Source organism: Aquimarina latercula DSM 2041 (genome assembly GCF_000430645.1).
Lineage (GTDB): Bacteria > Bacteroidota > Bacteroidia > Flavobacteriales > Flavobacteriaceae > Aquimarina > Aquimarina latercula.
Map to the genome: position 1 here is coordinate 634,386 of NZ_AUMK01000003.1, position 57,671 is coordinate 692,056.

The window sequence follows — 57,671 nt, forward strand, 5'->3', positions numbered from 1 at the left end:
TGTGTGATGTCATCACAAAAACCGATGATTGCATCATCTCTTCCTTAATCTTATCTGTTGATCCCATTAATTTAATAGAATCCTGTATACCAGCAGCATAAATCTTATCCTGAAGTTTCTTTACATAATTAGCTTCTCCACTACCAAAAATATGAAGCTGACAATCTTTTCGGGTTTTCGAAAACTCTTGCCAGATATCTATCAAAATATCATACCCTTTTACAGCAGCTATTCTTCCCGCTGTAATAATTCTATTATTAGAAAGGTCTGATACATTATCTGGATAAAAAGTTAACGGATTAGAGATAACGATAGTATTGTCACCCTTATAGTAATTGGATTCGTCTTTATTTAGAATAACTAACTTATCATATTTTGATTCTACGTAATCCGCAAACTTGAAAAAGTACTTTTTAAAGAGACTCGGATTATTACGTTTTTCTTTTTCTATAAATCTCGAATAATGAAACTCTTTTACTTTTGGAATACCCTTAACTATAAATGGCACAAAATACGTATCTACACTATGACTACAAACAACTACGATGTCAGGGTTTATATCTTTTAATGCAGCTTTTGTTTTAGAAATATGTTTAGGTAGTTTCTTAAGATTTTTTGGATGAAAATAAGATTTCCTTCGATTATAATTAATCCCTAGATCTTTAAAAATCACCCTTTTATCAAAACTATAACAAGGTTTTTCTTCTTTTTGTTCTGTTGTAATAATATGAACCTCGTTACCTTCTTGTTCTGCTAAATAATTAGCTTTTATAGAAAGTACTCTTTCTATTCCTCCGTGTAGATATACTTGATCAATAATAAAGACTATTTTCATTTTGATCTTGGGTTCATTAAATTAGAGAATAACTGATTCCATTCTTCTGCAATAGTCTCAGGTAAATATTTCTTCACTGCTTCTTTTGCCTTAAGCCCCATAGATTTCCTTTCCTCTTCATTCTCTATTAAAGCAATTATCCCTTTTGCAAAAGCATCAACATCTCCGTTTTCTATTAAAAGTCCATTCTCCGTATCGGTAATAATATCAGAAGGCCCATATGGACAATCAAATGAAATACAAGGAACGCCATACGCCATAGCTTCTGTAAGTACCATTCCAAAACCTTCAAATCGAGAAGACATTGTATAGATGGAAGCTTGTTCATATTTTTCTGCTATGTTTTTTACAGGAGGATAAAAATTAATTGTCTTTGTTATATCTAAGTTCTCCGCTAATACTGCTAAACCTTCTGATTCACTAATAGTACCATATATATCTAGTGTCCAATCAGGGTATTTTGATACAACTTGTTTCCAACTCTTTAACAATCGATCATATCCCTTTTGAAAACTATGCTTACCCACCGCAAGTACTTTTTTATTTTCTAGCGTACTTTTTGATTCAGGATAAAATGATAAAGGGTTAGGTATTACTTTTAGATTTTTAAAAGACCATTCATTAAGGTTCCCTTTTGTCAATACTATAAAATGATTGTAGTAGGATCCTCCAAAATTCATCAAACCAAATTTAGTAGCAGTTGTGATTCTTTTGATTATTGATCTTTTTCCTTTTTTAATCTCTACACTTCTAGAAACATGCCTTTCATAAATCATAGGACAAGGTTTCCCAAGTATTAAAGGAACGAAAAAACCTTTTAGGCCATCATCACATACAGCAATTATATCCGGATTTAAACTTTTAATAACACTGCGTAAACCAGAAGCATATTTGTACATTCTGGATAACGGATTACCTTTAGCTCTCACATTATGATATGAGATTTTGGGACTGAAATCATAGAATAGTTCAGTAGTTTCTTGATTTAATGTAACTATATGTATATCGTAATTATAATCTTCGGCAAGTTTACTAGCTTTAATAGAAAGTACTCTTTCTAGTCCACCAGGACCATCTATACGATTAACAATATATACAAGTTTCATCAAGTTTTACTTTAGAAAATGTCTGACCTTTTTTTATTACTTTTTTATTACAATATCCAAATAAGGATAACAGAATCCACTGGTTAAATTTTTATTCAGTGATTTTAAAAACTTAATATATCGTAACCCCTTAAAACCTACTTTTAAAAAAGCAGACTTTTCAAATTTCATTAAACTACTAACCACGTTTATTTCTTTTAAAGGCGCAATCGCTACTTCGAACTCATGATAACTTGCTCCTCTTCCCCATCTTTTAAATTTCATCATACTTTCATCATCCAATTCTCTATAAGAATCTTTGAAATTTTTTCTACTAGAAAACTTAGAATAATAATATCCTAAATCATCTGGTAGCCAATCGTAAAAAGGCAATGCGGCAGTATGCGAATCATAATACCACAATCTATTAGGCGTTTCAATAACTGCTAGATATCCTCCTTTTGATAACATACCCCAAGCTTGTTTTAAAGATTCTAATCGTTCACTAACAGTCATATGCTCCAATACGGCATAATAGATAATAAAATCAAATTTTTGATCCTTAAAATTCTTTTCTATTTCCTCTCCATTCACATGATGCAATTCTGCTTCATATCCTGCAATCTTCATTCTATCTTTAGCAACTTCCAAAGCTCCAGCATCAACATCGACGCCAACTACTTTGGCTCCCTGCTCGCTTAAAGCTAAAGTGGAAATCCCAGTCCCACATCCAATTTCTAAAATACTTGTCCCATTTAAATCCTTAACACTATGTAACCAAGGAGCTATTCTATTTCTATTATAATATAATCGTTCAAAAAGCTGTCCACTTATTGCTTGGTTATATTCTTCAGTGGATAATCTACTTTTAGTGTTTCCTCTGTCTAAATAATTTTCCTTAAGCGATTTTGTTAGTTCTTCTAATTGCTCTTTGCTAAATGCAGTATGTTTTTGTTGCATTTTTTTCGGAGCTGTAAAGAATCTATCTTTTAACAGTTTTTTGAATACCCTTTTCATCGTTTGTGCGGTTGATTAGATTTTATTAGTAACTTTTTCTTTTAATGCATTGGCAAGTTCGTGGTGTTTTTCGAGGTTTTTTACGGTTGTATTGTTGGTTATTTTTCCTTCTAATCCAAAATTAGAAGTATATGCTCCGGTTTTACTGTCAATATCAATTCTATTAAATAATTCTAGAATACCATCAAATCGACAAGAGTCTACAAAACTATCAAAGCCATTAACAAAAATTACGGGTGTTCCCATTGCTAAACAAGGCAACGCACAATGAATTCTAGAGGTAATAACAAGTTTTGCTCTTGCATATTTATTCAGTAAATCTACGGCCATATCAAACTTCTCTTCATCTGTATAAGTATTAGAAGGTGGTTCTTGGTTAATAAATGTTGCTGTATCTAATACTTCTTTACTGATAAATTTCTTAATATGTTTATTCTTCTTTCCTAATTTAAAAGCTGATCCATTAAGAATGTTTTTTATCGTAATCTTCGTGTTATAAAATACTTTTTCGGCTCTTGGATAACTGTATAAAGGATCTACGATATAAATATCATCTCCTCTTTCTGAATCATCAACTTTATAAGAATCCAATGTTAAAGTAAGGCATCCTGTAAAATGTGCATCAACCCCTTTTGCTTTTAATGTATCTGCAGTAAATTGATCTCTACATCCTATCGGTTCGTGCTTCTTTAAATAAGCAATACCTTTTTCACTTAGCATTGCAGGAGCAGCGGTATTGTTCATATGAAAAGATACAAATACCGGATCTATATCTTCTGAAGGAACCCAATTATGAATATTGTGTGTAAACCATCCATTCATAATTAACTTGATAGGATCTCCTTTGTATTCTCCTAATCGTTCTCTATTTAATAGCGTATCAACTTTTGGTAAAAATTGTTTAGCTGCTAAACTTTGAATATTATCTCCAACATTAAAGAAATTCTTATTCTCATCGTATGTAAGTAGTCCGTATTTCATGAATTCTACAATTTACCTAGTTTTTATCTATTTGAATTTTCTATATATCTTTTGCAACCAAGGGAACTTATTCCTGATAATAAATTTCAATCTGTTTGTTCCTTTATTTGCATTATTTAATTTTTCTTCTAAAAGCCTGTCCACCTTACCGTTTCTAAAATCATTCATATGTTTAGTTTCGGTTTCAAGATCATCAAAAACAAAGAAAGTATCCACATTTTTAGCTTTTTCCATAAGTTCCCACCAGAAGTATTTTACTCCCTTGCTTCCGGAACCTATATGTAATATTTGATAAATTTTATCATAAACACTACTGTCAACATTAAATCCATATTCATTAGGATTTTGATTATTAAGTATCAATCCTAGTATTGTTCTAAAACATTTTTCGCAGTAGCTACAATTAAACTCCGTTCTTTTTTCAGAATAGCAAACACGCAATCGAAATCTTTTATCTTTCTCTGATGCAAATTTGGCAATCAAGTCTACCTTATCTTGCCTTTTTAGTTCATACCCATCATGAAATACCTTAAAACCAGATCCCCAAGTAATCTTCTCATCAATCTCAGGTGTTGATCCCCAGTCAATATCTATATGATCTGTATAAGAAGAAGCAATATGAACTGAACCATATTTATTTACAAATGATAAAGGTGCAATCGAACCTACAAGAGCTAATCCATGTTGTACTTTTCCCCACCATCCAATATCATTTAACAACAGTTCTACTTGATAGGTATAAAAATCTCTAAGATTCGTTTCTATAAACTCCTTATTATTATCATTTAAAAGCTCTTCGTTCTCAATAAAATCCGTAAAATCATTCCATTGCTCTTTATCCTTGATTGTAATATCAGCTCCGTGAAGTGTTATTAAATCCGGTTTTTGGTCATAGATTCTAATATATGTTGCAAACGCATCTACTCCTCCACTAAAAAGCATTGATGACTTAGATTTTTCTATTGAATTTTTTATTAACTTTTTCGCAACCAATGTTCCTTCAAAACTACTAGAAGTATCTCTTTTAGCAAATTCTTGTTTTATTTTTTCCTGCGCCCTATAAAAATCTTCGTCTACTTCATCTATCTCAATAGTAAAACCAGCAAACCAAGCCATTGGTAATACATTGGACAAAAATGGAATTACTGCAATACTTAATGGAGTTTTACTAACATCTATTTGATATTTAACGTAAAACAGCTCATTCTCAGTAAATAATTTTTGGATATTAGCGCCCACTGAATATTCATAGTTAATCTTATGACCATCTTCTGAATATGTAATTGCATGTAGCTTTAATGTATCCATTTTTTAATTTATTTTCGTCTCAATAATGAAACTATAGGTTTTCTAAATAATTCTCTTTCATATTCTAACATACCAACAAAATACATCATAATCGCAAAAACAATGGTATATGAAACTCCTTTAGCTATAAAATTAAACCATCCTTCACCAGGAATATAGTTAATAAAATACCCTACGGCTATTACCAGTAGAACTACCAATAAAACCTTATGAAATAACTCTTTAAAAAATCGTAGAATATTCAATCCAATTTTATTATGATAATAAAAGTTCATCACATTCTGAACAATCATCCATCCACCAACAAGCCCAACTATCATTCCTACTGCACTATACTTCATTGCTAAAAAACCACCAGCAACAACTCCAAAAATCATAAACACTAGATAAAGAATTGCCTTGAACGATAATTTATTTTTGGCTTCTAATATTGAATTCCCAAAAGCTTGTAATAAAGGTAGTGTATACCCTATCATGATAATTAGAGCAATCATATAAATTTCTCTACATTCTTCTATTCCATACCTACCATCTACAGAAGAATCTCCTCCACCAACCCATAGGTTAATAAATTGTTCCCCATATAACATAAAAGCTCCAAAAATATACATCAAAATAATAAAAGATAACCTTCCTAGTTTGATCATCATATTGGTTAACTCTTCTCCACTAGCATTGTTAACCGACATCTGTGTTGCTCTTGGTAAAAAGACACTAGAAATTGCTGTAGAAAAAGCACCATAGTACGTTCCTAAAGCGATTCCTATTCCGTAAATACCCAAAACTTTCGGTATGCTAATAGCACCTAAAACCCAACTACCTGATTTCCATTGCAACATATTTACAATCGCAAATAGAAAAATCCAACTAGAATATTTGAAAATTTCTCTAATAAAATCTTTAGAAAATTGATGCAGTTTAAATCTTACTTTTAGTTTCACTAATACATAATAGGCAGACACTGAAATCGTCAGAATATTAAACACAGTATCTACAATAACTAAGGCGATAGCTCTTCCTCCAAAAAACAAGACAGCTACAATAGTTAAAGATCTTAGAATGTATCTAATTATCCCAACGGATTCTGGAAAAACAAATTTTTCGTATCCTTTGCAAATCCCAGTAAATATCATCCCCGGAAGCTGAATTGCTAAGTTAAAAACTAGAATAACAAACATCATTTTTGCTATTCTTAGTTCTTCAGGATTAAACTTCGTAAAGTACGTATCTATAAAGAAGTAAAATATAGTTCCAGAAATAACAACCAATGTAGAAACCGCGAAATAAAGTATCCTAACCGTTCCTAAGAAATTCTCTTCCCCTTTTTTATCTTTCTCCGCTCTATATTTAGCTACAAAACGAACTACTGTATTGGTCAATCCAAAATCCAGTAATGCAATTGTACCAATTAAAGCACCGATAGCATTAAATATACCGTACTCATCCTTGCCCAAATAACTAACTATCAATGGAGTTATCATAATTCCAATAACGTTAATCAAAAAGATTTTTAAGTACGTAAGTAAAGCTCCTTTTTTTAATTGGCTCAATGCAGTTGGTTTAAAGTTATTTTTGTCGCTTTATTTAGAAAGATTATTTCCATTATAATCTTCCGTGCACTTCTTCTTCTTTTAATATTCCTTTTACATCATACAAGACACCATTTGGTTTTAACAATGATTTTAAATCAATGTCCAAGTATTCTTTATGTGCAACGGTTAATACAACAGCATCAAATTTCGAATCAGGTAATTCGGTGATCGTTTCAAGACCATATTCGTGAGCTACTTCTGATGGACTAGCCCAAGGGTCATAAATATCTATATTAGTACCAAAATCTTTAAGGTTTTGTATTACATCAACCGCTCTTGTATTCCTTACATCTGGACAATTTTCTTTAAAAGTAATTCCTAACACCAAAATATTAGCGCCTTTGATTTTGATATCGTGATTAACCATTAACTTAATCACTTCCGAAGCGACATACTGCCCCATGCTATCATTTAATCTTCTACCCGCTAATATGATTTCTGGATGATATCCAAATTCTTGTGCTCTTTGAGCTAAATAATATGGATCAACTCCAATACAATGTCCTCCTACCAAACCGGGTTTAAAAGGAAGGAAATTCCATTTTGTCCCAGCAGCTTTTAAAACCTCATTAGTATCAATATTCATGAGGTTAAAAATTTTTGCTAGTTCATTAACAAATGCAATGTTAATGTCTCTCTGCGAATTTTCTATAACCTTAGCAGCTTCTGCTACTTTTATTGTTGGCGCTAAATGAGTTCCTGCTGTAATCACAGATGCATAAAGTGCATCCACTTTTTTACCAATTTCTGGTGTAGAACCTGCTGTAACTTTTAGAATTTTTTCTACAGTATGTAATTTATCTCCCGGATTGATTCGTTCTGGAGAATATCCTGCATAAAAATCCTCATTAAACTTTAATCCACTTATTTTCTCTAAAACAGGAATACATTCTTCTTCTGTAACACCTGGATATACTGTAGATTCATATATAACAACATCTCCTTTTTTCAATACTTTTCCAACAGTTTCGCTGGACTTATACAAAGGCGTAAGATCAGGTCTATTATTTTTATCTACGGGTGTTGGAACAGTTACAATATAATAATTACAATCTTTAATATCTCCAAGATCCGCTGAACAATATAATCCCTTATCCATTTGAGAATTATCTTTCAATACAGACTGTAATACCGTATCTTCAACTTCTAAGGTAGTATCCTTTCCGGATCTTAGTTCGCTAATTCGATTTTGATTAATATCAAAACCAATAACAGGAAATTTTGTTGCAAATAATCTAGCCAAAGGAAGTCCTACATATCCTAAACCTATTATTCCTATTTTAATATCTTTCATTTTTGTGCTTATTTCGTTCGTTAATTGGTGACCTTTAATTATTTTAAATTATCCCAATACCATTTTACAGCTTCTTTTAATCCCGACTTTATATCAAATTTAGGATCATAATTAAGAAGTGTTTTAGCTTTATCGACAGAAGCTAAAGAATGTGGAACATCTCCTTTACGTTCTGGTCCTTTCTTAACTTCAACATTACTTATTTTGGAATCAAACTCTGACAAATATTCTTTTAGCAAAGTAACTAACTCATTTAAAGTAGTTCTTTCTCCAAAAGCTGTATTATATACGTTATTTAAGGCTTTCTCATTGTCGGAAACGATAGCTCTCAAATTCATTTGAATCACATTATCAATATATGTAAAATCTCTTGAAAAAGATCCATCACCATTAATTACCGGCGACTCATACTTCATAAACTGCATTACAAATTTCGGAATTACCGCAGCATACGCTCCATTAGGATCTTGTTTTCTCCCAAAAACATTAAAATATCGTAATCCAACAGTATCTAAGTCATATGTTCTTTTGAAATTATCTGCATACAACTCATTTACATACTTAGTAATTGCATATGGTGATAAGGGTTTTCCTATTTTATCCTCTATTTTTGGTAATGCTTCTGAATCACCATAAGTGGAAGAACTCGCTGCATAAATAAATCGTTTAACTCCAGCATCTCTTGCAGCTACAAGCATATTTAGAAAACCTCCTACGTTAACATCATTACTCGTTATTGGATCATTAATAGATCTAGGCACGGATCCCAATGCAGCTTGATGTAATATATAATCTACACCTTTACAAGCTTTATTACAATCTTCTAAATTACGAATATCGCCTTCGATAAATGTAAAATTTGGATTTTCCTTTAATGCTGTTAGGTTTTTCTTATGGCCAGTAGCAAAATTGTCTAGCCCCACAACTGTACTGTTAGCTTCTAATAATGCTTCGCATAGGTTTGACCCTATGAAACCTGCCGCTCCTGTAACTAAAACAGTAGAAGAACTAAGTAGTTCTAATTGGTTAGTGTTCATGTATTTTTATTTACCCCTTGATTTTTAATCCCCTACGCTATGTTTATTCCATAGACAGCGCGAAATTAATATTAAACAATAGAACACACAACTTAAATTCAAGGGGATTTTAACCCTTAATATTCGCTTAATGTTCCGTTATCCTATAAAAAAATCAATTCACCGAATCAAAAAAAATTAATCACCTGAAAATCAAACACATAAATTCCTACTTGATTTTATTAACAAAAACGTTTTCGAAACACAAAACAGGTATTAATACCTATAAAGTTCTATTAATTCTTTTTCGAATCTATTTTTTGCCAAATATTGAGATTCTAAGCCTGTTTCAAAAGGGATTGGAGTTTCTAAACTAGATACCCTTTTTACCGGAGCATCTAAAAATTCAAAACAATTTTCCATAATCATTGCAGAAATATCTGATGCGATACCTCCAAACATAGAATCTTCTTGTAATATAATTACTCTACCCGTTTTCTTTACAGACTCAAAGATAGTATCAATATCTAATGGTTGTAATGTCCTGAGATCAATCAAATCTGCGCTTATTTCAACATTACTTTCCAATGTATCTAGTACCCAATGTACACCTGCGCCATAACTAATAATTGTTATTTGATCACCTTCTTTCAACTTAGCAGCTTTTCCAAAAGGAATTGTATAATATCCTTCAGGCACTTGCTCCCTAACACTACGATATAGTGCTTTATGTTCAAAAAACAATACAGGATTTGGATCTTCTAGAGAAGTTAACAACAATCCTTTTGCATCTGCAGGAAATGCAGGATAAACCACCTTTAAACCCGGCGTTTTTGTAAACCAAGCCTCATTCGTTTGGCTATGAAATGGTCCAGCTCCTACTCCACCACCACAAGGCATTCGCACTACTACGTCTGCAGGTTGCCCCCATCTATAATTTGATTTAGCTAATAAATTTACAATTGGATTAAAACCAGAAGAAACAAAATCTGCAAATTGCATCTCAACAACTGCCTTTATGTTGTTAACTGACAGTCCATAAGCTGTAGAAATAATTGCTGATTCGCAAATAGGTGTATTACGCACTCTATTCTTACCGAATTCTTCTAAGAAACCTTCTGTAATTTTAAAAACACCTCCATAATCCGCAACATCTTGTCCCATAATCACAAGATCTTGATATTTACGCATTCCTTCTTTTAAAGCATCAGAAATTGCATCTATAAGTCGTAATTCCCTAGTTGTATGATTAGGATCTACTCTCTTAAAATCAAATAATTTATAAACATCTTCTAACTCTTTATTCAAATCAACTTGAACCTTTTCTTCTTCATTTGTTCTTTGCCAATGTTCTTCAATTTCTGCTTTAATAGCGGATTTCTTTTGAAGATCATCTGTTACTGAAAGAATATTATTTTCTATAAGATATTCTTTATAATTATCGATGGGATCTTTTAAAGCCCAATGTTGCATTAACTCTTCTGGTACATACTTGGTGCCACTAGCCTCTTCATGGCCGCGCATTCTAAAAGTCTTAAACTCCAATAATACAGGTCTTGGGTTTTGTCGTATACTCTCCGAAAGTTTACTCACTTTATCATATACTTCTAATACATTATTACCATCAATAATGTGCGACTCCATACCATATCCTACTCCTCGATCGGCAAGATGCTTACAATTATATTGCTCTCTAGTTGGTGTGGATAATCCGTACCCATTATTCTCAATACAAAAAATCACTGGTAAACTCCAAACAGAAGCCACATTTAATGCCTCATGAAAATCTCCTTCACTGGTTCCACCTTCTCCCGTAAATACCGCAGTTGCCTTGTTGTAATTTTTCAAAAGGTTGCCCAAAGCAATCCCACAAGCGACACCTAATTGAGGGCCAAGATGTGAAATCATTCCAACCACATTATATTCTTGTGACCCAAAATGAAATGATCGATCACGCCCATTTGTAAAACCATTAGATTTCCCCTGCCATTGACTAAATAATCTATAAAGAGGAATATCACGACTTGTAAACACACCCAAATTACGATGCATCGGCAATACATATTCATTTTTATCTAAAGCAGCAGTAACCCCTACAGAAATAGCTTCTTGACCAATACCACTAAACCATTTAGAAATTTTACCTTGTCGCAATAAAATGAGCATCTTTTCCTCGATCAACCTAGATTTTAGCATTTTAAAATACAAAGAAATTAATAGGTTGTCGCTGTACTCTTTCCTATCATAGTCAAATAACAATTTCTCTTCTGCCATATTGTTAAAAAATCAGTTAATTCTTATACATGATGGTTTTCTAAAGTAGAAAACTCTTAGTAAATGTAATTATTTTTATCTCAGAAAAACAACCAATATCACAATACTATTAAGCACTTGTTAATTTATCATAAACAATTCTAAGAATTAATTAAATTTACTATGTTTTAATAGTTATATGTTAAAATATAATTATTTTGACAGTTCTGGGTTATATTTTAAAAAAAGACATAATTCATAATGTATTTTTAATGAAATACATCTATTTTAGTTAAAGAAAATAATACCACCATGAATAATATACCAAGTGTAGATCTTGCAGATTTTTTATCTGAAGATCCTTCACGAAAACAAAAATTTGTTGATGAAATAGGAAAAGCCTATGAAGAGATAGGTTTTGTAGCTTTAAAAAATCATTTTTTAAGTGATAATTTAGTAGAAGAATTATATAAAGAAGTAAAAGATTTTTTTGCTTTATCAGTAGCTGATAAACAAAAATATGAAATTGAAGGATTAGGAGGACAAAGGGGATATATTTCTTTTGGAAAAGAACATGCAAAAGGAAAAAAAGAAGGTGACTTAAAGGAATTTTGGCATTTCGGACAAGAACCTTCTAAAGACGCTAACTTAATAGAAGAATACCCTCCAAATGTTATTGTTGAAGAATTAAAAGATTTCAACAATACCGGAATGGAAGCATACCGAATGTTAGAAAAAACGGGGATTCACGTCTTAAGAGCCTTAGCTATATATATCGGATTGGATGAACATTATTTTGATCACTGGGCTAGTAACGGAAATAGCATTTTAAGACCTATACACTACCCTCCAATAACAGAGGAGCCAAAAGGTGCCGTTCGTGCCGGTGCACACGGAGATATCAATTTGATTACACTACTAATGGGCGCTTCTACTGGAGGGCTACAAGTACAACGTAAAGACGGTGAATGGATAGATGCAATACCTCAAGAAGATGAGTTGGTAATCAATGTAGGTGATATGCTAGAACGTCATACTAACAATAAATTGCGATCTACGATCCATAGAGTAATTAACCCTCCTAAAGAACAATGGGGTAAACCTAGATATTCTATTCCTTTCTTTATGCATCCTAGAAGTGATATGAAATTAAATTGTTTAGAAGAATGTATTACAAAAGATAACCCTAAACAATACGATGATATTACTGCTGGAGATTTTCTTCATCAGCGCTTAGTAGAAATTGGATTGATTAAGAAATAGCAACTTCTCATGGATTTAAAAGATCAATTAAAAAATTTATTTCCTGATCATGAACCTGTTGAAGAGGAAAAAGTTATAGAAAAAGAAAATGATATTTGGATGCAAGATGATCCTATCATTTGTAAATATGAAAAAAGAAAAGGAAAACCAATTACTATTTTAGAAGGATATACTGGAGCTGACCACGATTTCAAAAAACTAGCCAAGGAAATAAAAACAAAATTAAATGTTGGAGGTAGTTTTAAAGACGAACGAATTATTATTCAGGGAGATTATCGGGATAAAATTATGGGTATCCTTAAGGAAAAAGGATTTAAAGTGAAAAGAGTTGGTGGATAAAATCATCATATAATATTATAGAAAACTGAAGATAATTGGGGGCTAAGACATTACATATAACTAATGGCGACACTTTAACTGATCGCCTAAAAGAGCTACATCTTGTAGATGGAGAATTAATAACATGGCGTGAAATGCTCTGTGAAGGTCCCACTAGTATAAAAATTGAAACAGAAAAAGCAATAGCAAAGCGAAAAGAATTTCTTCAGAAATATTATAGAATTTCACCCGCTGATTATCAAAAAAAATTTGTTTCTCAGCTAGAAAAACTGAATACTCCTGGAAAATATGATGAAATTATATTATGGTTCGAATATGACCTTTTCTGCCACATAAATATGATAGCGGTAATAAGTCTACTACTCCGAAAAAAAATTAAAGACACTCCAATATACCTAGTATGTAGTGGTCGTGTAGAAAACGTAAAAAAATGCCTAGGTCTTTGTGAATTATCTGATGTACAATTAAAAAAACATTTTAAAGACAAGGTCTTATTAAATATAAATGATTTAGAACTTGCATCTCATATATGGACTTTATATTGTGAATCAAATCCTAAAAAGATCGTTGGCCAAATTAAAAAACAATCTTCCTTCGAGTACTTATCAATATGCTTAAGAGCACATTTGCAGAGATTCCCCAATATGCTTACTGGACTTAATATATTAGAGCATAATATCTTAGAAATGGTAGACACTTATCAGATTAAAAACATCAAGCAATTGATGGGGTATGCCTTAGAATACCAAGGATTTTATGGATATGGTGATATGCAAATGAAGCGGGTACTTGCTAGACTTTTTCAGTTTTTTGATCAAACTAAAGAGCGTCTTTTATTATCCGATAGAGGAAAATTAGCGCTACAGCAAAAAAAGAATTTTTACAATACGCAAATGTTAGATTGGCACTATGGAGGTGTCAAGAAATATGACTATCTATATAACAACGAAACACATAATTTATTAAAATTATAATATGGCTATAGCCGAATCTGAACTCATTCTTAATAAAGATGGTAGTATATATCATTTAAATATTAAACCAGAACATCTAGCAGAAACAGTAATAACAGTAGGTGATCCGGATCGTGTAACTCTAGTTACTAAGTATTTTGATACTATAGAACACAAAATATCTAAAAGAGAGTTTCATACTCAAACTGGAGTATATAAAGGAAAAAGAATTACAGTACTATCCACAGGAATTGGAACAGATAATATAGACATTGTTTTTAATGAGCTAGATGCCCTTGTAAATATTGATCTAGAAACAAGAAAGGTAAAGTCCAACCATACTTCTCTCAATATTATTCGTATTGGTACTTCTGGAGCTATTCAATCAGAAATTCCAATTGATAGTTTCATAGTTTCTGAACTTGCAATTGGATTTGATAGTTTACTTCATTTTTATGATAGCAAAGACATTCAGTTTCCTCAGATCTCTGAGCCTCTAATGAAACATTTAGATTGGAATAGAGATAAATCAACACCTTATGTAGTTTCTTTTGACAAAAAATTAGGAAGACATATGCAGAGTGATTTAACTAGCAAAGGGTTTACAATAACAAACGTCGGTTTTTATGGACCTCAAGGAAGAGTATTAAGACTGCCACTCTCCGACGCAAATTTGAACAAAAAAATCGCATCTTTTAGTTATGCCGATAAGAAAATCACAAATTTAGAAATGGAAACCGCAGGTATTTATGGAATGGCAAAATTATTAGGCCATCGTGCTGTTTCTATGAATGCTATGATTGCTAATAGAGCAACCGGAAAGTTTAGTGACAATCCAGAAAAAACAGTTAATGAACTTATCAAATACACTTTAGATAAAATTGTTAGTTACCCAGATTAGATTTAACTTTTACTTAAAACTAAACAGTATCTTATAACTTAACTTTAAATATGGATCAGAATAAATACCCTTTTAAAGATAGAGATGTAAATTGGTTGAGTTTTAACGAACGTGTCTTACAAGAAGCAGAAGATCAATCTAACCCTCTTTACGAAAGATTAAAATTTTTAGCAATATTTTCGTCGAATCTTGATGAATTTTTTAGGGTAAGAGTTTCACGCTTACGTCAAATAAAAAAAATCGACAAGAAACTCCGGAAAAAACTAGCATTAAAACCCAACAAACAGGTAAAAGAAATTCTACAAAAGGTAAAAAATCAACAAGAACGATTTGGTCAAATTTTTCATCGACAACTAATCCCAGAACTTGCTAAACATAATATTTATTTAATACAAGAAATAAACTTTGATTTTAATCAACATGCATTTGTAACGGAATATTTCATTTCTAAAGTTCTACCTCTAATTAAATCTGAAATAGTTGACTTATCCAAACCCAAAAGCGTATTTCTCGAAAACAACAAATTATATTTTCTTGTAACATTCGAAGAACAAGATAGTTTTGGACTTGTTAATATTCCATCAGATGACTTAAGTCGATTTATATGTCTTCCAACTAAAAATAACAATACCTATATTGCTTTTTTAGATGATATCATACAACTCAACATGGATCAAATATTTGATAATCAAAAGATTAAAAATTGTTTTGAAATCAAATTATCTAGAGACGCCGAATTATATATTGATGATGAGTTTGAAGGTATATTAGCAGAGAAAATAAAAGAATCCTTATCACAGCGAAACGATGGTCAACCAACTCGTTTATTATTCGATTCTTCTATGCCAAAAGAGGTTAAAAAAAGAACTCGAAACTTTTTTGGTCTTGGTAAAATAGATATGATGCCTGGAGGCAAATATCATAACTTTAGTGACTTTTTTAGTTTTCCTGACCCGACTAACAATCCATTTTTGCATTATCCCCCTGCAACAGAAATAAAACATAAATCATTTGATAATAATACTGATTATTTCGATGTGATTTCTAAAGGAGATCAGTTAGTACATTTCCCTTATATGTCTTTTGATTACGTACAAAACCTTATAAATCAAGCAGCAACAGATAAATGGGTTACAGAAATCAAGATTTCATTATATAGAGTAGCAAAACAATCCGAATTGACAACCTCCTTACTAAAAGCCTTAGAAAATGGAAAAAAAGTTACGGTATTTGTAGAAGCCAAAGCACGTTTCGATGAGGAAAACAATTTAAAATGGGGTAAAATTTTTGAAGAAAAAGGAGCTATGGTTTTCTATAGTTATCCTAAAATAAAAGTTCACTCTAAAATATTATTGATCAACAGAAAAAAAGGAAACGACAATATTTCTTATGCTTATATAGGCACTGGAAATTTCAATGCTAAGACATCAAAAATTTATTGTGACCATGGATTATTTACTTCTAATCCAGAAATCACAAAGGATCTTATAGAAGTCTTTGAAGTACTATCTGCAAAAATGATATTACCCAGACCTAAAAAATTATTAATATCACCCTTTACCACTAGAGATACTTTCGAAAAATTAATCGATATAGAAATAAACAATGCGAAAAATGGAAAGAAAGCGGGTATCAAGGTAAAACTAAATAGTTTAGAAGATAAATCGATCATCAAAAAACTATATAAAGCTAATGTAGCTGGTGTAAAAATAGAACTATTAGTTAGAGGATTCTCTTGTTTAATACCTGGGTTAGAAGGAATAAGTGAAAATATCACAGTGACCAGTATTATTGATAGATATTTAGAACATGGTAGAATTTACTATTTCGAAAATAACGGTGACCCCAAATTATATATTGGTAGTGCAGATTGGATGACTCGTAATCTTGACAAACGAATTGAAGTATTAGTCCCTATAATAAATAATAATTGTAAGCAGGAATTAACTGAAATCCTAAATATCCAATTAAACGATAATACTAAGGCAAGAATACTAGATTTTGAAGAAAACAACTATTATAAAAAGAAAATGGACGAAAAACCGTCCATACAATCTCAATATCAAATAAGAGAATATCTCGAGAAAAGACATTCTCCAAAAAGTACCTTATCCAAACAATATCTTTAAACTAATTAAAAAATTAGTAGCTAACAATACAGCAATAAAAACAACAATTCCGTTTTCTAATGTATTACTTTTTAATTTAGCTACTTTAACTTGAGCATTTTTATTCTTTAAAAAATTCTTTTTCATAGCAAATATTGTTTTTATTTGGGGTTAATTATTTCAAATGTAGTCGTAATTATCAGATTTATATTTCAAAAGTAATGATATTATTTATTATTCAACGACAAAAAGCAAATAAAATCGATAAAATACACTTTTTTAACATTTCTTATACTATACAACATGCATACTATAAAAATTGGCGGTGTTCCTGAGCACTTTAACTTACCTTGGCATTTAACAATTGAAGAGGGAGCTTACTTAGAAAAAGATATCCAATTAGAATGGACAGATTTCCCTGGAGGAACTGGAGCAATGTGCGAGGCTTTAAGAAAAAAAGATATCGATATCGCTATTATATTAACTGAAGGAATCATAAAAGATATTATAGGTGGTAACCCTTCAAAAATTGTCCAAACATATATTCAGTCACCTTTAGTTTGGGGGATTCATGTTGGTCATAATTCTAAATACACAAGTCTAAATGAGTTACAAAACACTTCTGCAGCGATAAGCAGATATGGTTCAGGATCTCATTTAATGGCATACATTAACGCACAAAACGCTGGATGGGATACTACTAATCTGCAGTTCGAAGTTGTTAAAAATCTTGATGGAGCTGTAGAAGCTTTGACAGATGGTAGTGCCGATTATTTTATGTGGGAACATTTCACAACTAAACCATTAGTAGATAATAAGACATTTAGACGCATCGCAGACTGCCCTACCCCTTGGCCATGTTTTGTAATAGCTGTTAGAGAAGAAATATTAAATACAAAAAGAGATCAGCTAAAAGATATACTACAAATTATAAATAATACGAGCTTAGATTTTAAACAAATACCTAGTATTGATAAAACGCTAGCACACCGATATGATCAGAAATTAGAAGATATTAGAGAATGGTTGCAAATTACGGAATGGAGTCAGTCTATAATAGATCATAAAACATTAATAGAAATTCAGGATCAATTATTTAAGTTAGATATAATTGATAAAAAAATTGATCCTAAAGATTTAATTTTTGAATTCTAAGCAACCTTTTAATTATTTGCACATCTTGTTTACGTAGGAAAACAAATTAATTATCATGAAACAGATATCAATAATCGTTATTATTTTATTTTCATTTCAAGTTTCTTTAGCTCAAGATCAAGCCGATCTACCAAAAAGAGATCTTAAAAAAAATGAATTCAGTATCAATCCTCTTAATTTAATAGCATTCGGAGCATTAGACATAGGTTACGAAAGAGTTCTTAATAACAATAGCACTTTAGGCTTTGACTTATTTTATAGTCTAGTAGATCGTGATAATGATGAAGATTTTATTAGTACAGACGATATATTTGATAAAGAAATAGCATTTACAACAAGTTTTAAATATTTTTTTGGAAATCGAATTGCTAGAGGGTTTTATGTAGAAGGGTTTGGAATGTTATCTTCTGGTGAACACGAGGAATATATAGAAGTTTTTGATAATCAAGGAAACTTTATCAGCGCCAGTGATGTAGAACAAGACTATACTGATTTCGCTATAGGTTTTGCTGTTGGAGGAAAATTTGTTACCAGAAACGGTTTCTTCATTGATATAGGATTTGGTATTGGGCGAAATTTATTTAGTAATAAAAGTCCAGAAATTATTGTAAGACCAAACATATATCTAGGATACCGCTTTTAAGTAAGGTTATTTAATCCAATAACATACAATTTTCACCTTTTCTTAGTAGGGTATATTTTTATTAGTTTGTTTTAGGAAAGAAATCAAGATGATTTTAGAATAACATTAGTACTTAAACATCTCTTGATTATTTAAAAACAAAGACAATAAATTAATTTAAAAACAAACGAATGAGATTTTTTACAACAATAGTTGCTATCATTTTCACATTACACTTAACAGCACAAGAACAATCAAATTCTACACCAAGAGATATCAATAAAAACGAATTTAGTTTAAACCCATTAAGTATTATTGCTTTTGGAGCTTTAGATATTGGTTATGAAAGGGTACTTACTGATAATACTACTTTAGGGTTTGACTTTTTTTATAGGTTTAGCGATGAAATAGATCAAGATGATGATATCATCGATAGAGATGGAATTTATGATAAAGAAATTGCATTGACAGTAAATTATAAATATTTTTTTGGGAGTAGAATAGCCAGAGGATTTTATATTGAAGGGTTTGGTATGTTATCTAATGGAGAACATGAAGAATTTGTAGAGATGACTAATATATCTGGAGATTTTGTAGGAGGAATGGATGTTGATATGGAATTTACTGATTTTGCTATAGGATTTGGTGTAGGAGGTAAATTTGTTACAAAAAAGGGGTTCTTTTTAGATATTGGAATTGGAATCGGCAGGAATTTATTTAATAATAATAGCCCAGATATCATCGTTAGACCTGATTTATATTTAGGATATAGATTTTAAAAGTAGGGTATTCCATTATAGAAACGTTATATAATAGAGCGGTAAAGATGGTAAATGTTCAAATTTTTAGTATTTTTTCATCATACCTTAAATTAAATAGAATAAATATTTAAGATATGTTTAATACACACATCTTATGGGCTTTCCGTAAGAAAAGATTGAAATATTTTTGTACATTTGCCTTGCCTACCCCAATAAACCAATTATTAAAATGTACGCAACCTTTTTGGAAAATTGCATCTAATAATTAACTAACAAATCAAACCATGGCAACATTTTTATTAATTCTTGGAGGGCTTATAGCATTCAATTTTGTTCTTTTAAAATTCAGTATGCAATCAGTAGATTCCGAAAAAAAGAAGAATAAAGCAGTAAAATCTGTAACAAATTCTAAAATTAAAGAACCTAAAACTTCCGGTATCCCTAAAGCTGCATAATTCATTTACCATTCTATAGGTAATTGATTTGTACTTTTCAGATATTCATTAGTTTTCCCAAAGTGTTTATTTCCAAACCAATAACCTCGGTTAGCACTTAAAGGAGAAGGATGTCCACTATTTAAGATAAAGTGTTTATTATCATCTATTTTAGCACCTTTTTTCTTAGCAAAACCTCCCCACAATAAGAAAACGACATTCTCTTTATTTTTTGATATATATTGAATTACTGCATCTGTAAGTTTTTCCCATCCCTTACCCTGATGAGATCCTGCCTGATGTGCTCTTACAGTTAAAGTCGCATTTAACAACAAAACTCCCTGATCAGCCCAACGTTTTAAGTTCCCATTAGAAGGAAAAGGAATACTTAGATCTGATTCTATTTCTTTAAAAATATTTACTAATGAAGGAGGAATAGCAATTCCACTATTTACAGAGAAACAAAGACCATGAGCCTGTCCTATACCATGATATGGATCTTGACCAATGATCACTACCTTAACATTATCAAAACTACAATAATTAAAAGCTGAAAAAATCTCTGATTCGGGAGGAAAACAAGTTTCTTTTTTATATTCTAATTCAATAAAATCAACTAAACTCTTAAAATATGGTTTATCAAATTCACTTTCTAAGTGTGTCCTCCAACTATTCTCAATATTTACATTCATCTTAGTATCAAAAAAAATCGCAATTGTTTACATTTGCTTTCATATAAAATTATAATAAATACTTTTCTAAAAATAAACTTCTATCAAGTTTTATAATAAAGAAATTAACATAAAAGAATACCTCCTAAAAATTAGGATAACAAGATGATCCGAATTTCAGAAAAAACACTTAAAGATCTAGAATTCCATACGGTACTTAGTCATATCCAAGACTTATGCAATACAGATTATGGAAAAATAAAAGCTTTACAAATTGTTCCGTTATCTACGAAAGAAGAATTACACACATCATTACAACAAGTATTTGAATATAAATCTTCATACTTGAATGATGCAAGAATACCCAATCACGGATTTGATAGCATTGATAAGGAACTACAACTATTAGGAATAGAAAATACTTTCTTAGAAACTTTTAATCTAAAAAAGATTATCTCAATTAGTATTACTACTAATGATTTGCTAAGTTTTTTTAGAAAATTTAAAGAATTATACCCAATATTATATCAAACATCATCTGAAGTACCTTTTACAAAAGAAGTAATCAACTGTATCGAAATTGTAGTAGATAAATTTGGAGAAATTAAAGATAACGCCTCTCCTACCCTTAGTATACTTAGAAAAGACATACATGAAGTACAAGGTAAATTAAATGGAAGTTTTGGACGTGATCTTACTAGATACAATAGTTTAGGATATTTAGATGATATCAAAGAAAGTGTTGTTGATAATAGACGAGTACTTGCTGTAAAAGCTATGTACAGACGGAAGGTAAAGGGGTCTATCATGGGAAATTCTAAGACCGGAAGTATTGTCTATATAGAACCCGAAGCGACCTTGCAATTTAGTAGAACATTAAGTAATCTACAATATGAGGAACGAGAAGAGGTCGTTAAAATATTAAAAGATCTTACAAATAGAATAAGGCCTTTTTCTGAACTATTATCACAATACCAAGAATATCTAAGTCATATTGATATTGTAGCCGCTAAAACTAAGTATGCAAATAAATTTAATGGGGTATTGCCTAAAATAACCCAAGATCGAGAAATAACCATTAAAGATGCGTACCATCCTCTACTCTATCTAAATAACCAAGAAAAAGGACAGAAAACACATCCTCAAACAATTTCTTTAGATAAAAACAATAGAATTATTGTAATATCTGGTCCCAATGCAGGAGGAAAAAGTATCACTTTAAAAACTGTTGGGCTGTTACAAATTATGCTGCAAAGTGGTATGCTTATACCAGTTCATGAATATAGTAGAATGTGCGTTTTTGATACTATTCTTACCGATATAGGAGATAATCAATCTATAGAAAATCATTTAAGCACCTATAGTTATCGATTAAAGAATATGAACTATTTCCTAAGGAAATGTAATAATAAAACGTTATTTCTTATTGATGAGTTTGGAACTGGAAGTGATCCCGAATTAGGTGGAGCCCTGGCTGAAGCCTTTTTAGAAGTTTTTTATGAACGTGAATCTTTTGGTATAATCACCACACATTATGCTAATCTTAAAATGTTAGCAAATGAACTTCCGAATATGACAAATGCTAATATGCTTTTTGATTCTAGAACATTAGAACCCTTGTTTAAATTATATTTAGGAGAAGCAGGAAGCTCTTTTACATTCGAAGTAGCGCAAAAAAACGGAATACCATATAGCTTAATCAATAAAGCTAAGAAAAAAGTAGAACGTGGTAAAATTCGTTTTGATAAGAGTATTGCCAACTTACAAAAAGAGCGATCAAAACTTCAAAAAACTACTTCATCTTTAAAATCTAAAGAGCAAAAAGCAGAAGATGAAAAAGAAAGATTGGATAAAATAAATAAAAGATTACAAAACAAATTAGAAAGCTACCAGGAATTATACGACAGTAATCAACGAATGATTTATTTAGGACAAAAACTAAATGAAATCAGTGAAAAATATTTTCATAATAAGAAGAAAAGAGAGCTTATCGATGAATTTATGAAAATAGTGCAAGTAGAGAATTCAAAGAGAAAAAAGCAATCCACCAAACAAAGAAGAGCAAAAAAAGCTAAAGAAGAAAAAATAGTCAAAGAAGTAGAGAAAAAGGTAGAAATAATTAGAGAGAAGAAAAAAGAGCAGAAGAAAAAAGAAGAAAAAATAGAAAAAGAAAAGCCAAAAGTAGTTCTCAAAATTGGTGACAGAGTAAGAATGATTGATGGAAAATCAATTGGTACGATAGATGTTTTAGAAAAAGGAAAAGCGGTAGTTAATTATGGGATATTTACTACGAATGTAGCGATTGATCAATTAGAATTCGTAGAACGAAAAAAATAAGAATTAAATAAAAAATAGTTTAATAAAATTCAAAAGCCCACTAACCAAATGGATAGTGGGCTTTTTCGTAGGTTAAGTTCAATCGATTATTACTTCCCTCCTGCTAATAATACAAATGAATTAGCTGATACAGGAGATACATGATAGCTTTTTACTTTTTTTAAGGTCTTTATATATTTTTCTGCTTCTACAAATGCCAATTCCATAGCACTAGAGGAGGCCTTCTCACTAATCTCAATAGTCTTAGAAATAATATCTCCATTAGAATATTCTATTGTCATTTTCCACTTCTTAATTGAATGAAAATTTCTTGATACTAGACTATTCACGTTAGTGCCTTCCTTATTCTCTTTTTTGTTTTTCTCCTTCTCATTTGTTGGGTTTGAATTTAAAGGAGCTGCATATCCAAATGTTACGCAAAATAATGCAATTACTAATGAGAGTTTCATTTTTTCGAGGTTTTGATTTGTATGATTCGAATATACAATTATTTTTTGATTATACAAATATTTTTTTAATAAAAATTTATTTGTATATTTAATCCATATAACCATATTAATCAATGATTAACAAGAAATTAAAAAGGTTACTTAAAAAAAGTAAAGGAGCTAAAACTGTTTATGGTATATCCAAAATATTAGGTATTAGTCCACAAGCGGGAGACTATATTGTAAAGCGAAAAGATCTAGCAAAAGACTTTGAACGGTTACAAAAGATTGCTGATTATATGGGGGTAGATATTATTGAAATTGTTGACTATAAAAAGAATAAATAGCCTTAAAACTCTAGCTATTGATATAACTCTTTTTACAGCGAATAGAAACTAAGTATTCTAAATGCTTTACTTTTGAAGCACAACAATTCATCTTACATGGAAATTTACCTTTACCTAGCTACCTACATTGTTTTAATTATCGGTTTATCGACTTATATATCTCGATCTTCGAATACAGAAGATTTCTTAATTGGTGGTAGAAATCGTAGTGGGTTAACAATTCTATTTTCAAAATTTGCAGGTGCAATTGGTGTAAGTACCTTAATTACATACACTGGCTATGCCTATAAATTTGGTTGGGGTCTTTTTGCAATGTCTATCGGATCTGTAATTGGTTATCTTCTATTTGCTTTTTGGGCAGCACCAAGAATTAAAAAACTATCCTTAGAAGGAGTCTTTTATACACAAGGGGATTTACCCGTTTTTGTAACAAAAAATAAAACAACCGGAATAGTTACAAATAGCATAACCATTATCGTTCAGTTTTTTTGGATACTACTTTCCTTAGCCGGAGGAGCAAAAGTAATCGCATACTTTGATTTATTCTCTTATGATATTGCACTGTTAATTACAGCTTCAGTTGTACTGATTTACGTTACATTATCAGGATATAAAGCGGTAATAATAACAGATATTATTCAAGGAATTATTATAATAGTCTTTTTATGTCTTTTAATTTCAGGAATACTAGACATAAGAGATTTCAGCAGTGTTCTAAATACATCAACTAGCGAGACCGTTCAATTGGGTAGTATCATTGGTCTTATATTATATGGTGGATTATCCGTATTTGGATTAGCAGACAGATATCAATTATGTTATGCCGCAAAAGATGTCAAATCTTTGAAAAAAGGTTTAGGTTTGGCAATCTTACCCGTACTGTTCGTTGCATTTTTGCTGCTAATCATTGGATTATATGCGTATAACCAAAATCCAGATCTAGATCCAGATACTGTATTCGTATATTCAATGCAACATTTAATTAATCAATCTTGGATTCCAATATTATTGGTACTTTTCTTTGCGGGGTTAATGAGTACAGCAGACACGTCAATATTTGCTGTTTCATCTCATTTGGTATATAAATCTAAAAAAAATGAAAAAGTTAAATTCCTACGATATGCAACTATAATAACGGTACTAATAGCATACATCATCGCTCATTTTTGGAAAAACATCGTAGATATAACCATTGTGGGTGCAGCCTTAAGAATGACCTTATCAATAGCAATGATCTATGTTATTAATAAAAAAAGAAATCCTGGTCGTTTTATTGCAAGTGCACTAGGAGGTATAATTGGTTTAACAATAGGTCTAATGGCCTTTGGACCTAAACCAACAATAGCAATTACCGTACTTTTAGGTTCCTTGCTTGGATTAATATATAGATCAAAATAGTCCTGTTAAAGTATCCTTAAACGTAAAAACCGAGAATTTTATCTTTTTATATTTGACGAAATACTCAAAACTATTATCAAATCTTTATTATGAGAAAATTACTTTCTGTAATAGTTTTCAGCGCTCTATTTATCAATATTGCTGAAGCACAACAACCTAAAAAACCAAACTCTGTAGAAATTCATGAGGCCATAAAAAAATTAAACTTTTTAGGTTCCGTTTTATATGTTGCTGCACATCCAGATGATGAGAATACCAGATTAATCTCTTACATGGCTAATCAAGTAAAAGCAAGAACCGCTTATTTGTCGCTTACACGTGGTGATGGTGGTCAAAATTTAATTGGTCCAGAAATAAGAGAATTATTAGGTGTTATAAGAACACAAGAATTATTAGCGGCTCGTAATACGGATGGTGGAGAGCAAATCTTTACTCGTGCTAATGACTTTGGATATTCTAAACATCCCGATGAAACTTTAGCAATTTGGGATAAAAAAGAAGTTCTAAATGATGTCGTTTGGGCAATTAGAAAATTTCAACCCGATGTTATCATAAATAGGTTTAACCATAGAACTCCTGGTAGTACTCACGGTCATCATACATCTTCTGCCATGCTAAGCGTTGAGGCTTTTGATTTAGTAGCTGATAAAAACGTTTATCCAGATCAATTAAAATATGTAGATACTTGGCAACCAAAAAGACTTTTCTTTAATACTTCTTGGTGGTTTTATGGAAGTAGAGAAAAATTTGAAAAAGCTGATAAATCAAATCTTCTAGAGTTTGATACTGGAATTTATTATCCTGACTTAGGACTTTCTAATACAGAAATAGCTTCTCTGAGCCGTAGTCAACATAAATCGCAAGGTTTTGGAAGTACTGGAACTAGAGGCACGCAAACCGAATACGTAGAACTGATCAAAGGAGAATTACCAAAAGATAAAACAAATATTTTTGATGGAATAGATACTTCTTGGAATCGAGTTAAAGGAGGAAAAGCGGTTGGTGATATTTTATATCAGGTAGAAAAAGACTTCGACTTTAAAAACCCTGCTGCCTCGGTTAATGAATTAATCAAAGCGTACCAATTAATTCAAGGATTAGAGAATGATCATTGGAAAGTAATTAAAACCAAAGAAATAAAAGAAATTATAGCAGCTGTAACCGGTCTTTATATAGAAGCAGTTGCAACAGAAGCCTACACCACTCCAAATAGTGATGTAACTATAAAGATTGAAGCTATTAACAGAAGTAATGCTACTATACAATTAAAATCAATTGATATTTCTTCTATTGGAATTATAGAAAACATTGGAACTAGTCTAGAAACCAATAAAAGAAGTAATTATGAATTAAAAGGTAAGATAATCTCGAATACTAAAAATACGACTCCATATTGGTTAAATAGTAAAGGTACTTTAGGAATGTATAGTGTAAATGATCAAAAACTTATTGGGACTCCAGAAACTGAGCATCAAACTAAAGCTATTTTTAATATAGAAATTGGAGGAATTATTGTTCCATATCTTAAAGACATCGTTTACAAAACTAATGATCCTGTAAAAGGAGAAGTTTATAAGCCTTTTGAAATAATCCCAACAGTTTCTGCTAGCATAAAAGATAAAGTGATTATTTATGCCAATAATCCTTCAAAACAAATTCCTGTAACACTAAAAAGTTCTGAACCAAATATTAAAGGAACGATATCCCTAAAACGTCCTGAAGGATGGAAAGTATCACCGGAAAAAATAGATTTTAAACTAGCTCAAAAAGGCGAAGAAAAAACAGTGATTTTTACGCTAACCGCTCCACAAAATCAAAGTGAAGGGTATATTTCTCCACAAGTAAATATAAATGGAAAGACATATTCTGATGAAATTGTAAACATCAATTATGATCATATCCCTTATCAAACGGTAGTATTACCTTCTGAAACTAAAGTGGTACGATTGGATATAAAGAAGAAAGGACAAAATATCGGTTATATCGAAGGTGCTGGTGATGTTGTTCCAGAAAGTTTAGAACAAATTGGGTATAAAGTAACTACCATTTCTCCGGAATCAATTGCTCTAGAAACTTTACAAGCATTTGATGCTATTGTTATAGGAATAAGAGCGTACAATACTGTTGAAGAACTAAAATTTAGACAAAAACATTTGCTTGAATATGTAAAAAACGGTGGGAATTTAGTAATTCAATACAACACTAATAGAAGGTTAAAAGTTGAAGATAATCTTGGCCCTTATCCTTTAAAACTATCTAGGGATCGAGTTACAGATGAAAACGCTACCATAAAACTTTTAGCAAAAGACCATGCTGTACTAAATACTCCAAATAAAATTACCAATAAAGATTTTGAAGGTTGGGTACAGGAAAGAGGTCTATACTTTCCTAATAAATGGTCCGATGAATACGTTCCTATTATCGCTGCAAATGACAAAGGAGAATCTGAAAAAAAAGGAGCTTTGTTAATTGCTAAATATGGAAAAGGATATTACGTATATACGGGTCTTAGCTTCTTTAGAGAGTTTCCCGCGGGAGTATCTGGAGCTTATAGATTATTTGCAAATATGTTATCTTTAGGAAAATAATATGTAATATGAGAGATTCAAATACCAAGATAGTTTGGAAAAAACTATACTCAATTGTATTAATTGCTAACGTATTCTATTTGCTTTTCTTTTATTGGATAACTACTGCTTTTTCCTAAAAACAGTAAATAGACCCTTAAAAGTTTACCATATACTATTATTTTCTAATACTTACCACATACAACTAACATATGCAACTTATAGATTGGATCGTATTAATAGGAACTCTATTGTTTATAGTACTCTATGGAGTTTGGAAAACTCGAGGAAGCAAAAGTGTACAAGACTATATCCGTGGAGGAAATGAAGCAAAATGGTGGACTATAGGGCTTTCTGTAATGGCAACACAAGCATCTGCTATCACCTTTCTTTCTACTCCTGGTCAAGCGTTTCATAGTGGAATGGGCTTTGTTCAGTTTTATTTTGGTTTGCCTATTGCAATGATCATTATATGTATTGTGTTTATTCCATTATACCATAAGTTAAAAGTGTATACGGCCTATGAATACTTAGAAAGCAGGTTTGATTTAAAAACTAGAACTATTACGGCTTTTTTCTTTTTAATTCAACGAGGATTAGGAGCTGGAATTACAATCTTTGCACCAGCAATTATACTTTCTGCCGTATTAGGTTGGGACTTGACAACATTAAACATAATTATTGGAATATTAGTAATTGCATATACTGTATCTGGAGGTACAAAAGCTGTAAGTGTTACCCAAAAACAGCAAATGGCGATTATTTTTACAGGAATGTTTATTGCTTTTTTCCTTATAATAAGTTACTTACCCGACAATGTAACCTTTTCTAAAGCTCTAGAAATTGCTGGAGCTAGTGGGAAAATGGAAGTATTAGATTTCTCTTTTGACCTAAGTAATAGATACACCGTTTGGACTGGTATTATTGGAGGTACATTTTTGATGCTCTCATATTTTGGTACAGATCAAAGCCAAGTACAACGTTATCTCTCCGGAAAATCTATAAAAGAAAGCCAGTTAGGGTTATTATTTAATGGGTTACTCAAGATTCCGATGCAGTTTTTCATATTACTAGTTGGAGTCATGGTATTTGTATTTTATCAATTTAATTCCGCTCCTCTTAATTTTAATCCTACTGCTTCTGTAGCTGTAGAAAATTCAGAATATGCGCAGGAATACAAAGAATTGGAAAATAAACTATCGGAAATTCAAAATTATAAAGAGACTTCTGTTAAAAACTATATAGAAGCTACTAATGCTAAAGAAAAGCAGGAGGCTAAAGAATTGATTATAGCTTTAGACAATTCTGACAAAAAAACCAGACAAGCTGCTAAAGAACTAATCAAAGAAGCAAATTCTGATGTAGAAACAAATGATAAGGATTATGTTTTCATACATTTTATTTTAAATAATCTCCCAAAAGGATTAATTGGATTATTATTAGCAGTTATATTATCAGCTGCAATGTCCTCAACAGCTTCAGAACTAAATGCATTAGCATCTACTACTGCTATTGACTTATACAAGCGAAATATTGGAGAAGAAAAAAGTGAAAAACATTATGTTAACGCTTCTAAATTTTTCACATTAGTATGGGGAATATTAGCTATTCTAGTGGCATGTTTTGCTAACTTATTTGACAATCTTATACAGTTAGTAAACATTATAGGCTCTGTTTTCTATGGAAATGTTCTCGGTATCTTTTTATTGGCATTTTTTATAAAATTTGTAAAAAGTAATGCTGTTTTCGTTGCAGCAATTGTAACACAAGTGATTATCATTTATGTATGGTGGCAAGATTGGCTTCCTTTTTTATGGCTTAATGCACTAGGATGCGGAATCGTAATGTTTTTAGCAATTTTGTTAGAGATGTTCATTCCAACTAGCGAAATTGAGCTAGAATCTGAATAGTATTAAAGAATACATATATACTCGACTTTATAAAAAATGGTGCTTACTATTAAATTAAGAGTATTACGTTGTGTAAATTATCACCTATATTATACTAAAAATCCACGAATAAAATTCGTGGATTTTTTAATATTACTACTTTACTTATGATAAGCCAATTATTAAGACATAATCATAATATCTATAAATTACATTTTGACATCCTTGTCGTTTTTCTCATAGTTAAATAGATAATCTATATCCATCTCCTTAACATCTCCTAGTTTATTCAATGCATTCATATCTACATCTTTTTTGTTACCTATCACTAGAACATTGTAATTTTCGCCTTTAATATTTTTATTAAAAAACTTCTTAAGATCTGCTAACTCCATATTCTTTATGGTATTATACATTTCTTCTCTATTATCATTATCAATTCCTCTTTTCTTAAGGTTTTCATAAGTCCAAAAGATATTAGATTTCGTTATACGTTGCGCAGCAATTTTCTTTAATGTAGCTTCTTTAGCTTGATTAAACTGTTCTTCTGCTTCTGGCATATCCGTCATTAACTCCATCATTGCATCTACTGCTTGCGGCATTTTATTAGCCTGTGTACCAACATAAGCCATCACATAATCTGATTGACCAACCTCTCTAGCTTGGCTATAGCTAGAAAATGCAGAATAAGCCAATGATTTAGATTCACGAATTTCTTGAAATACAATAGATGATAATCCACTACCAAAATAAGTATTAAATAATCTAGAAGCCGCCATCTTTTTAGGATCAAACTCTGCTCCTTTTGCTAATAAAAGCATTTCACTCTGCACCATATCATAATCCACAAAATACACATTTCCTCCGGTTTCCTTTTCTAAATATTGAGTCTTTTCTGGATAATCCAATAATTCGGATTTTACAATATGATTTTTATCCAAAGATGCTATAGCTCCATTAACATCATTACCATAATAAAAAATACGTTGTTTAAAATTACGTAATTCTTTTACCTTATCTACAAGTTCTTGTGGATTCATTGCTTGTAATTCTGAAGCTGTATAAATATTACGTAAACGTGAGTTTTCACCATATTTTCCATAGCTCATAAGTCCATTCCAGAAAATGTTACCCTTTTGAGTTTTATTATCCTTACGCCCTTTTAAAACTTTATCTACATATTTATTATATGTTTCTTGATTAGGCACTGCATTATTCCATAAATCTTCTAATAATGTTAAACCTGCATCAAGGTTTTCTTTTAACCCAGAAATCCCAACATACGTTTTATCATCAGCAGTAAAAACATTGTAGCTCACTCCAACTTTATAGAATTCTTGTTTAAGTTGCTCTGGTGTATACTTGTTCGTACCCAAATAATCTAGGTAACCAGCTGCTAAAGACATTTTTGGATCGTGATCTTTCCCCATATCAAAAATGATATTCAGACTAAATATATCATTATTTGGGTTTTCTATATGTGATACAGTTAACCCACTATTTGTCTTATTCTCTTTAATAGCAGTTTTGTAATCGATAAACTGTGGAGATAAACTAGGCGCTTCTAACTTATTAAACTCTTGTAAAAAATTAGATTCCTTGTCCCTATTAAGTTCAATAGGCGTAATTCCAGGATTCTCTACTTTTACAATACTTTTGTCTTCACCTTTAATCTTATGAACTTCTACATAGTTATTACCATAAAGAGTATTTGCAAACGCTACTACTTGCTCTTTTGTAATTTCCTTCATATTATCCAACATCTCTAGGCGACTTTTCCAGTCCTGGAAACCAATAAATGCATCCAAATAAGAATATGCAGTAGAAGATGCATTTTCATATTGTCTAATTTGTGATAAACGTAAGTCATTCACAACAGCGTCTAACAACCATTCTTCAAATTCACCTTTTTTAACCTTATCAATTTGAGCCAATAATAGATCTCTAACTTCATCTAATGTTTGATCTTCTTTTGGAGTTCCATATAATAAATGGAATCCATAATCATTATCAAAATTTGTAAATGACGATGCATTTTGAACTAATTGCTTTTGATTTAGATTTAAATCGATCAATCCTGCTTGAGAGTTTGCAAGCATATAATCTATAAGAGTAACTATTACTTCTTGCTCAGTTCCTTTACCTTCTGTTCTAAAAGCTACATAAATAGACTCTGCCGTAGGTCCATATACTTCTTTCTTAACAGGAGCTGCAAGTGGCTCTAGTTTTTCGAATGTAGGATGCGAAACTTCTTTCTTTTTATATGATCCAAAAGATTCATTTACCTTTTTTATTGTAGTATCAAAGTCAATATCTCCAACTAATATTACTGCCATATTATTTGGCACATAATATTTATCAAAATATGCATGAATTGCCTCCATCGAAGGGTTTTTAAGATGCTCTGATACCCCTATTGTAGATTGTGTACCATATGGATGTGTTGGATACAAACCTTCTAATACAGCAAAATACTGCTTGCGCCCATCACTATCTTGCCCTCTATTGAATTCTTCATATACAGCTTCTAATTCCGTATGAAATAAACGTAAAACTAACTTACTAAAACGCTCACTTTCTACAGTTAGCCATTTATCTAATTCGTTAGTTGGTATTTTATTCACATACACTGTCTGTTCGTTAGATGTAAAAGCATTTGTTCCTTCTGCTCCTAATGAACTTACCATCTTATCGTATTCATTAGCTATAGAAACTTTAGATGCTTCTTGAGAAACTTCATCTATCTTCTTATAAATTTCTTTTTTCTTTACGGTATCGGTTTCTTTCTTATGCGCTTCGTATAAATCCGAAATTTCCTTTAGAAAAACATTCTCTTTTTCGAAGTCTTGTGTTCCTATTTTATCAGTCCCTTTAAAGACCATGTGCTCTAGATAATGAGCCAAACCTGTATTATCCGCAGGATCATAAGTTGACCCAGCTCGAACTGCAATTAACGTCTGGATTTTTGGTTCTTCTTGATTTTTACCTAAATAGACTTTTAAACCGTTATCTAAGGTATACAGGCGCAATCCTGTTGGATCATTTGAAACTGTCTCATAAGAAAACCCTGCAGGATCTGTATGTGTTTCTACTTTAAGTTCTTTTTCGGAAGTTTTTTCTTGATTTGATGAATTCTTACAATTACTAAGTAATACTACTAAACATAATAGTAAGAGAGATTTTAATGATTTCATTTAAATAGTTTAAGTTACTGTTTCTTTAACATTCTATTAAACGCAAAATGTTAATACATGTTACGGTTTTTAAGAATACTTTAACACATATACCAAAAGAAAAGTCCAAAAGGAAAAACCTCTTGGACTTTATATATTATTAAAAAAGAATTAAATACTCTTTTCTGTATTTATTAGCCTAATACTTCAGCTACTTTTTTACCAATTTCTGCCGGAGAATCTACTACGTGAATTCCACATTCTCTCATAATCGCTTTTTTAGCAGCTGCAGTATCTTCACTTCCACCAACAATCGCACCAGCATGTCCCATTGTACGACCAGCAGGAGCTGTTTCTCCAGCGATAAAACCAACCACTGGTTTAGAAGTACCACTCGCTTTAATCCATTTAGCTGCATCAGCTTCTAACTGACCTCCAATTTCTCCTATCATTACTACACAACTAGTCTCAGGATCATTAATCAATAATTCTACAGCCTCTTTTGTAGTAGTTCCAATAATAGGATCTCCTCCAATACCAATCGCTGTAGTAATTCCAAGTCCTTGCTTAACAACTTGATCAGCCGCTTCATAAGTTAACGTTCCAGATTTAGAAACAATACCTACATTTCCTTTTTTGAAAACGAAACCTGGCATAATACCAACTTTAGCTTCTCCTGGAGTAATAACACCAGGACAGTTAGGTCCAATCAAACGACATGCCTTATCTTTTATATAATTAGACGCAGTAATCATATCCGCAACAGGAATACCTTCAGTTATAGTGATGATAACTTTAATTCCTGCATCCGCAGCTTCCATAATAGCATCCGCAGCAAATGCTGGTGGAACAAAAATAATAGTGGTATCAGCTCCCACTTGCTTAACTGCTTCCTCTACAGTATTAAAAACTGGTTTATCAAGATGTGTTTGACCACCTTTACCAGGAGTAACTCCTCCGACAACGTTAGTACCATACTCGATCATCTGACCTGCATGAAAAGTACCTTCACTACCCGTAAAACCTTGAACTATTATTTTAGAATCCTTATTTACTAGAACACTCATTGCGTTATGATTTTTTTATTTTTTTTTGCAGTTTCAAAAGTACGGTTTTGAACATTATAGTTAAAATGAAAAATCAAAAAAAAACATTTTTTTAATTTTTTGATTTTACAGAGCTTTTAATAAATTTTTATAAAAAACCGAACCTATTTTCTTAGATATAAATAATCTATTTAGAAAAAAATGATTTTAAATTCTCTTGAGTATTATCTCCTTGTTGACTAATTTGATATCCTCTGTATAATTTATCGTTCTTTAATTCCCAGATGGCAATAAAATGTGCTATTGCTTCTTCCTTATCGGGTCTTTCTATAGTGGTAGCAACATATGTATATCTAATAGTTACCATACCGTCCTCTTCTAAAAGATGACTAATTTCACATTTAAAAGTTTCAAATGAACTGGACATTTCCTTAAACATCATCTTAATATCCTCGAAACCTTTCTTATTATAACCGAAACTACTATTCCAATTTAACTCAACTTCCGGATGTAAATATTCAGAAAAGGCGTCTATATTATGAATCAAATCCGTTTGATAAAAGGATTTCACTACCTCTTTTGCTGTTTTACTCATTGTTCTTCAATTTTTCTATTATTTCAGGTATTTGCCTGATGGCTGCGATTTCTTTATATTTTTTTCTAAAATCATCTGCAGGCGTTCCAAAATAACTTTTATTTCCTTCTAACGATTTGCTAATACCCGACTGAGCAGAAACAACAGCTTTAGTACCAATAGTAATCCCACTGGTAACACCAACTTGTCCCCACAAAGTAACTTCATCTTCGATTATTACACATCCTGCGATACCAACTTGGGATGCTATTAAACACTTTTTTCCAATAACAGTATCATGACCTATATGAACTTGATTATCAATCTTGGTACCTTCTTGGATCGTAGTATCTCCTGTAACACCTCTATCAATAGTACATAGAGAACCTAAATCAACATTATCTCCTACTACAACTCTACCTCCAGAAATCAATTTATCAAAACCTTCTGGTCTTTTTTTATAATAGAATGCATCAGCCCCTAATACTGTTCCGGAATGTATTGTAACATTATTACCTATAACGGTATTATCATATAAACTTACATTGGCATGAATCAAACAGTTATCTCCAATAACTACATTATTACCAACAAAAGCTCCAGGTTGGATTACCGTATTATTGCCAATTTTTGCAGTATCTGCAACTATAGAAGTAGCTTTTTCGAAGGGTTTAAAGTATGTAGTTAACTTATTAAAATCTCTAAAGGGATCATCCGAAATCAATAAAGCTTTTCCTTCAGGACAAGATACTTTTTTATTTATCAATACGACAGTTGCATCACTTTCCAGCGCTTTGTCGTAATACTTGGGATGATCTACAAAAACAATATCTCCAGGTGTTACAACATGTATTTCATTCATGCCAAGAACCGGAAAATCGGGACTACCAACAAATTCCGAAGATATTATGGTAGCTATTTGTTTTAATGTGTGTTTTTGAGGAAATTTCATTCTATCATTACAAATTCAGAATTAATAATTGACTTCCGAATTATTCTTTAATACGTTCTTTGTACGTTCCTTTGTCTGTTTCAACTTTGATTTTATCACCCTCATTAATAAAAAGAGGAACCATAACCTCTGCTCCTGTTTCTACGGTAGCAGGTTTAGTAGCGTTAGTAGCTGTATTTCCTTTTACTCCAGGCTCAGTAGATGTAACTTCTAAAATCACACTTGCAGGCATTTCTACAGAAAGAGGCATTTGATCTTCAGAGTTTATAATTACAGTAACTACTTCCCCTTCTTTTAATAATCCTGGGGCATCTAATGTGGATTTCTCCAGAGTTATTTGATTGTAATCTTCTGTATTCATAAAGTGATGTGTATCACCCTCTGCATATAAAAACTGGAACTTATGAGTCTCAACTCTGACATCTTCTATTTTATGACCAGCAGAGAATGTATTATCAATAACTTTTCCAGTAGTAACACTTTTCAATTTAGTTCTTACAAAAGCAGGGCCTTTTCCCGGTTTTACGTGTAAAAATTCAATAATCTTGTATATATCGTGATTATATTTTATACATAATCCATTTCTAATATCACTCGTACTTGCCATTGTTATTTCTTGTTACTTAATTCTTATTTTATTTATTAATTAGAGAAATATCCCTTCATAATTCCTCTTTGAGAGTTCTTTATAAACTCTAATACTTCATCTCGCTCAGGAGTAGCTTCCATCTCAGCTTCAATAATTGCTACTGCTTGCGAGTTATTATAATTACTTTGATATAATATTCTATAAATAGATTGTATCTCTCTTATTTTTTCTGTTGAAAAACCTCTTCTCCGTAATCCTATTGAATTTATTCCCACATAAGATAATGGTTCACGTGCAGCTTTCGCATATGGAGGAACATCTTTGCGCACTAATGAACCACCAGTTACAAAAGCATGATTACCAATACTACAAAACTGTTGAACTGCTGCCATACCGGCAAGTACTACAAAATCACCTACATTAATATGCCCTGCCAAAGTGCTATTATTAGAAAATATACAATTGTCGCCCACGATACAATCGTGCGCTATATGACAATACGCCATGATCCAACAATTATTACCAATCTTGGTTTTCATTCTATCTGTTGTACCTCGATTAATAGTAACACATTCTCGAATAGTAGTATTATCTCCTATTTCGGTAGTAGTATCTTCATCATTAAATTTTTTATCCTGCGGAACTGCAGATATTACAGCTCCTGGAAAAATACTACAATTTTTACCAATACGAGCACCTTCCATTATAGTTACGTTCGAACCGATCCAGGTCCCTTCTCCTATCACTACATTATTATGAATCGTAGTAAAAGGTTCAATAACTACATTTTTTGCAATTTTTGCTCCTGGGTGAACATATGCTAAAGGCTGATTCATTTATTTCGTTTTAATGTTTTAATATATAATAACAGATATACTAAATAATTATTTTGATTTAACTATTTGTGCCATAAGTTCTGCTTCAGTCACTAACTTTCCGTTAGCATACGCAAAACCTTGCATATGGCAAATCCCCCTTCTTATCGGAGTTAATAATTCTAATTTAAATATCAATGTATCTCCTGGAAGAACTTGTTGTTTAAATTTTACTTTATCAATTTTCATAAAATAAGTCAAGTAATTCTCTGGATCAGGCACAGTACTAAGTGCTAGTATCCCTCCTGTTTGCGCCATAGCTTCTACTTGCATAACTCCAGGCATAACTGGTGCTCCAGGAAAATGTCCAACAAAAAATGGTTCATTCATAGTCACATTTTTCATCCCAACAACATGTTTGTCTGACATTTCTAAAATTCGATCAATCAATAAAAATGGAGGTCTATGAGGAAGCATAGACATAATTTTATTGATATCCATTAAAGGTTCTTGATTTAAATCAAATTTAGGAACTTTATTACGTTTCTCAATTTTTATAATCTTAGAGAGTTTCTTAGCAAATTGTGTGTTTACATAATGCCCTGGTTTATTTGCTATGATTTTACCTCTTATGCGTGTTCCAATAAGGGCAAGATCTCCTATTACATCCAATAATTTATGTCTTGCGGCTTCATTAGGATAGTGCAACGTTAAATTATCTAATATCCCGTTTGGTTTTATAGCAATAGATTCTTTGCCAAAAGCAACTTTTAGCTTTTCCATGGTTCCTGAACTAAGTTCCTTATCCACATAAACAATTGCATTATTTAAATCTCCACCTTTTATCAAGCCATGTTCTAGTAACATTTCTAATTCGTGCAAAAAGCTAAATGTTCTAGCATCTGCAATTTCTTCCTTAAAATCAGAAAGGTGTTTTAAAGATGCATTTTGAGTTCCTAAAACCTTAGTCCCAAAATCCACCATTGTAGTTACCTGATACTCATCAGATGGCATTACTATAATTTCACTTCCAGATTCTTCATCTGTATATGATATTACATCTTTAACTATATATTCATCTCTTTCTACTTCTTGCTCCACAATACCAGCCTGTTCTAGAGCTTGTATAAAAAACTTACTAGATCCATCCATTATGGGTGGTTCAGAAGCATTAAGCTCTATCAATAGATTATCTATTTCTAGACCAACACAAGCTGCCAACACATGCTCAGAAGTTTGAATACTTACTCCATTTTTCTCAAGGTTTGTTCCCCTTTGAGTATTTACAACATAATTAGCATCTGCCTCTATAATTGGATTGCCTTCTAAGTCAACACGGCAAAAAGCGTATCCATGATTTTCTGGTGCAGGTTTAAAAGTAAGTGTAACTTCTTTTCCTGTATGAAGCCCTACTCCTTTGAGTTCTATTTCTTTCTGAATAGTTCTTTGTTTATTCGCAACGGAATTACTCATTGTCATCTATCTTTTTCTCAAGTTTGTATACTCTATCTACAATTTTGGGTAAATTTTTAAAATGTACGTAAGATTTGTTATAATCTGAGTACCCTAATGCTGGAGAACCTTGAATAGCTTCTCCATCTTTAATATTTCTTCCTATTCCCGATTGTGCCTGAATTCTAACATTATTACCTATAACTAAATGTCCGGCAATACCAACCTGGCCTCCTATCAAACAATGTTTTCCTATTTTGGTAGATCCCGCAATACCAGTTTGCGCAGCAATTGCAGTGTGCTCTCCGATCTCTACATTATGCGCTATCTGAATTTGATTGTCGAGTTTTACTCCTTTTCTAATAATTGTTGATCCAAGGGTAGCTCTATCAATTGTTGTTCCTGCTCCAACATCTACGCTGGATTCAATAATAACATTTCCTGTTTGTGGGACTTTACTATACTCCCCTTTTTCATTAGGTGTAAACCCAAATCCATCTGCACCAACAATAGCGCCACTATGGATAACACAATCATCTCCTATTATTGATTCAGAATATATTTTAGCTCCGGCAAAAACAATAACATTATTTCCTATAGTAACATTATCTCCTATATATACATTAGGATAAATCTTAGCACTTTCTCCAATACTAACATTATCACCCAAATATGAAAATGCACCTAAATACATATTATCTCCATATTTAGCAGTTTCTGAAATAAAACTAGGCTGTTCAATACCTGTCTTATTCATCTTTACCATATTGTAATAATCCAATAACTGTGAGAATGCTTTATAAGCATCATCTACCCTAATCAAAGTGGTCTTAATATCAGACTCAGCTTCAAAAGTTTTATCTACTATCGTAATAGATGCATTAGTAGAATAAATGTATGGAGTATATTTGGGGTTAGACAAGAATGTGAGCGAACCTTTAGTTCCTTCTTCTATCTTTGCTAGTTTTGATACTTCTACGGTTTCATCTCCTTCGATTTCACCATTTAGAATACCTGCAATTTGTGTGGCTGTAAAAATCATTAGCAACAAAAGTATAAAAAATGTGTTAATCTATGTACTTTGGATAACATATAAAATATTTAGTTACTGGTTTTGATAACGCCTTCAAATTAAATTGATCCGTAGCACTCACTATATCAACTATTTTACTTGATTTGTATAAAATATTTATATTCTGTTTATTTTGATGATAAGCCTGATTAGAAATCATTCCTGTAAATATAAAATAACGTGCTTCCTCTTCAGAAATGTTAGATTTTAATCTAAAATCATTTATACGTTTATCTATTTTATCCGCATTAAATGTTTTCTTTTTAATTTTTATACGCAATAAATCTCTATCGATAATCATATTACATAAATTTCGTAATACAAAATCTTCAGAAGTTGCCCATTCCTTCATAGCCGATACTATATCATAATCATCTAGCTTCGAAAAAGTTTCTAAAACCTCTTTTGTGAAATTATCTGCGGTTATTTTATTTTCTAGAAAAAACAACAAAGGTTTACTAGCATTTAGCTTTTCTCCTTGATCAACTAATTCCTTAGCTCTTTTTAAAACTCTAATCAACAGACTTTCGGCGACTATACTAGTCTTGTGTAAGTATACTTGCCAATACATAAGCCTTCTTGCTAATAAAAACTTCTCTACTGAATATATCCCTTTTTCTTCAACTACCAATTCATCCTCTACAACATTTAACATTGTAATAAGACGCTCACTATTAATATTACCCTCTGCAACTCCAGTGTAAAAACTATCTCGCTTTAGATAATCTAAACGATCCATATCTAATTGTCCAGAAATCAACTGATGAAGGAATTGACGATTATACTCTCCTTTAAAAATCTGTATAGCGAGCGTTAAACTCCCGTTAAATTCTTTATTGATTTCCTCCATAAACATCAAGGAAATTGCTTCGTGATTTACTTCATTAACTATACTATGTTCCATCGCATGCGAGAAAGGACCATGTCCTATATCGTGTAATAATATAGCTATATATAATGCGTCTTCTTCATCCGCAGAAATACTAACTCCTTTAAAACGAAGGACTCGCACTGCATTTTGCATTAAATGCATACACCCCAAAGCATGATGAAATCTAGTATGATGCGCTCCTGGATATACTAAATATGATAAGCCCATCTGAGATATCCTACGTAATCTTTGAAAATATCGATGTTCAATAAGATCAAAAATTAGTTCATTAGGTATGGTAATAAAACCGTAAATTGGATCGTTTAATATTTTGAGTTTATTTCTTTTTTTCAAGTTTATAGTACTTTTATCAACAAATATATATGTATGGATTCAGAATTACGAATTAACTCATATGAATTATACTATATCCTTATATATTGATAAAGTAAAATTGTAATTATTTAAAATAGAAACAGTCACTAAATAAAATGAAACTAAAGAGTAAAGACTATATAAACTGTACTCCTTTAGTCGTTTTGTGACATAACCATCTGGTAATAACGAATAAAAAAATAACATAATAATGAGCAACATAAAGATACTTTGGGTAGATGATGAAATTGATTTATTGAAACCACATATATTATTTCTCGAAAAGAAAAATTATCAAGTTACCAAATGCCAAAGTGGTACTGAAGCGATTGAAACACTTGAAGATGAAAATTTTGACATCGTTTTTCTTGACGAAAATATGCCCGGACTATCAGGAATTGACACATTAGCGGAGATCAAAGAAAAGAATGACAGCCTTCCTGTGGTAATGATTACTAAAAGTGAAGAAGAATATATTATGGAAGAAGCAATTGGAAGCAAGATTGCTGACTATCTAATTAAACCCGTAAATCCGAATCAAATTTTACTGAGTCTAAAAAAGAATTTAGATCATTCTAGATTAGTTTCTGAAAAAACGACTTCAAATTATCAGCAGGAATTTAGAAAAATAGCTATGGATATGGCTATGGTAAATTCCTATTCTGAATGGGTTGATCTATACCAAAAACTAGTGTATTGGGAAATTCAATTAGAAGATATTGAAGATACAGGGATGTTCGAAATTCTAGAATCTCAAAAAGTAGAAGCGAATTCTCAATTCTGTAAATTTATTGACAAAAATTATCCGGACTGGTTTAATGGAGATGGAGACGCTCCAATTATGTCTCATACACTTTTTAAAGAGAAAGTAGTTCCAGAGTTAAGTAAAGAGCAACCAACACTTTTTGTAGTAATTGATAATCTTAGGTATGATCAATGGAAAGCGTTTGAACCTATTGTAAATAACTATTACAAAAAAGAAGAAGAAATATCGTATTGTAGTATTTTACCAACTGCAACACAATATGCGCGTAATGCTATTTTCTCCGGTCTTATGCCTGCCGACATGAAGAAAAGACATCCGGATCTTTGGTTAGACGATGTGGATGAAGGTGGTAAAAACATGAACGAGAATGAGTTTCTTACTGCGCAATTACAAAGGCTAGGTCTTGACATTAAGCACGAATATTATAAAATCACAAATGAAAGATCTGGAAAAACCTTAGCAGCTAATTTCAAAGGACTTAAAGACAATGATCTAACAGTTGTTGTTTATAATTTTGTAGATATGTTGTCGCATAGTAAAACTGAAATGGAAGTGATTAAAGAGTTGGCTTCTAACGACAAATCTTACAGATCATTAACCCAAAGCTGGTTTAAAAACTCTCCTTTGTTAGAGATGATACAACAAGCACAGCAAATGGGATTTAAATTATTAATTACTACAGATCATGGGACCATTAATGTAAAAAACCCTTCTAAAGTTATTGGTGATAAGAATACCAGTTTAAACCTAAGATATAAAACTGGAAAGAGTCTTACTTATGAAGATAAAGAAGTATTAGCAGCTACAAATCCGAAATCTATTCATCTACCATCCATTAATATGAGTAGTTCATTTATCTTTGCAAAAGGAGATTATTTCTTTGCATATCCAAACAATTACAATCATTATGTTGGATATTACAGAAATACGTATCAACACGGAGGAGTTTCTCTTGAAGAAATGATTATTCCGTTTGCGGTTTTAAATCCCCGATAAACAAAACATTTATTATAAAAGCGTATGTACAAAAATATAATAGTACATACGCTTTATTAACTTTGACAAGTCATTCTAAAAACAAACTGTAGTGAAGATAACGTATACCCTAGACGAACTTTCGCAAACTGCACAACACATTATTACCTACTCTAAACACAAAACAATCCTATTTGACGCGGAAATGGGAGTTGGCAAAACAACTTTAATAAAAGAGATCTGCAAACAATTAGGTGTACGTGACAATATCTCTAGTCCCACCTACTCTTTAGTAAACGAATACAAAGGTGGTGAAGAAAACACCATTTATCATTTTGATTTTTACAGAATACAAGAAGAAGAAGAAGCTTATGATATCGGTTTTGAAGAATACCTAGACACTAATGCTTGGATATTTATTGAATGGCCAGAAAAAATATCAAATTTATTACCAGAAAATAGTGTTAAAATTAAAATCAAACTATTAGACGATGGTAAAAGAGTACTTTCATTAGGGTAAAAAGATGTTAAAAAAGTCATTTTAATAAACTTTAACAGAGTTACGCTTTTTCTTACAGCTAGAATAACCTATTTTTATTGTTGTTTTTTACTAGTACTTAATCGATAAAAATATGTTTTTTAACAGGAATCACGTAAGAACAATACTTTTTTGCAGTAACAAAATAGCCTTCTTACAGCTTGCAAAACTACAATTTTTTTAAATTGAGCTACCGATAGATTTTCATCTAAGTTTGGGACCATAACTAATTTAAACCCTATAAAGATGAAAATCACAACAACCATTATTTTTAGTTTTTTATTTTCCCTAACAACCTACATATTCTCCGATGTAGATAATAACAACCAGACAAAACTCAATACCTCAACCACACAAAATGACAACACCCAACAAGGAAAAACTATCTCAAAATCAATCTTATCCCCCAAGAAAAAAATCAAAGTACCTGGCTCTAAGTAATATTGTAGTTATTTTAATAGCTATAATTCCTTTTTTATTTTACGTAAATGATATTTTCCCAGATGGTGCCATCTGGGAAAATTCTTTTTTCACCTATCAAAGTAAATATTATGAAAGTGTTAATGTATTTATATGGGTTGTACTCGGAAAACTTATCCCCTTACTCCTATTCATAATATGGTTTTTCACCTGTAAGCATTGGTGGTACCCTGTTATTCTGATTCCAATTTCTCTTTACTCTTTTCAGCTTGTATTTATCATTCTAGAAGATTCAGAACAAATTGATAGTGATCATTTTTATTATCTAATACCAGTTGTAATAATTATATTATGTACGGTATATTCTATGAGAACAAAAATCTTTGATAAAATACATGGTATTGATCTGTCAGAATTAAACTCTTTAAACAAATCGAATAAAAAATCTTGGTGGAATCGATTTCGCGAGTTGTGAAACATTAATAATTTATGTGTATTTAAATATAAAAGGGGTTTATTTGTGTAATTCTGTATTACTTATATAAACCTTTGCAAATACGGTAATACTAAATTTGGATGCTATCCTTTTTTATTCGTAATTTGAGATAAAGAATATCACACAAATGAGCAAACCAACCTCTCCTTTTACCAAAGAACAGCTTCTACCTCAAGAAGAAATGATTGAAGTCGCTCGAAAAAAAGGAAAACTTTTTATAGGTATACCTAAAGAAACTAGTTATCAGGAGAAGCGAGTATGTTTAACTCCCGATGCCGTTGCTGCGTTAACAGCTCATGGTCATCGAGTATTATTGGAAACTAATGCTGGTTTAGGAGCAAGCTTTACTGATCGTGAATACAGTGAAGCAGGTGCAGAGATCACAAATGATACTAAAAAAGTTTTTGGTTGCCCTATTATTCTCAAAGTGGAACCACCATCAATAGAAGAATTAGCGCATATCAACCCACAAACAGTTTTAATTTCTGCGTTACAATTAAAAACGCAATCCAAGATATATTTCCAAGAATTGGCAAAAAAGAGGATTACTGCTTTGGGATTCGAATTTATTAGAGATGCGGATGGAGCTTATCCAGCCGTGCGAGCATTAAGTGAAATTGCAGGTACTGCTGGAGTTTTAATAGCCTCAGAATTAATGAGTAGCGCAACACAAGGCTCTGGTTTAATGATGGGTAATATCAGTGGCGTACCACCGGTAGAAGTGGTTATTATTGGCGCAGGCACAGTAGGTGAATTTGCTGCACGTTCTGCCATAGGATTAGGAGCTAATGTGAAAGTTTTTGACAACTCAATTACTAAACTTAGATGCATCCAAACTAACATAGGACGACCATTATACACCTCAACAATACAACCTAAAAATCTATTAAAAGCCCTGAGACGCTGTGATGTAGTTATTGGAGCTGTTAGAGGAAAAAACAGATCACCAATTATTGTATCAGAAACTATGGTAGAGCGTATGAAAAATGGTGCTGTAATCATAGATGTTAGTATTGATATGGGTGGTTGTTTTGAAACTAGTGAAGTAACATCTCATGATCATCCGACTTTTGAGAAACATGGTGTAGTGCACTATTGTGTTCCTAATATTCCATCGCGTTACGCAAAAACTTCATCTTTATCTATTAGTAACATCTTTACTCCTTACCTATTACAAATTGGAGATGAAGGTGGCATAGAGAATGCAGTTCGTTTTGATCGAGGCCTAAAGAGTGGATTATATTTTTATCATGGAATTCTAACCAGTAAATCCATAGCTGATTGGTTCGATCTTTCTTATCGTGATATCAATTTATTAATACTTTAATTTTAAATAATTAGAAAACTTTACTTGAGATTCTTTGCTATATAGAAAGTTTATAAATGCAAAACTTTCCTTACTTTTGAGCATTGATTTTAGAACACCTATGAAACTAGCGCATCGACTGGGATTTTACTTTTTTGGATTTATTATAGGATTATTTTTACTTCTATTTTTCTTAGGAGGAAAAAATGCATCTTGCGATTACTCTCCAAATGCTCGAGTATTAAAAAATATTAGAATTAAAGAGCGTGTATTTTCCAAAAATATTTTAAGTTCTATGCAAATCCATAACATAGACACTGCAGACATATCATCTATATTAACTACTGGAAATGTGGATTTTGGAAAAAGCAACACTAAATTAGATTCATGTAACACCTATTTTATAAAAGGACTGGTTAAAGAAAAAAATATTGGATTACATATAACAAATTGTGATTCTATTGCTAGAATGAATGCTTTAGAGATTTTAAAATAATTAGAGTTTCTTACTCTTCATCCAAAAACCAAAATCTTCTTTACCAATGCTAAATTTATTGCCTTAAGCTTAAGTGTTGTTCTTTCCATTATTGGGGTTTTTCTAGAACAAAAAACTAGAGAAAAAAGAAAATCTAAATCCTAATAAACCTTCTCTATCGCTCTCTTGGGTTAGTATCTCTAAACCTTTCTAGTAATTTCTTAAATTTTTCAAGTTTTATTGGTTTATAAACCACTTTGGTACTTAATGGATATTTTTCTAACAACCGAGTAGGCCTAGATGGTCTTTTAGTAAAACCTCCTCCACAATTTGGACAAACATTAAACAAAACAGTATCCACACAATCTTTACAAAAAGTACATTCAAAAGTACAGATCATTGCCTCTTTACTATCATTAGGTAATAATACATTACAATTTTCGCAAGTGGGTCTAATTTCTAACATACTAATTAGATTTGATTTTATATTAACTATTGACATTCACATATTGTAATACTGCATCAGGGGTTTTAATTTCAGGTATTAAATCGGGATCCGAAATAGGCTCATATGCAACTTGTTTTATAGGTACAACTCCAGCCCAAATTGGTAAATTATGATCTTCTTTTTCATCCAAGACGCCTTCTGCCCTTACCTTAGCTGAGGCAGTATCTATTTTAATAGCCATTACTAATGTAGCATTAAATTCTTTAGTATTCGGTTTTCTTATATTATTCCAGTGTCCCGGAACCATATGATTTAAAATACATTCTAAAGCACTCATCTTCTCTTTAGTATTTTCTACTTTACGTACATTTCCAAAAACAGTCACTGATCGATAATTCGCAGAATGATGAAAAGCAGATCTTGCCAAAACCAAACCATCAAGATGAGTTACTGAAATACTTGCTTTACCTTCTTCCAACAAATTAACGATCATTCTATTTTTTAACGAACCATGGATATAGATTGTGTCTCCTTCTCTACCATACGCTGTAGGTATCACTATTGCTTGATTGTTCCAAACATATCCTACATGACATAAAAAAGTATCATCCAAAATTTTATTAATTTCTGTCTTATCGTAGGTAGCTCTTTTTGCCCCTCTAATTACTTTATTAAGAGGAGTAACTTTATATTCTGACATTACTTGTTCTTTTTTTGATTTGAATCAAAATTAGTAGTTTTATGGTGTATTAAATTAATCCAGTTTATATAATATGAGTAGTCCGGTTATATTTCCATTTAAGAGCAACATCGATTTAGATAAAAATTCAAATCGACACCTCTACTTACAATTATGTGATCAATTGATTGGATTTATCAAATCCGGAAAACTAGCTCCTTCTACAAAGCTACCTGGATCACGTAAATTATCGGAAGATTTAAAAATACATCGCAAAACTGTAATCGCAGCCTATGATGAACTAATATCACAAGGCTGGATAGAAAGTATTCCGGCAAAAGGGACGTTTGTTAATCACAATTTACCAATTATAAACCCGAAAAAACTTGCTAATTCTAATAAACCTGTCTCATCGAAAAACATATCGGGGTTTGATTTTAAAAAACGTAAAAACTTATTTATAAAAGGAATAGAAACCATACAAGCTTCTCTTAAAGTAGATGAAGGAGTTCCTGATCACCGATTGGCGCCTATAGAAGATATTGCAAGAAACTATAGAAACATTACAAATAAAAAACATTACCAAGAATTATTAACCTATGGTGATACACATGGTAATTTCGATCTACGCAAAGCACTAGTATCATATCTAAATAAAACGAGAGGGTTAAAAATAACTACGGATAACATTCTCATAACAAGAGGAAGTCAAATGGGAATTTACCTTGCAAGTGAATTACTGCTCGATGATCAGAAAATTATTGTCACAGGGAACACCAATTATATGACAGCCGATAATACATTTATAGAAGCTAATGGTATTATCAAGCAAGTTTCTGTAGATCAACATGGTATTAATACTATGGAAATTGAAAAAATATGTAAAAAAAACAAGATTAGTGCTGTTTATGTTACATCTCATCACCACCATCCTACAACTGTAACTTTATCTGCAGAAAGACGTATGCATTTACTTAATCTAGCACAAGAGAATAATTTTGCAATTATAGAGGATGATTATGACTATGATTTTCATTATCGCAATGCACCTATTCTACCATTGGCGAGTAATGATACCAAAGGGAATGTGATTTATATTGGAGGGTTTACAAAAATTATTGCTCCTGCTTTACGAATTGGTTATTTTATTGCTGCTAAAGATGTTATAGATGAGGCAGCAAGATTAAGGCGTATTATCGATAGACAAGGCGACACTTTATTAGAACAAACATTAGCAAGAATGATCATCAATGGAGATGTCCAAAGACATAGTAATAAAGTTCGAAAGATTTATAAAGAACGAAGAGACCTATTCTGCAGTTTATTAAGAGAGAAGCTTGTTGATTTTTTTGATTTTGAAACTCCAAATGGAGGAATGGCAGTTTGGGTTCGATTAAAACAACCTTATAATTGGGATGTAGTAATGGCAGAAACTTTAAAATTAAATGTAGCTTTTAATCCAGAATGGAGGCGTTATGACAACAACAACCTAGGACATAATGGAATACGAATAGGGTTTGCAGCTTTAAACAAAGAAGAAATTATTACTGTTATAAATACATTAGAAACCGTTATGAAATCTATTCGATAATTAGATCAAACTTCTTTAACAACCCTTTCATATTATCTTTAGAAAACGTAGCTTTCTTTAACTTATTCTTTGTAGGATCTATATCAAAATTAATTGCTGTTCTAAAATCCACTTTTTCTGCATTTGTTTGATCAAAAATAGCAGTAGATAAATCACAATCATTAAAGACAGAACCAGTAATTGTAGCTTCTGTAAAATCAACACCTATCAGTTTAGATTTAGTAAATAGGATACTCTTTAGTTCAAAACCATAAAAAGAAGCATAATCTAACACACAAGCTTTAAACTCTACCGAAAACATAAATGCATTACAACTACTGAAATTTGCTCCTAAAAGTTTACAATTTTCAAAAACACACGCATCTCTAAAAGAAGCCTGTTTCATCATAACTTTGGTAAAATTACAATCTATAAATGTACACTCTAAAAATAGTACAACGGATAAATTTGCCTCTGTAAAATCGCAATTAACAAATGAACAATTATCATATTCTGCGCCTGGTATTTTTTGATTAGAAAAATCGTGATTAGTAAATGTTTGATCTAGTATTATGTTATTCATATATGTGATTGTTAGAAGCTATTTTAATCAATAATTCTAAGTACAATTTATATAACAAATTTGTCTAGTATCGTTACTAACTATTTATTTTCCAGGGAGGGTTTTTCCTATTATCACCAGCAAAATATAAAATAATATTATTCCCATCGGGATCTTTAAGTCTTGCTTCTCTCCATAACCAACTTTGATCTGTTGGTAATAGATCGAACTCTATTCCTATAGATCTTAGCGTATCCACCTCTTTATCTAGTTGTTCCGTTTCAAAATAAACGTAAACACCTTCTCCCTCTGGCAATTTTTCAACTTCATGAATAGAAAAAGTAGCTTCTCCTTCTTTACACTCGAATCTAGCATAATGTGGTAATGCTTTTACAATTAGCACTAAACCTAATTTCTCATAAAAAGAAATAGATTTTTCCACATTTTTAGATGGAACAGTAACTTGATTCAGATTCATAGTTATTATAACTTTCTTCTTTTTCTTTCCTTAGATAACAAATCTAACTCTCTAGTTGTTTGACCAGCAACCGAAGTATTTTCTTCTGCTCTTCTTATAAGATAAGGCATAACATCCTTTACAGGACCGAACGGTAAATATTTAGCAACATTATACCCTTCTGAAGCCAAATTAAAACTAATATGATCACTCATACCATACAACTGTCCTAACCAAACTCTAGGATCATTTTTTACTATTTTTTGTTTTCTCATCAATTCAATAGCCTGATAACAACTTATTTCATTGTGAGTACCTATGAACACAGAAATATCATTTAAGTTTTCCAATATATATTCTAAAGTAGTATTAAAATTAAGGTCTGTAGCCTCTTTACTTTCGCATATTGGAGTTGGGTATCCTTTTTCTGAAGCGCGATCATTTTCTTTTTCCATATAAGCTCCACGAACAATCTTCATTCCGATCTTAAATCCGTATACATTCGCCTCTTCATGCAACCTTTTTAAATAAGCCAATCGATCATGTCTATACAACTGCAATGTATTATATACTATCGCCTTTTCTTTATTGTATTTACGCATCATTTTGGCCACTAATTCATCCGCAGCATCTTGCATCCAACTTTCTTCTCCATCAATTAACAACGGAACATCACATTCATATGCTTTTTTGCATACCTGATCAAAACGTTCTTCTATCCTTTTCCATTCTTGTTCTTCTTCTTTAGTTAATGGAGTACCTTCTGTTTTCTTTTGCCATACTAGAAATCTACCAAAACCAGTAGGTTTAAACACCGCAAAAGGAATTGCTTCTTTTTGATCTACAAAATCAAGAATTTTTAATATCTTCTTAAGCACATGATCAAACTGCTCTTCTTCTTCTTTACCTTCAACAGAATAATCTAACACGGAAGAAACTCTTCCTTTGGCATACATTTTTTCAACAACTGGCAAACAATCTTCTTCATCCACTCCACCACAAAAATGATCAAAAACCGTTGCTCTAATTAATCCTTTAACGGGTAAATGGGCTTTCAACGCAAAATTGGTTACCGCAGTACCAATACGAACAAGAGGTTCATTAGCAATCATTTTAAAAAGAAAATATGCTCTTTCCAGTTCCGAATCACTTTTTAAAGCAAAAGCAGTTTCGGTATTATCAAACAAAGTATGTTCCTTCATTAAGTCTAAATTTTAAATATTCTTAACAATCAACCTAAATTCATTAAAATAACCATAGTATTATTAACTACTAGCTATTTGTTTTAAGATATCTGCAAATATAGAACTTGGAAGTTTATTTTATTACAAATTCTACTTAATTTCACAGCCTGTTAAAACACCTTTTATGAAGCCCATAGTTTCTAAAGATTCTATCGTATATTTTAACGATGAATGCTACACTGCTCTTAATGCTTATTTAGAAAAAGCAAACCATTCTAAAATTTTCATTCTTGTTGATAGTAATACCTATCAAAACTGTTATGCTCATTTTATGAGTAAGATTGAAAAAGAATATGAAGTAGAAGTTTTAGAAATTGAACCAGGAGAAATCAACAAAAACATCGATACATGTACTAGCATATGGAATGTACTTGCAGAATATGGAGCTGACAGAAAAAGTTTATTAATTAATTTAGGTGGTGGTGTAGTTACCGATCTTGGAGGATTTATCGCTTGCACCTATAAACGAGGTATTAGCTATATTAATGTACCTACTTCTTTATTAGCCATGGTGGACGCCTCTGTTGGAGGAAAAACAGGTGTGGATCTTGGGAATCTTAAAAATATGGTGGGAGTCATTAGCGAATCCGAAATGGTTCTTGTGGATACTGAATTTTTAGGAACTCTGCCTGTTAATCAAATGTGTAGCGGTTTTGCAGAAATGCTAAAACACGGATTAATACAAGACAGAGCATATTGGGATAAAATGAGCGACCTCTCTAAGTTAACCACAGATGATTTAGATCAATTAATCTACGACTCTGTAATTATCAAAAATAAGATTGTTTTTGAAGACCCTACTGAACAGAATATCAGAAAATATTTGAATTTTGGTCATACACTTGGTCATGCGATCGAATCTTTTTATTTAACACATCCAGAAAAACCTGAATTATTACATGGAGAAGCGATCGCCATTGGTATGATTTTGGAAGGTTTTATATCCGCAGCACTGCTATCTGTTACAGAATTAGAACTTATACAAATTACTCAAGTGATCCTAGCTACATTCCCCAAAGTTGATATTGACCCCAAAGATTATCCAACTATTATGGAACTACTGGTTCATGACAAAAAGAATGAAAAAGGGAATATTTATTTTGTTTTATTAAATACAATTGGTGACGCAAAATATAACTGTATTGTTTCTGATGATTTAATAATTGATGCTTTTGAATACTATGCTTCATTATAATTTCGGTTTGATTTAATATCTTTAAAACTGAATAAAATCTTACTATCTTGAAAAAACGTCTTTTTAAACTTTTAAAAATATTTTTCACCAGTTTATTGGTAATTGTAATATTTCTAATTGCTATTCTATATTTCTCTTTACATCAAAAAATGCCCAATGGTATCGCAGGAGAAGAAGCTGATAACTTTGCTTTACAAATGCAGAAAGCAGTAAACCACGATAAATTCATTAATACGGACTATATTCAGTGGTCTTTTAGAGACAAAAATCATTATATCTGGAATAAAAAATCTGGAAAGGTCGAAGTAAAATGGGATACTTATCGAGCAAACCTTGATCTACAAAATTCTGAAAATAGTTCTATTACTGAAAATGGAAACTTGATTGATTCTCCAAAGAAAGATGAGTTATTAAACAAAGCACTAGCTTATTTTAATAATGATTCTTTTTGGGTGGTAGCACCTCACAAACTTTTTGATAATGGAGTGACTCGAAAATTAGTTGATTTAGAAAATGGCAGTAAAGGCTTATTAGTTACTTATGATTCGGGCGGCACTACACCTGGAGATTCGTATCTATGGAAAGTAGATGCAAACTATGTACCAACTACCTATCAAATGTGGGTTTCATTAATTCCTATTGGAGGTATCGAAGCTAGTTGGGAGAACTGGAAAACAACGGAAAGCGGAGCCTATTTAGCACAATATCACAAGGCATTAGGTGTTGGGATTCCAATAAGTAATTTAAGAGCTTGGAATGAGTAAACAAGTATTATTCAGTACTCTTTACTTTGTACTTGATTCCATATCTCAAAACAATAGAGACACGTAAAATTTAAACAATAAGACTAATAATATTACTGATATGATATTTAGAATTAGTCCCGCTTTTACCATTTCAGATACTTTTACAAAACCACTAGCAAATACAATAGCATTTGGTGGTGTTGCCATAGGTAACATAAATGCACAACTTGCTGCCATTGTTACAGGAATTAATAAATGAAGCATTGGTATATCTAACCCTAAAGCAATTCCAGCTACTACAGGAACAAAAATCGCTACCAAAGCTACATTACTCATTAATTCTGTCATAAAGAGCATAAAAACGATCAGTAATAGTGTAACAACCAATAAGCTCAATCCTTTATTGGCTGCAATCATATTCGCTACTAGCTCTATCAAACCCGCATGAGATAGACCACTTGCTAATGCTAATCCTCCACCAAATAAAATTAGAATCCCCCAAGGAAGTTTTTGTGTATCTTTCCAAATCAAAGTAAATTCTCCTTTACTCAATCGAAACGGTATTACAAATAGTGCAAATGCCCCCATCATACTAATACCAGTATCAGATAACCTTAGATCAGGAAAAAAGCCATTAATCGTAGTCCTGGAAATCCATAAAAAAATGACTGCAGAGAAAATAGTAAGCACTCTGCGTTCCGTACGCTTTATTTTACCTAGCTTCTTTAGTTCTTGGTTGATAACATCTTTGGATGCTGTAAAACCTGTAATCTTATTAGGATAAATCCATTTCACAATGACAAAATAGATAATACCAATCATCAATACAGAAAAAGGAAGTGCCAGTAACATCCAGTTAAGAAATGAGATCTCTATCTGATATTCATTTTCTAAAAAACCTACTAATACAGAATTTGGAGGTGTACCGATAATAGTCGCTACTCCACCAACATTGGCAGAAAAAGCAATCCCTAACATAATGCTCAGTGCAAAGTTTCTGTCATTTTTAGTAAAACCATCTTCATCATCTACCAAAAGCTGTATCACGGATAAAGCAATTGGAAGCATCACCACTGTACAAGCCGTATTACTAATCCACATACTCATAAAAGCTGTAGCAATCATAAATCCAAGAATCACACGATCAGGACTGGCTCCTGTTATTTTTATAATAGACAGTGCTATTCGCTTATGGAGATTTACTTTTTCTAAAGCCAACGCCATCACAAAACCACCAAAAAACAAAAATACTATTGGGCTACCATAACTTTGTGAAACTGTTTTAAGGTCCAAAACTCCCACTAATGGAAATAATATTAAAGGAATCAAAGCTGTAACCGATATAGAAACTGCCTCCGTTATCCACCAAACAATCATCCAAACCGCTACCGAAATTACTTTGTCGGCAATTTCTGAAACGATAACAATAGGAAGATTGATCAATAGCAAAAATAATATCGGCCCAGCTATTAATCCAATCTTTTTGATGAGTGGATATGGTGTCATTTATTTTTTGCTACTTCCAGTGAATTGTTGAGATTTATTACTAAATAACACATTAAAAGTTGTTAAACTTCCATACATACGTGTTATATATTGCTGTAGATCTACCTTATCTTGATCATCAATTACCTTAGAACTATTGATCTTTTGTTCCATGACACGGATACGATCTCGTACCATCACTATTTTATGAAAGAAGGTATCAATTGGAATTTCTTTAGAAGCTAAATTAGAATCACCTGGTTCCAAAATTAATTTTCCGCCTTTCCATTTATCAGCGATTGGAACTATTTCTGAGATATCGCTATAACGTTTTAACAACTCTCTAAATGTTTTTTCTACTTCATAGAAACTAATAGTATCAACTTCATCCTCTACTCCATCGATTATTTCAAAATCTTCATCAACATCAATAGTTTCTAATCCATTTTCTATAAAAGTTACCCAATACATTTTTGCAGTAACATTAGTAACTACACCCAATCCATAGGTTGGATGCTTTATTCTAGAGCCAATTCCTAATATCATTAATCTATGTTTTTAAGCTAAAATAAAAAAGTATGACGGTTTTATACACTGATTTATAAAAAATTATAACAGCTATTTAACAATTGTAAAAGCCAGCCTCATTTTACTAACACATTACAAATAACTACATTTGCAATCTTGGTTAAAAATTTATGGCAGTTTCAGAGGAAAATATTGAAGTTTTAGGTGCAAGAGTTCATAATCTAAAAAATATTGATGTAACCATACCCCGTGAAAAACTTGTTGTTATAACAGGGTTATCCGGATCAGGTAAGTCATCATTGGCTTTTGATACAATATATGCTGAAGGACAACGCAGGTATATTGAAACTTTTTCTGCATATGCCAGACAATTTTTAGGGAGTTTAGAACGACCTGATGTGGATAAAATTGATGGCCTCTCTCCTGTTATTGCTATTGAACAAAAAACCACTAGTAAGAGTCCGAGAAGTACAGTAGGAACAATTACAGAAATTTATGATTTCCTAAGACTATTGTTTGCACGTGGAAGTGATGCCTATAGCTATAATACCGGCGAGAAAATGGTAAGCTATAGTGATGAGCAAATCAAAGATCTTATTCTTAAGGACTTTAATGGAAAGAGAATAAACATTCTCGCTCCTATTATACGATCTCGAAAAGGACATTACCGAGAACTTTTTGAGCAAATAGCCAAACAAGGTTTTGTTAAGGTTAGAACAGATGGTGAGATAAAAGATATCACCAAAGGCATGAAATTAGATCGATACAAAAATCACGATATTGAAATTGTTATTGATCGTCTTGCAGTTAGTGATGATAAAGACAACTCTAAACGATTGATGGAAACCATTAATACTGCTATGTATCATGGTGATGATGTCTTAATGGTAATTGAACAAGAATCCCAAGAGGCACGTTTCTTTAGCAGAAATTTAATGTGTCCTTCTAGTGGAATCTCCTATCCTAATCCTGAACCAAATAACTTTTCATTTAACTCTCCAAAAGGAGCATGTCCTAAATGTAACGGTATTGGAAATCTGTACGAGGTAAACGTAAAAAAAATTATCCCTGATGATTCTAAATCAATTAAAAATGGAGGTTTAGTTCCACAAGGACCTCAGAAAAATAACTGGATATTTAAACAACTAGAATTAATTGCACAGCGTTTTGACTTCAAATTAAGTGACCCGATAAAAAATATTCCAGCAGAGGCCATGGAAATTATTCTTTATGGAGGAAAAGAAAAATTCACTGTAGATAGTAAAACACTTGGTGTTAAAAGAGAATACAAGATTGATTTTGAAGGAATTGCTACATTTATAGACAATACTTACACTAATAATGATTCGACCTCTTTACGCAGATGGGCAAAAGATTTTATGGATAATATCCAATGTCCAGAATGTAATGGTTCTAGATTAAGAAAAGAATCTTTATACTTTAAGGTTGGTGAGAAAAATATTGCTGATTTGGCTAATATGGATATAAGTGAATTGGCTGATTGGTTTAAAAAATTACCAGAACGACTAAGTGAGAAGCAGAAACAAATTTCTGGCGAAATTTTAAAAGAAATCAATGCTAGAATACAATTTTTAATTGATGTCGGATTAACCTATCTATCCTTAAATAGAAGTAGTAAATCACTTTCTGGTGGAGAAGCACAACGCATTAGGTTAGCAACACAAATAGGGTCTCAATTAGTTGGAGTGTTATACATTTTAGATGAACCAAGTATTGGACTGCATCAGCGCGACAATGAGAAATTAATTAACTCCTTGGTTCAACTACGAGATATTGGTAATTCGGTTATTGTTGTAGAACATGATAAAGATATGATTGAGCGTGCCGATCATGTAATTGATATTGGACCTAGAGCAGGAAAACACGGAGGAGAAATTATTAGTGAAGGTACTCCAGAAAATCTCCTAAATCACAAAACTCTTACCGCTGATTATTTAAGTGGTAAAAAAGAAATTAAAGTTCCTGAAAAAAGAAGAAAAGGAAACGGTAAGAAAATTTCTTTAACTGGAGCAACTGGTAATAATCTAAAAAATGTCTCTATAGATATTCCTTTAGGAAAGATGGTTGCTGTCACAGGAGTTTCTGGCAGTGGTAAGTCTACACTTATCAATGAAACGTTATACCCTATTCTTAATGCATATTATTTTAATGGGGTTAAGAAACCAATGCCTTATAAAAAGATAAAAGGATTAGAAAATGCAGATAAAGTAATTGATATCAATCAATCTCCAATTGGTCGAACACCAAGATCTAATCCCGCTACGTATACTGGAGTGTTTTCGGAGATTAGAAATTTATTCTCTAAAACACCTGAAGCAATGATACGAGGATATAAACCTGGGCGTTTTAGCTTTAATGTAGCTGGAGGTCGATGCGAAACTTGTAAAGGTGGAGGTTTACGAGTTATAGAAATGAATTTCTTACCAGATGTATATGTCGAATGTGAAACCTGTCAAGGTAAAAGATTTAATAGAGAAACGCTTGAAATACGATATAAGGGAAAATCCATCTCAGATGTGTTGGAAATGACAATCAATGAAGCTTGTGAGTTTTTTGAACATATTCCGAAAATTTTCCGAAAGCTTAAAACTATTAGAAGTGTAGGTTTAGGATACATTACTCTTGGGCAGCAATCTACTACGTTATCTGGTGGAGAAGCACAGCGAATAAAATTAGCCACGGAATTATCGAAAAGAGATACGGGAAATACTTTTTATATATTAGACGAACCAACAACAGGACTTCATTTTGAAGACATTAGAGTACTAATGGACGTATTAAATGAATTAGTTGACAAAGGAAATACCGTATTAATTATTGAACACAACCTTGATGTAGTTAAAATGGCTGATTACATTATAGACATAGGATATGAAGGTGGAAAAAATGGTGGCGAGGTAGTCGCAAAAGGTACTCCTGAACAAATTATTAAAAACAAGAAGAGTTATACTGCAAAGTACTTAGAAAAAGAATTGCAATAAATAATTTCTTAAATTTTGAAAATAAATAAACAAATAACAACAACTTGTTAAACAAATATCAGTTATTAACTGAGATAATAAAATAAATTTTATGAGAAAAGAACAACATCACAAGGGGTGGAACGAAATAAAAACAAATGATTCTTGGGCTATTTTTAAGATCATGGGAGAATTCGTAAATGGATTTGAAAAAATGAGTAAAATAGGACCTTGTGTATCTATATTTGGGTCAGCCAGAACTAAAACTGATGACAAATATTATCAGCTAGCTGTTGATGTAGCTCATAAAATAGTAGATCATGGATA

The 57,671-nt window shown here is 31.7% G+C and carries 52 protein-coding genes (2 of these 52 cut by a window edge); 24 read left to right on the forward strand and 28 right to left on the reverse strand.

Annotation, left to right across the window (positions count from 1 at the left end; all coding sequences use genetic code 11):
- The 9 genes from H526_RS0103015 to H526_RS0103055 all read right to left on the reverse strand — a co-directional run.
- Window positions 1-835: the 5' portion of a glycosyltransferase family 4 protein gene (locus tag H526_RS0103015; RefSeq protein WP_027391625.1), read on the reverse strand. 287 nt of this gene lie to the left of the window's left edge; 835 of the gene's 1,122 nt are visible here — the first part of the coding sequence; the start codon lies at window positions 833-835; its stop codon lies off the left edge, out of view.
- On the reverse strand, window positions 832-1,941 hold the full coding sequence (locus tag H526_RS0103020) for a glycosyltransferase family 4 protein (RefSeq protein WP_027391626.1): 1,110 nt from the start codon (window positions 1,939-1,941) through the stop codon (window positions 832-834). Before H526_RS0103020 ends, H526_RS0103015 begins: the two co-directional genes overlap by 4 nt.
- A 36-nt stretch (window positions 1,942-1,977) precedes the next feature.
- The gene (locus tag H526_RS0103025; RefSeq protein ID WP_027391627.1) at window positions 1,978-2,937 is read right to left on the reverse strand and encodes a class I SAM-dependent methyltransferase; all 960 of its coding nucleotides are present in this window, start codon (window positions 2,935-2,937) and stop codon (window positions 1,978-1,980) included.
- 15 nt (window positions 2,938-2,952) lie between these two features.
- Window positions 2,953-3,918: a polysaccharide pyruvyl transferase family protein gene (locus H526_RS0103030; RefSeq protein ID WP_027391628.1), complete on the reverse strand. Its 966-nt coding sequence runs from the start codon at window positions 3,916-3,918 to the stop codon at window positions 2,953-2,955.
- A gap of 27 nt (window positions 3,919-3,945) precedes the next feature.
- A complete protein-coding gene (locus H526_RS0103035; RefSeq protein WP_027391629.1) occupies window positions 3,946-5,226 on the reverse strand; it encodes a hypothetical protein in 1,281 nt (426 codons plus the stop codon).
- A gap of 8 nt (window positions 5,227-5,234) precedes the next feature.
- Window positions 5,235-6,776, reverse strand: a complete 1,542-nt coding sequence (locus tag H526_RS0103040) for an oligosaccharide flippase family protein (protein WP_027391630.1) — start codon at window positions 6,774-6,776, stop codon at window positions 5,235-5,237.
- Window positions 6,777-6,828: 52 nt separating this feature from the next.
- On the reverse strand, window positions 6,829-8,112 hold the full coding sequence (locus H526_RS0103045; RefSeq protein ID WP_027391631.1) for a nucleotide sugar dehydrogenase: 1,284 nt from the start codon (window positions 8,110-8,112) through the stop codon (window positions 6,829-6,831).
- A gap of 38 nt (window positions 8,113-8,150) precedes the next feature.
- A complete protein-coding gene (locus H526_RS0103050) occupies window positions 8,151-9,149 on the reverse strand; it encodes an SDR family oxidoreductase (protein WP_027391632.1) in 999 nt (332 codons plus the stop codon).
- A 255-nt stretch (window positions 9,150-9,404) separates the two neighbouring features.
- The gene (locus tag H526_RS0103055) at window positions 9,405-11,402 is read right to left on the reverse strand and encodes an alpha-ketoacid dehydrogenase subunit alpha/beta (protein WP_027391633.1); all 1,998 of its coding nucleotides are present in this window, start codon (window positions 11,400-11,402) and stop codon (window positions 9,405-9,407) included.
- Window positions 11,403-11,693: 291 nt separating this feature from the next.
- On the opposite strand from H526_RS0103055, the gene H526_RS0103060 reads away from it, so the two are divergent.
- From H526_RS0103060 to ppk1, 5 genes are read left to right on the forward strand one after another with little or no spacing between them, the layout of a single operon-like run.
- Complete coding sequence (locus H526_RS0103060) at window positions 11,694-12,644, forward strand: isopenicillin N synthase family dioxygenase (RefSeq protein ID WP_027391634.1); 951 nt, start codon at window positions 11,694-11,696, stop codon at window positions 12,642-12,644.
- 9 nt (window positions 12,645-12,653) lie between these two features.
- Window positions 12,654-12,983 carry a translation initiation factor gene (locus tag H526_RS0103065; RefSeq protein ID WP_027391635.1) on the forward strand — a complete coding sequence of 110 codons (330 nt, stop codon included), beginning with the start codon at window positions 12,654-12,656 and terminating at the stop codon, window positions 12,981-12,983.
- A 35-nt stretch (window positions 12,984-13,018) separates the two neighbouring features.
- The gene (locus tag H526_RS0103070) at window positions 13,019-13,957 is read left to right on the forward strand and encodes a DUF1835 domain-containing protein (RefSeq protein ID WP_027391636.1); all 939 of its coding nucleotides are present in this window, start codon (window positions 13,019-13,021) and stop codon (window positions 13,955-13,957) included.
- A gap of 1 nt (window position 13,958) precedes the next feature.
- Window positions 13,959-14,837: a nucleoside phosphorylase gene (locus H526_RS0103075; RefSeq protein ID WP_027391637.1), complete on the forward strand. Its 879-nt coding sequence runs from the start codon at window positions 13,959-13,961 to the stop codon at window positions 14,835-14,837.
- 50 nt (window positions 14,838-14,887) lie between these two features.
- A complete protein-coding gene (gene ppk1 / locus H526_RS0103080; protein WP_027391638.1) occupies window positions 14,888-16,966 on the forward strand; it encodes a polyphosphate kinase 1 in 2,079 nt (692 codons plus the stop codon).
- Here ppk1 and H526_RS31645 read toward each other — a convergent pair.
- Window positions 16,946-17,092: a hypothetical protein gene (locus tag H526_RS31645; protein ID WP_155839603.1), complete on the reverse strand. Its 147-nt coding sequence runs from the start codon at window positions 17,090-17,092 to the stop codon at window positions 16,946-16,948. The two genes, ppk1 and H526_RS31645, sit on opposite strands and share 21 nt — an antisense overlap.
- Window positions 17,093-17,248: 156 nt before the next feature.
- Between H526_RS31645 and H526_RS0103090 the strand changes: the two genes are divergently transcribed.
- From H526_RS0103090 to H526_RS31650, 4 genes are all read left to right on the forward strand, one after another.
- Window positions 17,249-18,100 carry a substrate-binding domain-containing protein gene (locus H526_RS0103090; protein WP_027391639.1) on the forward strand — a complete coding sequence of 284 codons (852 nt, stop codon included), beginning with the start codon at window positions 17,249-17,251 and terminating at the stop codon, window positions 18,098-18,100.
- A 55-nt stretch (window positions 18,101-18,155) separates the two neighbouring features.
- On the forward strand, window positions 18,156-18,743 hold the full coding sequence (locus tag H526_RS0103095) for a hypothetical protein (RefSeq protein ID WP_051335945.1): 588 nt from the start codon (window positions 18,156-18,158) through the stop codon (window positions 18,741-18,743).
- Window positions 18,744-18,913: 170 nt separating this feature from the next.
- A complete protein-coding gene (locus tag H526_RS0103100) occupies window positions 18,914-19,501 on the forward strand; it encodes a hypothetical protein (protein WP_027391641.1) in 588 nt (195 codons plus the stop codon).
- Between the two features lie 266 nt (window positions 19,502-19,767).
- Window positions 19,768-19,938, forward strand: coding sequence for a hypothetical protein (locus H526_RS31650; protein WP_155839604.1), 171 nt, complete (start codon window positions 19,768-19,770; stop codon window positions 19,936-19,938).
- Between the two features lie 5 nt (window positions 19,939-19,943).
- Here the strand turns inward: H526_RS31650 and H526_RS0103110 are convergent, their stop codons facing one another.
- Window positions 19,944-20,609: a uracil-DNA glycosylase gene (locus H526_RS0103110; RefSeq protein WP_027391642.1), complete on the reverse strand. Its 666-nt coding sequence runs from the start codon at window positions 20,607-20,609 to the stop codon at window positions 19,944-19,946.
- A gap of 144 nt (window positions 20,610-20,753) precedes the next feature.
- Between H526_RS0103110 and H526_RS0103115 the strand changes: the two genes are divergently transcribed.
- Window positions 20,754-22,925, forward strand: a complete 2,172-nt coding sequence (locus H526_RS0103115; RefSeq protein ID WP_027391643.1) for an endonuclease MutS2 — start codon at window positions 20,754-20,756, stop codon at window positions 22,923-22,925.
- An 89-nt stretch (window positions 22,926-23,014) separates the two neighbouring features.
- Here H526_RS0103115 and H526_RS0103120 read toward each other — a convergent pair whose 3' ends face one another.
- A complete protein-coding gene (locus H526_RS0103120) occupies window positions 23,015-23,374 on the reverse strand; it encodes a hypothetical protein (RefSeq protein WP_155839605.1) in 360 nt (119 codons plus the stop codon).
- 113 nt (window positions 23,375-23,487) lie between these two features.
- Between H526_RS0103120 and H526_RS0103125 the strand changes: the two genes are divergently transcribed.
- The 4 genes from H526_RS0103125 to H526_RS0103140 all read left to right on the forward strand — a co-directional run bounded on the left by H526_RS0103125 (window position 23,488) and on the right by H526_RS0103140 (window position 29,575).
- Window positions 23,488-23,700, forward strand: coding sequence for a hypothetical protein (locus tag H526_RS0103125; protein ID WP_027391645.1), 213 nt, complete (start codon window positions 23,488-23,490; stop codon window positions 23,698-23,700).
- Window positions 23,701-23,796: 96 nt separating this feature from the next.
- Window positions 23,797-25,098, forward strand: a complete 1,302-nt coding sequence (locus tag H526_RS0103130; protein WP_027391646.1) for a sodium:solute symporter family protein — start codon at window positions 23,797-23,799, stop codon at window positions 25,096-25,098.
- Between the two features lie 89 nt (window positions 25,099-25,187).
- Window positions 25,188-27,686, forward strand: coding sequence for a PIG-L family deacetylase (locus H526_RS0103135; RefSeq protein WP_027391647.1), 2,499 nt, complete (start codon window positions 25,188-25,190; stop codon window positions 27,684-27,686).
- 191 nt (window positions 27,687-27,877) lie between these two features.
- Complete coding sequence (locus H526_RS0103140; RefSeq protein ID WP_027391648.1) at window positions 27,878-29,575, forward strand: sodium:solute symporter family protein; 1,698 nt, start codon at window positions 27,878-27,880, stop codon at window positions 29,573-29,575.
- Window positions 29,576-29,763: 188 nt separating this feature from the next.
- Here H526_RS0103140 and H526_RS0103145 read toward each other — a convergent pair whose 3' ends face one another.
- The 9 genes from H526_RS0103145 to H526_RS0103185 all read right to left on the reverse strand — a co-directional run bounded on the left by H526_RS0103145 (window position 29,764) and on the right by H526_RS0103185 (window position 40,452).
- Window positions 29,764-32,748 (reverse strand): M16 family metallopeptidase, encoded by a 2,985-nt coding sequence (locus tag H526_RS0103145; RefSeq protein WP_027391649.1) that lies wholly within the window; start codon window positions 32,746-32,748, stop codon window positions 29,764-29,766.
- Between the two features lie 173 nt (window positions 32,749-32,921).
- Window positions 32,922-33,794 carry a succinate--CoA ligase subunit alpha gene (gene sucD / locus H526_RS0103150; protein WP_027391650.1) on the reverse strand — a complete coding sequence of 291 codons (873 nt, stop codon included), beginning with the start codon at window positions 33,792-33,794 and terminating at the stop codon, window positions 32,922-32,924.
- A 166-nt stretch (window positions 33,795-33,960) separates the two neighbouring features.
- Window positions 33,961-34,368, reverse strand: coding sequence for a nuclear transport factor 2 family protein (locus H526_RS0103155; RefSeq protein WP_027391651.1), 408 nt, complete (start codon window positions 34,366-34,368; stop codon window positions 33,961-33,963).
- Window positions 34,361-35,299: a UDP-3-O-(3-hydroxymyristoyl)glucosamine N-acyltransferase gene (locus tag H526_RS0103160; RefSeq protein WP_027391652.1), complete on the reverse strand. Its 939-nt coding sequence runs from the start codon at window positions 35,297-35,299 to the stop codon at window positions 34,361-34,363. Before H526_RS0103160 ends, H526_RS0103155 begins: the two co-directional genes overlap by 8 nt.
- A gap of 40 nt (window positions 35,300-35,339) precedes the next feature.
- Entirely contained in the window at window positions 35,340-35,906 is a 567-nt protein-coding gene (efp, locus tag H526_RS0103165) for an elongation factor P (protein ID WP_027391653.1), read from the reverse strand.
- 35 nt (window positions 35,907-35,941) lie between these two features.
- Window positions 35,942-36,724 carry an acyl-ACP--UDP-N-acetylglucosamine O-acyltransferase gene (gene lpxA, locus H526_RS0103170; protein ID WP_027391654.1) on the reverse strand — a complete coding sequence of 261 codons (783 nt, stop codon included), beginning with the start codon at window positions 36,722-36,724 and terminating at the stop codon, window positions 35,942-35,944.
- A 48-nt stretch (window positions 36,725-36,772) separates the two neighbouring features.
- A complete protein-coding gene (locus H526_RS0103175; RefSeq protein WP_027391655.1) occupies window positions 36,773-38,176 on the reverse strand; it encodes a bifunctional UDP-3-O-[3-hydroxymyristoyl] N-acetylglucosamine deacetylase/3-hydroxyacyl-ACP dehydratase in 1,404 nt (467 codons plus the stop codon).
- Window positions 38,169-39,197 (reverse strand): UDP-3-O-(3-hydroxymyristoyl)glucosamine N-acyltransferase, encoded by a 1,029-nt coding sequence (gene lpxD / locus H526_RS0103180; protein WP_027391656.1) that lies wholly within the window; start codon window positions 39,195-39,197, stop codon window positions 38,169-38,171. The genes H526_RS0103175 and lpxD overlap by 8 nt, the downstream gene beginning before the upstream one ends.
- A gap of 25 nt (window positions 39,198-39,222) precedes the next feature.
- Window positions 39,223-40,452 carry an HD domain-containing protein gene (locus H526_RS0103185; RefSeq protein WP_027391657.1) on the reverse strand — a complete coding sequence of 410 codons (1,230 nt, stop codon included), beginning with the start codon at window positions 40,450-40,452 and terminating at the stop codon, window positions 39,223-39,225.
- Between the two features lie 232 nt (window positions 40,453-40,684).
- Here H526_RS0103185 and porX point away from each other — a divergent pair, with 232 nt between their 5' ends.
- The 5 genes from porX to H526_RS0103210 all read left to right on the forward strand — a co-directional run bounded on the left by porX (window position 40,685) and on the right by H526_RS0103210 (window position 45,470).
- On the forward strand, window positions 40,685-42,235 hold the full coding sequence (gene porX / locus H526_RS0103190) for a T9SS response regulator signal transducer PorX (RefSeq protein ID WP_027391658.1): 1,551 nt from the start codon (window positions 40,685-40,687) through the stop codon (window positions 42,233-42,235).
- Window positions 42,236-42,326: 91 nt separating this feature from the next.
- Complete coding sequence (gene tsaE / locus H526_RS0103195; RefSeq protein WP_027391659.1) at window positions 42,327-42,734, forward strand: tRNA (adenosine(37)-N6)-threonylcarbamoyltransferase complex ATPase subunit type 1 TsaE; 408 nt, start codon at window positions 42,327-42,329, stop codon at window positions 42,732-42,734.
- A gap of 376 nt (window positions 42,735-43,110) precedes the next feature.
- The gene (locus H526_RS28160) at window positions 43,111-43,647 is read left to right on the forward strand and encodes a hypothetical protein (protein ID WP_051335946.1); all 537 of its coding nucleotides are present in this window, start codon (window positions 43,111-43,113) and stop codon (window positions 43,645-43,647) included.
- Between the two features lie 148 nt (window positions 43,648-43,795).
- Window positions 43,796-44,995 carry an alanine dehydrogenase gene (locus H526_RS0103205; RefSeq protein ID WP_027391660.1) on the forward strand — a complete coding sequence of 400 codons (1,200 nt, stop codon included), beginning with the start codon at window positions 43,796-43,798 and terminating at the stop codon, window positions 44,993-44,995.
- 76 nt (window positions 44,996-45,071) lie between these two features.
- A complete protein-coding gene (locus H526_RS0103210; protein ID WP_245591177.1) occupies window positions 45,072-45,470 on the forward strand; it encodes a hypothetical protein in 399 nt (132 codons plus the stop codon).
- A 154-nt stretch (window positions 45,471-45,624) separates the two neighbouring features.
- Here H526_RS0103210 and H526_RS0103215 read toward each other — a convergent pair whose 3' ends face one another.
- Window positions 45,625-45,915: a DUF1272 domain-containing protein gene (locus H526_RS0103215; RefSeq protein ID WP_027391662.1), complete on the reverse strand. Its 291-nt coding sequence runs from the start codon at window positions 45,913-45,915 to the stop codon at window positions 45,625-45,627.
- 22 nt (window positions 45,916-45,937) lie between these two features.
- Entirely contained in the window at window positions 45,938-46,597 is a 660-nt protein-coding gene (locus H526_RS0103220; RefSeq protein WP_027391663.1) for a pyridoxamine 5'-phosphate oxidase family protein, read from the reverse strand.
- A 73-nt stretch (window positions 46,598-46,670) separates the two neighbouring features.
- Here H526_RS0103220 and pdxR point away from each other — a divergent pair, with 73 nt between their 5' ends.
- Complete coding sequence (gene pdxR, locus H526_RS0103225) at window positions 46,671-48,167, forward strand: MocR-like pyridoxine biosynthesis transcription factor PdxR (RefSeq protein WP_027391664.1); 1,497 nt, start codon at window positions 46,671-46,673, stop codon at window positions 48,165-48,167.
- On the opposite strand, the gene H526_RS0103230 is transcribed toward pdxR, so the two are convergent.
- The 3 genes from H526_RS0103230 to H526_RS0103240 form a co-directional block, all read right to left on the reverse strand.
- Window positions 48,157-48,729, reverse strand: coding sequence for a pentapeptide repeat-containing protein (locus tag H526_RS0103230; protein ID WP_027391665.1), 573 nt, complete (start codon window positions 48,727-48,729; stop codon window positions 48,157-48,159). The genes pdxR and H526_RS0103230 overlap by 11 nt on opposite strands.
- A 76-nt stretch (window positions 48,730-48,805) precedes the next feature.
- Window positions 48,806-49,186, reverse strand: a complete 381-nt coding sequence (locus H526_RS0103235) for a VOC family protein (RefSeq protein WP_027391666.1) — start codon at window positions 49,184-49,186, stop codon at window positions 48,806-48,808.
- Between the two features lie 5 nt (window positions 49,187-49,191).
- Window positions 49,192-50,367: a proline dehydrogenase family protein gene (locus H526_RS0103240; RefSeq protein ID WP_027391667.1), complete on the reverse strand. Its 1,176-nt coding sequence runs from the start codon at window positions 50,365-50,367 to the stop codon at window positions 49,192-49,194.
- 166 nt (window positions 50,368-50,533) lie between these two features.
- Between H526_RS0103240 and aroB the strand changes: the two genes are divergently transcribed.
- Both aroB and H526_RS0103250 read left to right on the forward strand, forming a co-directional pair.
- Window positions 50,534-51,604, forward strand: coding sequence for a 3-dehydroquinate synthase (gene aroB, locus H526_RS0103245; RefSeq protein WP_027391668.1), 1,071 nt, complete (start codon window positions 50,534-50,536; stop codon window positions 51,602-51,604).
- Between the two features lie 47 nt (window positions 51,605-51,651).
- Window positions 51,652-52,368: a hypothetical protein gene (locus tag H526_RS0103250; RefSeq protein ID WP_035084208.1), complete on the forward strand. Its 717-nt coding sequence runs from the start codon at window positions 51,652-51,654 to the stop codon at window positions 52,366-52,368.
- A gap of 45 nt (window positions 52,369-52,413) precedes the next feature.
- Here the strand turns inward: H526_RS0103250 and H526_RS0103255 are convergent, their stop codons facing one another.
- On the reverse strand, window positions 52,414-53,856 hold the full coding sequence (locus tag H526_RS0103255; protein ID WP_027391670.1) for an SLC13 family permease: 1,443 nt from the start codon (window positions 53,854-53,856) through the stop codon (window positions 52,414-52,416).
- A complete protein-coding gene (locus tag H526_RS0103260) occupies window positions 53,857-54,381 on the reverse strand; it encodes a hypothetical protein (RefSeq protein WP_027391671.1) in 525 nt (174 codons plus the stop codon).
- Between the two features lie 152 nt (window positions 54,382-54,533).
- Here H526_RS0103260 and uvrA point away from each other — a divergent pair, with 152 nt between their 5' ends.
- Together uvrA and H526_RS0103270 are read left to right on the forward strand one after the other, a co-directional pair.
- Window positions 54,534-57,365: an excinuclease ABC subunit UvrA gene (gene uvrA / locus H526_RS0103265; protein ID WP_027391672.1), complete on the forward strand. Its 2,832-nt coding sequence runs from the start codon at window positions 54,534-54,536 to the stop codon at window positions 57,363-57,365.
- 91 nt (window positions 57,366-57,456) lie between these two features.
- Window positions 57,457-57,671: the 5' end (the start) of an LOG family protein gene (locus tag H526_RS0103270; protein ID WP_027391673.1), read on the forward strand. It continues 475 nt past the right edge of the window; only the first 215 of its 690 coding nucleotides appear in the window; the start codon lies at window positions 57,457-57,459; its stop codon lies off the right edge, out of view.

What these genes read in the sequence shown, in the direction of transcription:
- H526_RS0103020 (WP_027391626.1), bottom strand. Translation starts at nt 1,941, where the DNA reads ATGAAACTTGTATATATTGTTAATCGTATAGATGGTCCTGGTGGACTA.
- H526_RS0103025 (WP_027391627.1), bottom strand. Translation starts at nt 2,937, where the DNA reads ATGAAAAGGGTATTCAAAAAACTGTTAAAAGATAGATTCTTTACAGCT.
- H526_RS0103030 (WP_027391628.1), bottom strand. Translation starts at nt 3,918, where the DNA reads ATGAAATACGGACTACTTACATACGATGAGAATAAGAATTTCTTTAAT.
- H526_RS0103035 (WP_027391629.1), bottom strand. Translation starts at nt 5,226, where the DNA reads ATGGATACATTAAAGCTACATGCAATTACATATTCAGAAGATGGTCAT.
- H526_RS0103045 (WP_027391631.1), bottom strand. Translation starts at nt 8,112, where the DNA reads ATGAAAGATATTAAAATAGGAATAATAGGTTTAGGATATGTAGGACTT.
- H526_RS0103050 (WP_027391632.1), bottom strand. Translation starts at nt 9,149, where the DNA reads ATGAACACTAACCAATTAGAACTACTTAGTTCTTCTACTGTTTTAGTT.
- H526_RS0103055 (WP_027391633.1), bottom strand. Translation starts at nt 11,402, where the DNA reads ATGGCAGAAGAGAAATTGTTATTTGACTATGATAGGAAAGAGTACAGC.
- H526_RS0103060 (WP_027391634.1), top strand. Translation starts at nt 11,694, where the DNA reads ATGAATAATATACCAAGTGTAGATCTTGCAGATTTTTTATCTGAAGAT.
- H526_RS0103065 (WP_027391635.1), top strand. Translation starts at nt 12,654, where the DNA reads ATGGATTTAAAAGATCAATTAAAAAATTTATTTCCTGATCATGAACCT.
- H526_RS0103075 (WP_027391637.1), top strand. Translation starts at nt 13,959, where the DNA reads ATGGCTATAGCCGAATCTGAACTCATTCTTAATAAAGATGGTAGTATA.
- ppk1 (WP_027391638.1), top strand. Translation starts at nt 14,888, where the DNA reads ATGGATCAGAATAAATACCCTTTTAAAGATAGAGATGTAAATTGGTTG.
- H526_RS31645 (WP_155839603.1), bottom strand. Translation starts at nt 17,092, where the DNA reads ATGAAAAAGAATTTTTTAAAGAATAAAAATGCTCAAGTTAAAGTAGCT.
- H526_RS0103090 (WP_027391639.1), top strand. Translation starts at nt 17,249, where the DNA reads ATGCATACTATAAAAATTGGCGGTGTTCCTGAGCACTTTAACTTACCT.
- H526_RS0103095 (WP_051335945.1), top strand. Translation starts at nt 18,156, where the DNA reads ATGAAACAGATATCAATAATCGTTATTATTTTATTTTCATTTCAAGTT.
- H526_RS0103100 (WP_027391641.1), top strand. Translation starts at nt 18,914, where the DNA reads ATGAGATTTTTTACAACAATAGTTGCTATCATTTTCACATTACACTTA.
- H526_RS31650 (WP_155839604.1), top strand. Translation starts at nt 19,768, where the DNA reads ATGGCAACATTTTTATTAATTCTTGGAGGGCTTATAGCATTCAATTTT.
- H526_RS0103110 (WP_027391642.1), bottom strand. Translation starts at nt 20,609, where the DNA reads ATGAATGTAAATATTGAGAATAGTTGGAGGACACACTTAGAAAGTGAA.
- H526_RS0103115 (WP_027391643.1), top strand. Translation starts at nt 20,754, where the DNA reads ATGATCCGAATTTCAGAAAAAACACTTAAAGATCTAGAATTCCATACG.
- H526_RS0103120 (WP_155839605.1), bottom strand. Translation starts at nt 23,374, where the DNA reads ATGAAACTCTCATTAGTAATTGCATTATTTTGCGTAACATTTGGATAT.
- H526_RS0103125 (WP_027391645.1), top strand. Translation starts at nt 23,488, where the DNA reads ATGATTAACAAGAAATTAAAAAGGTTACTTAAAAAAAGTAAAGGAGCT.
- H526_RS0103130 (WP_027391646.1), top strand. Translation starts at nt 23,797, where the DNA reads ATGGAAATTTACCTTTACCTAGCTACCTACATTGTTTTAATTATCGGT.
- H526_RS0103135 (WP_027391647.1), top strand. Translation starts at nt 25,188, where the DNA reads ATGAGAAAATTACTTTCTGTAATAGTTTTCAGCGCTCTATTTATCAAT.
- H526_RS0103140 (WP_027391648.1), top strand. Translation starts at nt 27,878, where the DNA reads ATGCAACTTATAGATTGGATCGTATTAATAGGAACTCTATTGTTTATA.
- H526_RS0103145 (WP_027391649.1), bottom strand. Translation starts at nt 32,748, where the DNA reads ATGAAATCATTAAAATCTCTCTTACTATTATGTTTAGTAGTATTACTT.
- sucD (WP_027391650.1), bottom strand. Translation starts at nt 33,794, where the DNA reads ATGAGTGTTCTAGTAAATAAGGATTCTAAAATAATAGTTCAAGGTTTT.
- H526_RS0103155 (WP_027391651.1), bottom strand. Translation starts at nt 34,368, where the DNA reads ATGAGTAAAACAGCAAAAGAGGTAGTGAAATCCTTTTATCAAACGGAT.
- H526_RS0103160 (WP_027391652.1), bottom strand. Translation starts at nt 35,299, where the DNA reads ATGAAATTTCCTCAAAAACACACATTAAAACAAATAGCTACCATAATA.
- efp (WP_027391653.1), bottom strand. Translation starts at nt 35,906, where the DNA reads ATGGCAAGTACGAGTGATATTAGAAATGGATTATGTATAAAATATAAT.
- lpxA (WP_027391654.1), bottom strand. Translation starts at nt 36,724, where the DNA reads ATGAATCAGCCTTTAGCATATGTTCACCCAGGAGCAAAAATTGCAAAA.
- H526_RS0103175 (WP_027391655.1), bottom strand. Translation starts at nt 38,176, where the DNA reads ATGAGTAATTCCGTTGCGAATAAACAAAGAACTATTCAGAAAGAAATA.
- lpxD (WP_027391656.1), bottom strand. Translation starts at nt 39,197, where the DNA reads ATGATTTTTACAGCCACACAAATTGCAGGTATTCTAAATGGTGAAATC.
- porX (WP_027391658.1), top strand. Translation starts at nt 40,685, where the DNA reads ATGAGCAACATAAAGATACTTTGGGTAGATGATGAAATTGATTTATTG.
- H526_RS28160 (WP_051335946.1), top strand. Translation starts at nt 43,111, where the DNA reads ATGACAACACCCAACAAGGAAAAACTATCTCAAAATCAATCTTATCCC.
- H526_RS0103205 (WP_027391660.1), top strand. Translation starts at nt 43,796, where the DNA reads ATGAGCAAACCAACCTCTCCTTTTACCAAAGAACAGCTTCTACCTCAA.
- H526_RS0103215 (WP_027391662.1), bottom strand. Translation starts at nt 45,915, where the DNA reads ATGTTAGAAATTAGACCCACTTGCGAAAATTGTAATGTATTATTACCT.
- H526_RS0103220 (WP_027391663.1), bottom strand. Translation starts at nt 46,597, where the DNA reads ATGTCAGAATATAAAGTTACTCCTCTTAATAAAGTAATTAGAGGGGCA.
- pdxR (WP_027391664.1), top strand. Translation starts at nt 46,671, where the DNA reads ATGAGTAGTCCGGTTATATTTCCATTTAAGAGCAACATCGATTTAGAT.
- H526_RS0103230 (WP_027391665.1), bottom strand. Translation starts at nt 48,729, where the DNA reads ATGAATAACATAATACTAGATCAAACATTTACTAATCACGATTTTTCT.
- H526_RS0103235 (WP_027391666.1), bottom strand. Translation starts at nt 49,186, where the DNA reads ATGAATCTGAATCAAGTTACTGTTCCATCTAAAAATGTGGAAAAATCT.
- H526_RS0103240 (WP_027391667.1), bottom strand. Translation starts at nt 50,367, where the DNA reads ATGAAGGAACATACTTTGTTTGATAATACCGAAACTGCTTTTGCTTTA.
- aroB (WP_027391668.1), top strand. Translation starts at nt 50,534, where the DNA reads ATGAAGCCCATAGTTTCTAAAGATTCTATCGTATATTTTAACGATGAA.
- H526_RS0103255 (WP_027391670.1), bottom strand. Translation starts at nt 53,856, where the DNA reads ATGACACCATATCCACTCATCAAAAAGATTGGATTAATAGCTGGGCCG.
- H526_RS0103260 (WP_027391671.1), bottom strand. Translation starts at nt 54,381, where the DNA reads ATGATATTAGGAATTGGCTCTAGAATAAAGCATCCAACCTATGGATTG.
- uvrA (WP_027391672.1), top strand. Translation starts at nt 54,534, where the DNA reads ATGGCAGTTTCAGAGGAAAATATTGAAGTTTTAGGTGCAAGAGTTCAT.